The organism is Pseudomonas sp. B20, from assembly GCF_020515755.1.
GTDB lineage: Bacteria > Pseudomonadota > Gammaproteobacteria > Pseudomonadales > Pseudomonadaceae > Aquipseudomonas > Aquipseudomonas syringae.
This window is the reverse complement of sequence record NZ_JAHPJG010000007.1, coordinates 113,368-168,130: the sequence shown is the minus strand read 5'-3', so window position 1 is coordinate 168,130 and position 54,763 is coordinate 113,368. Positions and strand designations below refer to the sequence as shown.

At 60.0% G+C, this 54,763-nt stretch carries 58 protein-coding genes, 1 tRNA gene and 1 riboswitch (2 of these 60 running past the window's edge); of the genes, 22 read left to right on the top strand and 37 right to left on the bottom strand.

Features of this window, described 5'->3' with window-relative positions; all coding sequences use genetic code 11:
* From rfbB to LIX91_RS10125, 9 genes are all read right to left on the bottom strand, one after another.
* Window positions 1–913 carry the 5' portion of a dTDP-glucose 4,6-dehydratase gene (gene rfbB / locus LIX91_RS10165; RefSeq protein WP_024662834.1) on the bottom strand. It extends 161 nt beyond the left edge of the window, so 913 of the gene's 1,074 nt are visible here — the first part of the coding sequence; the start codon lies at window positions 911–913; its stop codon lies off the left edge, out of view.
* Window positions 914–1,221: 308 nt separating this feature from the next.
* Window positions 1,222–2,322 (bottom strand): redox-regulated ATPase YchF, encoded by a 1,101-nt coding sequence (gene ychF / locus LIX91_RS10160; RefSeq protein ID WP_003404927.1) that lies wholly within the window; start codon window positions 2,320–2,322, stop codon window positions 1,222–1,224.
* A 21-nt stretch (window positions 2,323–2,343) separates the two neighbouring features.
* Complete coding sequence (pth, locus tag LIX91_RS10155) at window positions 2,344–2,928, bottom strand: aminoacyl-tRNA hydrolase (RefSeq protein ID WP_226488429.1); 585 nt, start codon at window positions 2,926–2,928, stop codon at window positions 2,344–2,346.
* Window positions 2,929–3,092: 164 nt separating this feature from the next.
* On the bottom strand, window positions 3,093–3,707 hold the full coding sequence (locus LIX91_RS10150; RefSeq protein WP_003317126.1) for a 50S ribosomal protein L25/general stress protein Ctc: 615 nt from the start codon (window positions 3,705–3,707) through the stop codon (window positions 3,093–3,095).
* Between the two features lie 124 nt (window positions 3,708–3,831).
* On the bottom strand, window positions 3,832–4,773 hold the full coding sequence (locus LIX91_RS10145) for a ribose-phosphate pyrophosphokinase (RefSeq protein WP_003317125.1): 942 nt from the start codon (window positions 4,771–4,773) through the stop codon (window positions 3,832–3,834).
* A gap of 45 nt (window positions 4,774–4,818) precedes the next feature.
* Window positions 4,819–4,893: transfer RNA gene (locus tag LIX91_RS10140), tRNA-Gln, on the bottom strand.
* A 37-nt stretch (window positions 4,894–4,930) separates the two neighbouring features.
* Entirely contained in the window at window positions 4,931–5,779 is an 849-nt protein-coding gene (gene ispE, locus LIX91_RS10135; protein WP_226488428.1) for a 4-(cytidine 5'-diphospho)-2-C-methyl-D-erythritol kinase, read from the bottom strand.
* Window positions 5,780–5,781: 2 nt separating this feature from the next.
* The gene (gene lolB, locus LIX91_RS10130) at window positions 5,782–6,399 is read right to left on the bottom strand and encodes a lipoprotein insertase outer membrane protein LolB (RefSeq protein ID WP_003415035.1); all 618 of its coding nucleotides are present in this window, start codon (window positions 6,397–6,399) and stop codon (window positions 5,782–5,784) included.
* A 4-nt stretch (window positions 6,400–6,403) separates the two neighbouring features.
* A complete protein-coding gene (locus LIX91_RS10125) occupies window positions 6,404–8,131 on the bottom strand; it encodes a tetratricopeptide repeat protein (protein WP_080052472.1) in 1,728 nt (575 codons plus the stop codon).
* Window positions 8,132–8,357: 226 nt separating this feature from the next.
* Here LIX91_RS10125 and hemA point away from each other — a divergent pair, with 226 nt between their 5' ends.
* The 6 genes from hemA (at window position 8,358) to LIX91_RS10095 (ending at window position 13,757) form a co-directional block, all read left to right on the top strand.
* Window positions 8,358–9,635, top strand: a complete 1,278-nt coding sequence (gene hemA, locus LIX91_RS10120) for a glutamyl-tRNA reductase (RefSeq protein ID WP_226488427.1) — start codon at window positions 8,358–8,360, stop codon at window positions 9,633–9,635.
* Window positions 9,632–10,714, top strand: a complete 1,083-nt coding sequence (gene prfA / locus LIX91_RS10115) for a peptide chain release factor 1 (RefSeq protein WP_003317120.1) — start codon at window positions 9,632–9,634, stop codon at window positions 10,712–10,714. Before hemA ends, prfA begins: the two co-directional genes overlap by 4 nt.
* Window positions 10,715–11,548 (top strand): peptide chain release factor N(5)-glutamine methyltransferase, encoded by an 834-nt coding sequence (gene prmC / locus LIX91_RS10110; RefSeq protein ID WP_201419416.1) that lies wholly within the window; start codon window positions 10,715–10,717, stop codon window positions 11,546–11,548. It begins immediately after the preceding gene.
* Entirely contained in the window at window positions 11,542–12,312 is a 771-nt protein-coding gene (locus LIX91_RS10105) for a molybdopterin-synthase adenylyltransferase MoeB (protein ID WP_226488426.1), read from the top strand. The genes prmC and LIX91_RS10105 overlap by 7 nt, the downstream gene beginning before the upstream one ends.
* Window positions 12,305–13,120, top strand: a complete 816-nt coding sequence (gene murI / locus LIX91_RS10100; RefSeq protein ID WP_226488425.1) for a glutamate racemase — start codon at window positions 12,305–12,307, stop codon at window positions 13,118–13,120. Before LIX91_RS10105 ends, murI begins: the two co-directional genes overlap by 8 nt.
* 118 nt (window positions 13,121–13,238) lie before the next feature.
* The gene (locus LIX91_RS10095; RefSeq protein ID WP_002552154.1) at window positions 13,239–13,757 is read left to right on the top strand and encodes an acyloxyacyl hydrolase; all 519 of its coding nucleotides are present in this window, start codon (window positions 13,239–13,241) and stop codon (window positions 13,755–13,757) included.
* A gap of 301 nt (window positions 13,758–14,058) precedes the next feature.
* On the opposite strand, the gene LIX91_RS10090 is transcribed toward LIX91_RS10095, so the two are convergent.
* From LIX91_RS10090 to LIX91_RS10035, 12 genes are all read right to left on the bottom strand, one after another.
* Entirely contained in the window at window positions 14,059–14,418 is a 360-nt protein-coding gene (locus LIX91_RS10090) for a YkgJ family cysteine cluster protein (RefSeq protein ID WP_044309893.1), read from the bottom strand.
* Entirely contained in the window at window positions 14,373–14,882 is a 510-nt protein-coding gene (locus LIX91_RS10085) for a DUF2878 domain-containing protein (RefSeq protein WP_003318232.1), read from the bottom strand. The genes LIX91_RS10090 and LIX91_RS10085 overlap by 46 nt, the downstream gene beginning before the upstream one ends.
* Window positions 14,875–16,143: an SAM-dependent methyltransferase gene (locus LIX91_RS10080; protein WP_003421694.1), complete on the bottom strand. Its 1,269-nt coding sequence runs from the start codon at window positions 16,141–16,143 to the stop codon at window positions 14,875–14,877. Before LIX91_RS10080 ends, LIX91_RS10085 begins: the two co-directional genes overlap by 8 nt.
* Window positions 16,130–16,930 carry a DUF1365 domain-containing protein gene (locus LIX91_RS10075; RefSeq protein ID WP_003415048.1) on the bottom strand — a complete coding sequence of 267 codons (801 nt, stop codon included), beginning with the start codon at window positions 16,928–16,930 and terminating at the stop codon, window positions 16,130–16,132. The genes LIX91_RS10080 and LIX91_RS10075 overlap by 14 nt, the downstream gene beginning before the upstream one ends.
* Window positions 16,927–18,174 (bottom strand): NAD(P)/FAD-dependent oxidoreductase, encoded by a 1,248-nt coding sequence (locus LIX91_RS10070; protein WP_044311960.1) that lies wholly within the window; start codon window positions 18,172–18,174, stop codon window positions 16,927–16,929. Before LIX91_RS10070 ends, LIX91_RS10075 begins: the two co-directional genes overlap by 4 nt.
* Window positions 18,171–18,959: an SDR family NAD(P)-dependent oxidoreductase gene (locus LIX91_RS10065; RefSeq protein ID WP_003408650.1), complete on the bottom strand. Its 789-nt coding sequence runs from the start codon at window positions 18,957–18,959 to the stop codon at window positions 18,171–18,173. The genes LIX91_RS10070 and LIX91_RS10065 overlap by 4 nt, the downstream gene beginning before the upstream one ends.
* Entirely contained in the window at window positions 18,956–19,378 is a 423-nt protein-coding gene (locus LIX91_RS10060; protein ID WP_003408652.1) for a nuclear transport factor 2 family protein, read from the bottom strand. Before LIX91_RS10060 ends, LIX91_RS10065 begins: the two co-directional genes overlap by 4 nt.
* Window positions 19,371–20,819, bottom strand: a complete 1,449-nt coding sequence (phrB, locus tag LIX91_RS10055; protein ID WP_226488424.1) for a deoxyribodipyrimidine photo-lyase — start codon at window positions 20,817–20,819, stop codon at window positions 19,371–19,373. Before phrB ends, LIX91_RS10060 begins: the two co-directional genes overlap by 8 nt.
* Window positions 20,820–20,828: 9 nt before the next feature.
* On the bottom strand, window positions 20,829–21,731 hold the full coding sequence (locus LIX91_RS10050) for a MerR family transcriptional regulator (RefSeq protein ID WP_003408656.1): 903 nt from the start codon (window positions 21,729–21,731) through the stop codon (window positions 20,829–20,831).
* Between the two features lie 3 nt (window positions 21,732–21,734).
* Entirely contained in the window at window positions 21,735–22,697 is a 963-nt protein-coding gene (locus LIX91_RS10045; RefSeq protein WP_003318222.1) for a YbgA family protein, read from the bottom strand.
* Between the two features lie 117 nt (window positions 22,698–22,814).
* Window positions 22,815–23,030 carry a TIGR02450 family Trp-rich protein gene (locus LIX91_RS10040; RefSeq protein WP_002552164.1) on the bottom strand — a complete coding sequence of 72 codons (216 nt, stop codon included), beginning with the start codon at window positions 23,028–23,030 and terminating at the stop codon, window positions 22,815–22,817.
* On the bottom strand, window positions 23,027–24,013 hold the full coding sequence (locus LIX91_RS10035; protein ID WP_003408658.1) for an NAD(P)/FAD-dependent oxidoreductase: 987 nt from the start codon (window positions 24,011–24,013) through the stop codon (window positions 23,027–23,029). The genes LIX91_RS10040 and LIX91_RS10035 overlap by 4 nt, the downstream gene beginning before the upstream one ends.
* 289 nt (window positions 24,014–24,302) lie before the next feature.
* Between LIX91_RS10035 and LIX91_RS10030 the strand changes: the two genes are divergently transcribed.
* Both LIX91_RS10030 and hemH read left to right on the top strand, forming a co-directional pair.
* Entirely contained in the window at window positions 24,303–25,205 is a 903-nt protein-coding gene (locus tag LIX91_RS10030; protein ID WP_024691815.1) for a TIGR01777 family oxidoreductase, read from the top strand.
* Between the two features lie 27 nt (window positions 25,206–25,232).
* A complete protein-coding gene (gene hemH, locus LIX91_RS10025; RefSeq protein WP_003415059.1) occupies window positions 25,233–26,255 on the top strand; it encodes a ferrochelatase in 1,023 nt (340 codons plus the stop codon).
* A gap of 76 nt (window positions 26,256–26,331) precedes the next feature.
* Here the strand turns inward: hemH and LIX91_RS10020 are convergent, their stop codons facing one another.
* Window positions 26,332–27,609, bottom strand: a complete 1,278-nt coding sequence (locus LIX91_RS10020) for a uracil-xanthine permease family protein (protein WP_024661431.1) — start codon at window positions 27,607–27,609, stop codon at window positions 26,332–26,334.
* A gap of 4 nt (window positions 27,610–27,613) precedes the next feature.
* Entirely contained in the window at window positions 27,614–28,252 is a 639-nt protein-coding gene (gene upp / locus LIX91_RS10015; protein ID WP_003346127.1) for a uracil phosphoribosyltransferase, read from the bottom strand.
* Between the two features lie 207 nt (window positions 28,253–28,459).
* On the opposite strand from upp, the gene LIX91_RS10010 reads away from it, so the two are divergent.
* The 3 genes from LIX91_RS10010 to LIX91_RS10000 all read left to right on the top strand — a co-directional run bounded on the left by LIX91_RS10010 (window position 28,460) and on the right by LIX91_RS10000 (window position 29,941).
* Window positions 28,460–29,017 carry a hypoxanthine-guanine phosphoribosyltransferase gene (locus LIX91_RS10010; RefSeq protein WP_003421702.1) on the top strand — a complete coding sequence of 186 codons (558 nt, stop codon included), beginning with the start codon at window positions 28,460–28,462 and terminating at the stop codon, window positions 29,015–29,017.
* Window positions 29,018–29,083: 66 nt separating this feature from the next.
* Complete coding sequence (locus LIX91_RS10005) at window positions 29,084–29,587, top strand: hypothetical protein (RefSeq protein WP_003318213.1); 504 nt, start codon at window positions 29,084–29,086, stop codon at window positions 29,585–29,587.
* Window positions 29,588–29,653: 66 nt separating this feature from the next.
* The gene (locus LIX91_RS10000; protein WP_004419120.1) at window positions 29,654–29,941 is read left to right on the top strand and encodes a PA4642 family protein; all 288 of its coding nucleotides are present in this window, start codon (window positions 29,654–29,656) and stop codon (window positions 29,939–29,941) included.
* Window positions 29,942–30,240: 299 nt separating this feature from the next.
* Here LIX91_RS10000 and LIX91_RS09995 read toward each other — a convergent pair whose 3' ends face one another.
* The gene (locus tag LIX91_RS09995) at window positions 30,241–31,074 is read right to left on the bottom strand and encodes an amino acid ABC transporter permease (RefSeq protein WP_226488423.1); all 834 of its coding nucleotides are present in this window, start codon (window positions 31,072–31,074) and stop codon (window positions 30,241–30,243) included.
* Window positions 31,071–31,892, bottom strand: coding sequence for an ABC transporter substrate-binding protein (locus LIX91_RS09990; RefSeq protein ID WP_004419119.1), 822 nt, complete (start codon window positions 31,890–31,892; stop codon window positions 31,071–31,073). Before LIX91_RS09990 ends, LIX91_RS09995 begins: the two co-directional genes overlap by 4 nt.
* A gap of 110 nt (window positions 31,893–32,002) precedes the next feature.
* On the opposite strand from LIX91_RS09990, the gene LIX91_RS09985 reads away from it, so the two are divergent.
* On the top strand, window positions 32,003–32,899 hold the full coding sequence (locus LIX91_RS09985) for a homocysteine S-methyltransferase family protein (RefSeq protein WP_181017067.1): 897 nt from the start codon (window positions 32,003–32,005) through the stop codon (window positions 32,897–32,899).
* An 85-nt stretch (window positions 32,900–32,984) separates the two neighbouring features.
* Here the strand turns inward: LIX91_RS09985 and mqo are convergent, their stop codons facing one another.
* The 3 genes from mqo to LIX91_RS09970 form a co-directional block, all read right to left on the bottom strand.
* A complete protein-coding gene (gene mqo, locus LIX91_RS09980; RefSeq protein WP_226488422.1) occupies window positions 32,985–34,493 on the bottom strand; it encodes a malate dehydrogenase (quinone) in 1,509 nt (502 codons plus the stop codon).
* 362 nt (window positions 34,494–34,855) lie between these two features.
* The gene (locus LIX91_RS09975; protein ID WP_153220886.1) at window positions 34,856–35,032 is read right to left on the bottom strand and encodes a hypothetical protein; all 177 of its coding nucleotides are present in this window, start codon (window positions 35,030–35,032) and stop codon (window positions 34,856–34,858) included.
* A 182-nt stretch (window positions 35,033–35,214) separates the two neighbouring features.
* Window positions 35,215–35,448 carry a hypothetical protein gene (locus LIX91_RS09970; RefSeq protein WP_003318207.1) on the bottom strand — a complete coding sequence of 78 codons (234 nt, stop codon included), beginning with the start codon at window positions 35,446–35,448 and terminating at the stop codon, window positions 35,215–35,217.
* Between the two features lie 228 nt (window positions 35,449–35,676).
* Between LIX91_RS09970 and LIX91_RS09965 the strand changes: the two genes are divergently transcribed.
* Window positions 35,677–36,258 carry a YajG family lipoprotein gene (locus LIX91_RS09965; RefSeq protein ID WP_003408667.1) on the top strand — a complete coding sequence of 194 codons (582 nt, stop codon included), beginning with the start codon at window positions 35,677–35,679 and terminating at the stop codon, window positions 36,256–36,258.
* A 75-nt stretch (window positions 36,259–36,333) separates the two neighbouring features.
* On the opposite strand, the gene LIX91_RS09960 is transcribed toward LIX91_RS09965, so the two are convergent.
* Together LIX91_RS09960 and LIX91_RS09955 are read right to left on the bottom strand one after the other, a co-directional pair.
* The gene (locus tag LIX91_RS09960) at window positions 36,334–36,540 is read right to left on the bottom strand and encodes a hypothetical protein (RefSeq protein ID WP_003346138.1); all 207 of its coding nucleotides are present in this window, start codon (window positions 36,538–36,540) and stop codon (window positions 36,334–36,336) included.
* A gap of 296 nt (window positions 36,541–36,836) precedes the next feature.
* The gene (locus LIX91_RS09955; protein WP_024692321.1) at window positions 36,837–38,003 is read right to left on the bottom strand and encodes a 1-acyl-sn-glycerol-3-phosphate acyltransferase; all 1,167 of its coding nucleotides are present in this window, start codon (window positions 38,001–38,003) and stop codon (window positions 36,837–36,839) included.
* Between the two features lie 103 nt (window positions 38,004–38,106).
* Here LIX91_RS09955 and LIX91_RS09950 point away from each other — a divergent pair, with 103 nt between their 5' ends.
* The 4 genes from LIX91_RS09950 (at window position 38,107) to LIX91_RS09935 (ending at window position 40,210) form a co-directional block, all read left to right on the top strand.
* A complete protein-coding gene (locus LIX91_RS09950; protein ID WP_003318204.1) occupies window positions 38,107–38,289 on the top strand; it encodes a CPXCG motif-containing cysteine-rich protein in 183 nt (60 codons plus the stop codon).
* Complete coding sequence (locus tag LIX91_RS09945; protein ID WP_003318203.1) at window positions 38,289–38,549, top strand: putative signal transducing protein; 261 nt, start codon at window positions 38,289–38,291, stop codon at window positions 38,547–38,549. Before LIX91_RS09950 ends, LIX91_RS09945 begins: the two co-directional genes overlap by 1 nt.
* 29 nt (window positions 38,550–38,578) lie before the next feature.
* Complete coding sequence (locus LIX91_RS09940) at window positions 38,579–39,208, top strand: SOS response-associated peptidase (protein WP_003365552.1); 630 nt, start codon at window positions 38,579–38,581, stop codon at window positions 39,206–39,208.
* Between the two features lie 183 nt (window positions 39,209–39,391).
* Window positions 39,392–40,210 (top strand): M48 family metallopeptidase, encoded by an 819-nt coding sequence (locus LIX91_RS09935; RefSeq protein WP_003346150.1) that lies wholly within the window; start codon window positions 39,392–39,394, stop codon window positions 40,208–40,210.
* Window positions 40,211–40,264: 54 nt separating this feature from the next.
* Here LIX91_RS09935 and LIX91_RS09930 read toward each other — a convergent pair whose 3' ends face one another.
* Window positions 40,265–40,849, bottom strand: a complete 585-nt coding sequence (locus LIX91_RS09930; RefSeq protein WP_226488421.1) for a TMEM165/GDT1 family protein — start codon at window positions 40,847–40,849, stop codon at window positions 40,265–40,267.
* 13 nt (window positions 40,850–40,862) lie between these two features.
* A riboswitch (yybP-ykoY riboswitch) is annotated at window positions 40,863–41,056 on the bottom strand.
* A 39-nt stretch (window positions 41,057–41,095) separates the two neighbouring features.
* Window positions 41,096–42,094, bottom strand: a complete 999-nt coding sequence (locus tag LIX91_RS09925) for a class I SAM-dependent methyltransferase (RefSeq protein ID WP_003415078.1) — start codon at window positions 42,092–42,094, stop codon at window positions 41,096–41,098.
* Window positions 42,095–42,327: 233 nt separating this feature from the next.
* On the opposite strand from LIX91_RS09925, the gene LIX91_RS09920 reads away from it, so the two are divergent.
* From LIX91_RS09920 to LIX91_RS09900, 5 genes are all read left to right on the top strand, one after another.
* Window positions 42,328–42,960 carry a LysE family translocator gene (locus tag LIX91_RS09920; protein ID WP_100072297.1) on the top strand — a complete coding sequence of 211 codons (633 nt, stop codon included), beginning with the start codon at window positions 42,328–42,330 and terminating at the stop codon, window positions 42,958–42,960.
* 158 nt (window positions 42,961–43,118) lie between these two features.
* Window positions 43,119–44,801 carry a fatty acid--CoA ligase gene (locus LIX91_RS09915; RefSeq protein ID WP_003415080.1) on the top strand — a complete coding sequence of 561 codons (1,683 nt, stop codon included), beginning with the start codon at window positions 43,119–43,121 and terminating at the stop codon, window positions 44,799–44,801.
* Between the two features lie 309 nt (window positions 44,802–45,110).
* Entirely contained in the window at window positions 45,111–47,048 is a 1,938-nt protein-coding gene (locus tag LIX91_RS09910) for a DUF1302 domain-containing protein (RefSeq protein WP_003415081.1), read from the top strand.
* A gap of 28 nt (window positions 47,049–47,076) precedes the next feature.
* On the top strand, window positions 47,077–48,441 hold the full coding sequence (locus tag LIX91_RS09905) for a DUF1329 domain-containing protein (RefSeq protein ID WP_226488420.1): 1,365 nt from the start codon (window positions 47,077–47,079) through the stop codon (window positions 48,439–48,441).
* A 209-nt stretch (window positions 48,442–48,650) separates the two neighbouring features.
* Complete coding sequence (locus tag LIX91_RS09900) at window positions 48,651–51,380, top strand: LuxR C-terminal-related transcriptional regulator (RefSeq protein ID WP_226488419.1); 2,730 nt, start codon at window positions 48,651–48,653, stop codon at window positions 51,378–51,380.
* Between the two features lie 24 nt (window positions 51,381–51,404).
* Here LIX91_RS09900 and LIX91_RS09895 read toward each other — a convergent pair whose 3' ends face one another.
* The 5 genes from LIX91_RS09895 to rutB form a co-directional block, all read right to left on the bottom strand.
* The gene (locus tag LIX91_RS09895) at window positions 51,405–52,598 is read right to left on the bottom strand and encodes an HD-GYP domain-containing protein (RefSeq protein ID WP_226488418.1); all 1,194 of its coding nucleotides are present in this window, start codon (window positions 52,596–52,598) and stop codon (window positions 51,405–51,407) included.
* A 228-nt stretch (window positions 52,599–52,826) separates the two neighbouring features.
* Complete coding sequence (gene rutF, locus LIX91_RS09890; RefSeq protein ID WP_226488417.1) at window positions 52,827–53,363, bottom strand: NADH-dependent FMN reductase RutF; 537 nt, start codon at window positions 53,361–53,363, stop codon at window positions 52,827–52,829.
* 13 nt (window positions 53,364–53,376) lie between these two features.
* Window positions 53,377–54,156, bottom strand: a complete 780-nt coding sequence (rutD, locus tag LIX91_RS09885; RefSeq protein ID WP_226488416.1) for a pyrimidine utilization protein D — start codon at window positions 54,154–54,156, stop codon at window positions 53,377–53,379.
* Window positions 54,157–54,197: 41 nt separating this feature from the next.
* Window positions 54,198–54,581 carry a pyrimidine utilization protein C gene (gene rutC, locus LIX91_RS09880; RefSeq protein ID WP_003317005.1) on the bottom strand — a complete coding sequence of 128 codons (384 nt, stop codon included), beginning with the start codon at window positions 54,579–54,581 and terminating at the stop codon, window positions 54,198–54,200.
* A 10-nt stretch (window positions 54,582–54,591) separates the two neighbouring features.
* Window positions 54,592–54,763 carry the 3' portion of a pyrimidine utilization protein B gene (rutB, locus tag LIX91_RS09875; protein ID WP_024959488.1) on the bottom strand. It continues 566 nt past the right edge of the window, so only the last 172 of its 738 coding nucleotides appear in the window; its start codon lies off the right edge, out of view; the stop codon is at window positions 54,592–54,594.

Here is a 54,763-nt window from a genome sequence, read left to right as displayed (position 1 = left end):
TCTTGCTGGCATCGATAGCGTAGCGCAGGTCATGGCCCGGGCGGTCCTGCACATAAGTGATCAGGCTGGCATGCGGGCGATGGGCTGAATCCGGACGCAGTTGGTCGAGCAGGGCGCAGACAGTGTTGACCACTTCGAGGTTCTGCTTCTCGTTGTGACCACCGATGTTATAGGTCTCGCCGATCTCGCCTTCGGTGACGACTTTGTACAATGCGCGGGCGTGGTCTTCTACGTAGAGCCAGTCACGAACCTGATCACCTTTGCCGTAGATAGGCAGCGGTTTGCCTTCCAGTGCATTGAGAATGATCAGCGGGATCAGCTTCTCGGGGAAATGGCACGGGCCGTAATTGTTGGAGCAGTTGGTTACCAGCGTGGGCAAGCCGTAAGTGCGGCTCCAGGCGCGTACCAGGTGGTCAGAGCTGGCCTTGCTGGCCGAGTAGGGTGAGCTTGGCTGGTAAGGGGTCGTCTCGGTGAAGAGATCTTCCGGGCCTTCCAGGTCGCCATACACTTCATCGGTCGAAATATGATGAAAGCGGAAGTTGGCCTTGCGTGCTTCGTCCAGTTGGTTCCAGTAGCCACGTGCAGCTTCAAGCAGCGTATAGGTACCAATGATGTTGGTCTGGATAAACTCCGAAGGGCCGGTGATCGAGCGATCGACATGCGATTCAGCTGCCAGGTGCATGACGGCGTCGGGCTGATGTTCTTTGAACACCCGATCCACGTCCTCACGGTTGCAGATATCGACATGCTCAAACGCGTAGCGATCGCTTTGATCGGCTGACTGCAGTGACTCAAGGTTGCCTGCATAGGTCAGCTTGTCGACGTTAACGACGGAATCGGTTGTGTTGGCAATGATGTGCCGGATGACCGCCGAACCGATGAAGCCTGCACCGCCTGTTACTAAGATCTTCAAAAGAGTATCTACCTTGAGTTGTGACAAGGCTCTGCCCGGTCCGTGGAAACAATCGCTGATCGGCCTCCGTCTTTCAGACATCTGCTGTGTTAAACAGGAATGTTTAAATGACGTGGATGAGCGACAGTTAAAAAACGACATTTTACATATAAAAACAGACATCCCCATCAAAAAATTTGAGGGTCCCCGCGATAGTGTGGAGCGTTTGAGCATGGCAGTGCATAAAAACGCGAAAGCCCCGGATTAATGGGGCTTTCGCTGCGGTGGGAGAGCGCTCCTGCCGAACGCTCTCCAAGCCTGAGTGATGCTTACACGTTAAACCGGAAATGCATCACATCACCGTCTTTAACGATGTATTCCTTGCCTTCCAGGCGCCACTTGCCGGCTTCCTTGGCACCTGACTCACCCTTGAACTGGATGAAGTCGTCATAGGCCACCACTTCGGCGCGGATGAAGCCTTTTTCGAAGTCGGTGTGGATCACGCCTGCGGCTTGTGGTGCGGTGGCACCGACGCGGACGGTCCAGGCGCGGACTTCTTCGACGCCTGCGGTGAAGTAGGTCTGCAGGTGGAGCATTTCGTAGCCAGCGCGAATCACGCGGTTCAGACCGGGTTCTTCGAGGCCCAGGGCTTCGAGGAACATGTCTTTCTCTTCGCCGTCATCGAGCTCGGCGATTTCGGCTTCGATCTTGTTGCAGACCGGCACCAGCATTGCGCCTTCTTCTTCGGCGATGGCGCGGACCACGTCCAGCAGCGGGTTGTTCTCGAAACCGTCTTCGGCGACGTTGGCGATGTACATGACCGGCTTGGTGGTCAGCAGGTGGAAGCCACGGATGGTGGCTTTCTCGTCGTTGCTCATGCTCTTCATCAGGCTGCGTGCAGGCTTGCCTTCGCTGAAGTGTGCAATCAACTGTTCCAGCAGGCCTTTCTGGACCACTGCGTCCTTGTCGCCGCCCTTGGCGTTGCGGGTGACCTTTTGCAGTTGCTTCTCGCAGCTGTCGAGGTCGGCGAAGATCAGTTCCAGATCGATGATCTCGATGTCGCGCTTGGGGTCGACGCTGTTGGAAACGTGAATCACGTTCTCGTCTTCAAAGCAGCGCACCACGTGGGCGATGGCATCGGTCTCGCGGATGTTGGCGAGAAACTTGTTGCCCAGGCCTTCGCCCTTCGAAGCGCCTGCCACGAGGCCGGCGATGTCGACGAACTCCATGGTGGTCGGCAGGATGCGTTTCGGGTTGACGATGGCTGCCAGGGCCGCCAGACGCGGATCGGGCATCGGCACGATACCGCTGTTCGGTTCGATGGTGCAGAAGGGGAAGTTCTCGGCCGCGATACCAGATTTGGTCAGGGCGTTGAACAGGGTGGACTTGCCGACGTTAGGCAGGCCGACGATGCCGCAATTGAATCCCATGGTGTTTCCCCTCGAGTGATGTCAGGCCTTCTGGCTGTGCAGGTTTTTCATCGCCCGGTTCCATTCACCGGCGAAGATATCCGGCAGCACGCCGAGGGCAAAGTCGATACTGGCGTCCAGTTTTTCCTGTTCGGCGCGTGGCGCTCGACCCAGGACAAAGCCGGATACCTTGCTGGCATCGCCCGGGTGGCCAATGCCAAGCCGCAAGCGATGGAATGTGTTCTGGTTGCCGAGCTGCGCAATGATGTCGCGTAGCCCGTTATGACCGCCATGGCCGCCGCCCACTTTGAGTTTGGCAACGCCCGGAGGCAGGTCAAGTTCGTCATGCGCCACCAGAATCGACTCGACCGGAATACGATAAAAGCCGGCGAGTGCCGCGACAGCCTGGCCGCTGCGGTTCATGTAAGTGGTGGGAATCAGCAGACGAACGTCCTGACCCTGGTGCGTGAAGCGCCCGGTCAGGCCAAAGAATTTGCGCTCGGGAACGAGGTTGGCTCGTTGCGCCGCAGCAACACGCTCAACAAAAAAAGCCCCTGCGTTATGCCGGGTCTGTTCGTATTCGGCGCCTGGATTTCCCAGGCCCACGATCAGTTGTATGGCGGTCACGACAGGGGCTCTTCCTTTGGAGTTGAGGGTTGAACCGCTGACGACAGCGGCAATGTGGACGAAAACTGCTCATTTACCATGATGTAAACTCAGCGATCTCGCCCGCTTTGCCTGCTATCGCTCGCGATGTTCCCTGAGCAACTCCGACGTTACCAAGTAATGAATTACTCGGCAGCGCCTTCTTCAGCTTCACCTTCTTCTTCGTCTTTGACGATACGCGGTGCGTGGACGTTGGCGATTGCCAGGTCAGTACCGTGTGCCAAAGCGACGAACTCAACGCCTTTAGGGGCTTTCAGTTCGGACAGGTGAACGTTGTCACCTACTTCCAGCGCGCCCAGATCGACTTCGATGAACTCAGGCAGGTCTTTCGGCAGGCAGGTCACTTCCAGTTCAGTGGTAGTGTGCGAGATCTCGCCGCCTTTCTTGACCGGAGCTTCTTCGTTCAGGAAGTGGATCGGCACGATTGCGGTCAGTTTCTGCCCGGCAATAACGCGCACGAAGTCAGCGTGCATCACGTGGCCTTTGGCCGGGTGACGTTGCAGCGCCTTGATGATGACGTTTTGCTTCTTGCCACCAACGTTCAGCTCGATGATGTGGCTGTAGGCCGCATCGTTTTCCAGCAGTTTGGCAACTTCTTTGGCCAGCATGCTAATGGACTCGGGGGCTTTGTCGCCACCGTAGACGACAGCTGGAACCAGGCTAGCGAGACGACGCAGGCGGCGGCTCGCACCTTTCCCCAGGTCGGAACGCTGTTCTGCATTCAGGGTAAATTCGTTCATGTTGTATCTCCAAATTAACCACATCCACCGTTGCGTTTGCGACCAGCGCTCGGATGGTATGGGCAAAAAAGCCCCGCCCTGACCGGATGTCAGGGCGGGGCGCTTTTCGTCTGCGTGATGTCAGTTAACGGAACATCGCGCTGATCGATTCTTCGTTGCTGATGCGGCGAACCGCTTCGGCGACTACCGGGGCAATATCCAGTTGGCGGATACGGCCACAGGCTTGAGCGGCGGCGGACAACGGGATGGTGTTGGTCACCACCAGTTCGTCCAGCACGGAATTTTCAATGTTTTCGATCGCCCGACCCGACAGCACAGGGTGTGTGCAGTAGGCGAAGACCTTGGCAGCACCATGCTCTTTCAGGGCCTTGGCCGCGTGGCACAGCGTGCCGGCGGTATCGACCATGTCATCGACCAGAATGCAGGTACGCCCTTCGACATCACCAATGATATGCATCACTTCGGAGTGATTGGCTTTTTCACGGCGTTTGTCGATGATACCGAGATCGACACCCAGGGATTTGGCGACAGCACGTGCACGCACGACACCACCGATATCCGGAGAAACGATCATCAGGTTTTCGAAGCGCTGATCTTCGATGTCATCCACCAGAACGGGGGAGCCGTAGATGTTATCTACCGGAATGTCGAAGAAGCCCTGAATCTGGTCAGCATGAAGATCAACCGTGAGCACACGGTCGATTCCCACTACGGTCAGCATGTCAGCGACAACTTTTGCGCTGATGGCAACACGTGCGGAGCGCGGACGGCGATCCTGGCGGGCATAACCAAAATAGGGAATCACAGCAGTGATTCGGGACGCTGAGGAGCGACGGAAGGCATCAGCCATCACGACGAGTTCCATCAGGTTGTCGTTCGTGGGTGCGCAGGTCGGCTGAATGATAAAGACGTCTTTACCGCGGACGTTTTCATTAATCTCAGTGCTGATTTCGCCGTCGGAGAATTTTCCAACAGAAACATCACCCAGTGGGATATGCAGCTGACGTACTACACGCCGAGCGAGATCGGGGTTGGCATTCCCCGTAAAGACCATCATCTTGGACACGCGCAGTACCTAGAGGCTGAGGGTAACCTGGATGAGTATAGAAAATGGCAGGGGCGGCTGGATTCGAACCAACGCATGGCAGGATCAAAACCTGCTGCCTTACCGCTTGGCGACGCCCCTGTATTGAATCAATCGAGTGCCTGGCACTCAATTCCTGCTACAGAATTTGCAGCTTGCGATGCAACATCGAGATGTTGCTTCCTTTCGCTACGAACCCCGTAAGGGTATCTGTAAGAAGGGCCGAGACTTTATCAGCTTCAGCTTTGTTTGGGAAGGCCCCAAACACACAACTTCCAGTTCCGGTTAATTTTGCTTCGGTAAATTTACCTAACAAATTCAACGCGTTACGTACTTCTGGGTAACGCCTCTCTACAACCGCCTTACAGTCATTTCGACTGTTTCCCTTGGGAACGGGGCGCACTTTAATGGGCGGCGTGTCGCGTGTCAACAACGGATCTGAAAAAATTTCTGCTGTACTTACAGATACTTGCGGAACGAGCACCAAATACCACGGTTCTTCCGGGTCAACCGGGGTGAGAATTTCGCCGACGCCCTCAGCAAAAGCGGCATGTCCACGCACGAAAACCGGTACATCGGCGCCCAGCGTCAGCCCCAGTTGCGCCAGACGATCCCCATCCCAGCCAAGCTGCCATAAATGATTCAGGGCGAGCAGGGTGGTTGCCGCATCCGAACTACCACCGCCGATACCGCCACCCATGGGCAGGCGTTTTTCCAGCCAGATGTCCATGCCCAGTGTGCAGCCGGACTGTTGTTGCAGGGCTCGGGCGGCTTTGACGATCAGGTTGCTGTCATGCGGGACGCCGGGCACGTCGGTCTGCAGGCGAATCTCGCCATCTTCGCGAACGCTAAAACCCAGTTCGTCGCCGTAATCGAGAAACTGAAACAGGGTCTGCAGTTCGTGATAACCGTCAGGACGACGTCCCAGAATGTGCAGCATGAGGTTGAGCTTTGCCGGGGCAGGCAAAACCAGTTGTGGCGTGCTCATGGTCATTGCCCCAGTTTGCGAGGCTGCCAGTCCTTGATGACCAGCGTGACATCCAGGTCCTGCCCGTGCAGTTTGACGCGCTCCGGCAGCCAATAGCCGTTCTGCTCGACGTAGCTGAGGTATTCCACCTGCCAGCCATCCTGTTCAAGGCTGGCCAGCCGGCTGTCGCCATCGAGTGTCACGTTGCTTTTACTGTCCGGTGCCGGCAGACCGCGTACCCACCATACGAGGTGCGACACGGGCAGTTTCCAGCCCAGTTGATCCTGCAGCAGTGATTCTGGCGAGGTGGCTTCGTAGCGGCCCTGATTGGCAACTTCGAGCACCACTGCGCCGGGCCGGCCGGTCAGGCGCGCTGCACCACGACCGAGCGGGCCGGACAGGCGGATATCGTAGTAATCCTGGCGCTGCAGCCAGAACAGGGTACCGCTGCCGGAGTCTTTCGGCGCGCGGATACCGACCTTACCGTTGATCTGCCAGCCATCGAGGCTGCTCAGTTGTTGTTTGTGCTCGCGCCATTGCGCGGGGTCACCTTTGCCCTGAACGGCTTCGCGGGAAGTGAGGCCGGCGCAGCCGGTGAGCAGGGCGATGAAGCTGAATACGATTACATGGCGCAAAAACATAACGTCAAAGGGTCTCTGATCCGGTCAAGCGTCGCAGTGTGCTGCGCAGGACGGTGCTGTCGGGTTGTTGTTCCAGGGCCTTGGCCCAGACTTTTTTGGCTTCGCGCTGCTCGCCCTTGGCCCAGAGTACTTCGCCCAGGTGGGCAGCGACTTCGTGGTCGGGGAAGCGCTCGAGTGCCTGACGCAGGTAGCGCTCGGCATCGTCCAGATTGCCCAGGCGGTAGTTCACCCAGCCAAGGCTGTCGAGCACTGCCGGATCGTCCGGGCTGATCTTGTGGGCTTTTTCGATCAGTTCGCGGGCTTCGCTATAACGCGTGGTGCGATCGGAAAGCGTGTAGCCCAGCGCATTCAGCGCCATGGCGTTTTCCGGTTCGCGCTTGATGATGGTCCGCAGGTCTTTTTCCATCTGCGCCAGATCATTGCGTTTCTCAGCCAGCATGGCGCGGGTGTACAGCAGGTTGGCGTCGTCCGGGTATTGCTTGAGCGCCTGATTCAATACCTGCCAGCCACGATCCAGTTGATCATTGCTGGTCAGTGTTTCGGCTTCGATCAGGTACAACTGCACAGCATAATCGGGCTCTTCGGCGCGGGCTTCGGACAGCCGTTTGGCGGCTTCGGCACCGTTACCGTTGCTGACTAGAATATCGGCCTGGCGCAATTGCGCCGCCAGGAAGTCCGGGCCGGGGCCTACCTGAGCGTATTCGTTGAGCGCGCTTTGCGGGTCATCGCGCTCTTCGTGGATGCGGCCCAGATTCAAGTGCGCCGAATCGACATGCGCGCCACGGGCGATCAGCTCTTCCAGATAACCCGCTGCTTCGTCCCAGGCCTTGGCTTCAAGGCACACCAGCGCCAGCGAGAAGCGCAGCTCGTCATCATCCGGATACTGCTGCAAGAGCGCAGAAAACTGCACTTTGGCGTCTTCCATACGGTTCTGCTCGACGAGCATGCGCGCATAGGTCAGGCGCAGGCGCTTGTCGTCAGGGTATTTCTTGATGCTTTTTTCCAACAGGGGCACCGCTTCCTTGCCTCGGTTCATGCTTTGCAGCAGACGGGCGTGGAGCAGGATCGGCGCGATTTCGCCTTCTTTGGGCGGGTTGTCTTCGAGCAGTTTCAACGATTGTTCGGAATCGCCGTTCTGCTGCAGCAACAGCGCCTTGCCGAAAATCAGCTGGCCATTGTTCGGGTATTTGCCCAGCAGTCGGTCAAAGCTCTTGAGCAGACCATTGCGGGTGTCCGGATCTGTTTCGGCCGCCGACAGGGCCAGAAAATCGAAGTGCGTGTCGCCCTGGCCTTGCAGGACCCTCTCCATGTACACAAGGGAGTCATCGTAACGCCCGGCGCGCGCCAGCTGGATGGCGGCGGCTCGCTGCGCTTCAAGATTGCCCGGCGCGTTCCTCGCCCAGATCAGTGCGGTATCCAGCGCCGACTGATCGGCACCCATGTACTCGGCAATCTGATAAGCGCGCTCCGAGACCCCCGGGTCCTGAGTCTTGATCGCCTGGGTCACGTAGTTGTCCAGGGCGATGTCGAAGCGGTTGCGCTGGCCAGCCAGCTCCGCACTCAACAGGCTGACCAGAGTGTCCTGAGTGAACGAGCCATACACCTGCGGCTTGGCTTCAGGCGCGGGTGGGGCGTCCTTTTGAGCGGGCACAGGCTGTGACGAGGCGGGGGTCATGGACTGACAGCCACCTAGAAAGGCAAGAGCAAGGAACAACGCGGAGGATCTATTCATATATAAGAAGGGCGGCTTACCTGCGGTGGGAGCATCATGACACAAGGCTGTTGGCAAAACCCACAGCCGTCGGAAAAACTGATGCAATGCGTGTGTTTGCAGTGTCGCGGACCCAAAAGCACGGTCTGCGACGAGCGATTGTAGTGGGACAATAATATGTGGTGGTTGTTCTGAGCTTATCGAAGTAGGACAATTACCGGCTTCACGTCACCACCTGCGACCCTGAATGGCCTTCCTTGCACTCGGTATCAACCATAAGACCGCCTCGGTCGACGTTCGCGAGCGTGTGGCATTTACCCCGGAACAGCTGGTCGAGGCATTGCAGCAGCTCTGCCAACTGACGGAAAGCCGCGAGGCTGCGATCCTTTCGACCTGCAACCGCAGCGAGTTGTACATCGAACACGAGCACCTCGGCGCGGACAGTATTCTTGCCTGGCTCGCCAATTATCATCACCTCAGCCTTGAAGAACTGCGCGCCAGTGCTTACGTGCACGAAGATGACGCTGCCGTGCGGCACATGATGCGTGTCGCCTCGGGGCTCGATTCGCTGGTGCTCGGCGAGCCGCAGATTCTCGGCCAGATGAAGTCCGCCTACGCGGTTGCCCGCGAAGCCGGTACGGTCGGGCCGTTGCTCGGTCGACTGTTCCAGGCGACGTTCAGCGCCGCCAAACAGGTGCGTACCGACACCGCCATCGGCGAAAACCCGGTCTCTGTGGCCTTTGCCGCAGTCAGCCTGGCGAAACAGATTTTCAGTGACCTGCAACGCAGCCAGGCCTTGTTGATCGGTGCAGGCGAGACCATTACGCTGGTCGCCCGGCATCTGCATGATCTGGGCGTCAAGCGTATCGTGGTTGCCAACCGTACGCTGGAACGTGCCAGCATGCTCGCCGCCGAGTTCGGCGCGCACGCGGTGCTGCTGTCGGACATCCCGGCGGAACTGGTCAACAGCGACATCGTGATCAGCTCGACGGCCAGCCAGTTGCCGATTCTGGGCAAGGGCGCCGTGGAAAGTGCGCTGAAGCTGCGCAAGCACAAACCGATTTTCATGGTCGATATCGCCGTACCGCGGGATATCGAGCCTGAAGTCGGCGAGCTGGACGATGTTTACCTGTACAGCGTCGATGACCTGCATGAAGTGGTGGCAGAGAATCTCAAGAGCCGCCAGGGCGCGGCGCTGGCCGCCGAGCAACTGGTCAGCGTGGGTGCCGAGGACTTCATGTCGCGCCTGCGCGAACTGGCCGCAGTCGACGTGCTGCGCGCCTATCGTCAGCAAAGCGAACGGCTGCGTGACGAAGAGCTGAGCAAGGCGCAACGTATGCTGGCCAACGGCAGCAATGCCGAGGACGTACTGATCCAGCTGGCGCGTGGCCTGACCAACAAATTGTTGCATGCACCCAGCGTGCAGCTCAAGAAGCTGTCTGCCGAAGGTCGCGTCGATGCGCTGGCCATGGCCCAGGAACTATTTGCCCTCGGTGAGGGCTCGACGGATAAAAACCCGCAATGAAAGCTTCACTGCTCAATAAGCTGGATGTGCTCAGCGACCGTTTCGAGGAACTGACCGCGCTGCTCGGCGACGCGGAAGTCATCAGCGATCAGACACGCTTTCGCGCCTATTCCCGTGAATACGCTGAAGTGGAGCCGGTCGTCACGCTCTACGCGCAGTTGCTCAGGGTGCAGGGTGATCTGGAGGGCGCACAGGCGCTGCTCAAGGACAGTGATCCGGACATGCGCGAAATGGCCGTCGAGGAAGTTCGCGAAACCAAGCAGCAACTGGTCGAGCTGGAAGCGCAATTGCAGCGCATGCTGTTGCCCAAGGACCCGAATGACGGTCGTAACGTGTTTCTGGAAATCCGCGCGGGCACCGGCGGTGACGAAGCGGCGATCTTCTCCGGCGACCTGTTCCGCATGTATTCGCGTTACGCCGAGCGGCGTGGCTGGCGGGTCGAGATTCTTTCCGAAAACGAAGGCGAGCATGGCGGCTACAAGGAAGTCATTGCGCGCGTCGAGGGTGACAGCGTCTACGGCAAGCTGAAGTTCGAGTCCGGCGCGCACCGTGTGCAGCGTGTTCCGGAGACCGAATCCCAGGGCCGCATCCATACCTCTGCCTGTACGGTTGCGGTGTTGCCGGAGCCTGACGAGCAGCAGGCGATCGAGATCAACCCAGCCGACCTGCGGGTCGACACCTATCGCTCTTCGGGCGCCGGTGGTCAGCACGTCAACAAAACCGACTCGGCGATCCGCATCACCCACTTGCCGTCGGGTATTGTCGTCGAGTGCCAGGAAGAGCGTTCGCAGCACAAGAACAGAGCCCGGGCAATGTCGTGGCTATCTGCCAAACTGAATGATCAGCAGACCAGCGCGGCGGCCAATGCCATTGCCAGCGAGCGCAAGCTGCTGGTCGGCTCGGGCGATCGGTCCGAGCGCATACGTACGTATAACTTCCCTCAGGGGCGAGTGACGGATCACCGCGTGAACCTGACTTTGTATTCGCTGGATGAAGTTCTGGCGGGCGGAGTCGATGCAGTGATAGAGCCGCTACTCGCTGAATATCAGGCTGATCAACTTGCGGCACTGGGTGAGTAAATGACCATCATCGCAAGTGTACTCAGAAGCGCCGAGCTTCCCGATTCACCGACCGCACGGCTCGATGCCGAGTTGCTGCTGGCGGCAGCGCTGGGCAAACCGCGCAGTTTTCTGCACACCTGGCCCGAGCGCATCGTCAGCACCGAAGCCGCAGTGGCATTCGCTGGCTACATGGAACGCCGCCGCAAGGGCGAGCCGGTCGCTTACATCCTCGGCCAGCAGGGCTTCTGGAAGCTGGACCTGGAAGTCGCGCCGCACACGTTGATCCCGCGCCCCGAGACCGAAATGCTGGTCGAGGCGGCGCTGGAAATGGTGCCTGCCTTCGCACACGCTCAGGTGCTTGACCTCGGCACCGGCACTGGCGCGATTGCGCTGGCGCTGGCCAACGAACGCCAGCAATGGAAGGTCACTGCGGTTGACCGTGTGCCAGAGGCCGTCGCCTTGGCCGAACGCAATCGGCAGCGCTTGCAACTGAACAACGCCGAAGTCTTCGAAAGTCACTGGTTCAGTGGCCTGCAAGGTCGACAGTTCGACCTGATCATCAGCAACCCGCCGTACATCTCCGACGCAGATCCGCATCTGTCGGCCGGTGACGTGCGTTTTGAGCCGAGCAGTGCGCTGGTGGCCGGTTCCGACGGGCTGGATGACTTGCGCACGATCATCGAACAGGCGCCTGCACACCTCAATGCGGATGGCTGGCTGCTGCTGGAACACGGCTACGATCAGGGCCCTGCGGTGCGTGAGCTGCTGATTCGCCAGGGCTTCGAGCGTATTCAGACGCGCCGTGATCTGGGCGAGCATGAGCGCATCACGTTCGGATGCAAGCCGTGCTGAGTGACCAGGAGCTGCTGCGCTACAGTCGCCAGATTCTGCTGCAACACGTTGATATCGACGGGCAGCTGCGACTCAAGCAAAGTCGTGCGCTGATCGTGGGCGTCGGCGGGCTTGGCTCGCCGGTGGCTCTGTATCTGGCCGCCGCAGGGGTCGGGGAACTGCATCTGGCGGATTTCGATCACGTCGACCTGACCAACCTGCAACGCCAGATCATCCACGACACTCAGAGCATCGGGCAGGCCAAGGTAGACTCGGCCATCGTCCGGCTCACCGCGATCAATCCCGAGATAACCCTTGTCGCTCATCGCGCAGCGCTGGATACCGATTCACTGGACGCGGCGGTACAGGCTGTCGATCTGGTGCTGGATTGCTCGGATAATTTCGCCACTCGCGAAGCGGTCAATGCCGCCTGTGTCGCTGCCGGCAAGCCATTGGTCAGCGGAGCAGCCATCCGGCTCGAAGGGCAGTTGTCGGTGTTCGATCCGCGTCGTGCGGACAGCCCTTGTTACCATTGTCTGTACGGGCATGGCAGCGAAGCCGAATTGACCTGCAGCGAGGCCGGTGTCATCGGGCCGCTGGTCGGTCTGATTGGCAGCCTGCAGGCGCTGGAGGCGTTGAAACTGCTGGCCGGCTTCGGCGAGCCCATGGTCGGTCGGCTGTTATTGATCGACGCCTTGAGCACGCGTTTCCGTGAACTGAAGGTCAAGCGTGACCCGGCGTGCAGCGTCTGTGGTCCGGCCAGCGTGCAGGGCGAGCATGCGTGACGTGCATATGAGCCATGGCAGCGATGCGCCAGTCGGAATCTTCGATTCCGGGGTCGGTGGTCTGTCGGTGCTCAATGAAATCCGTCAGTTGTTGCCCAGCGAGTCGCTGCTGTATCTGGCGGACTGCGGGCACATTCCCTACGGCGAAAAGACTCCCGAATTTATCATCGAGCGGTGCCTGACGATTGCCGGGTTTTTCCGCGAGCAGGGTGCCAAGGCCCTGGTCGTCGCCTGCAACACGGCCACGGCAGCAGGTGTGTCACATATACGTCAGCGCTACCCGGACTGGCCGATTGTCGGCATGGAACCAGCGGTCAAACCGGCTGCCGAGGCGACCCGCAGCGGCGTTGTCGGTGTGCTGGCGACCACCGGAACGCTACAAAGCGCCCGCTTTGCGGCCTTGCTGGACCGTTTTGCCAACGATGTACGGGTCGTGACCCAGCCGTGCCCCGGGCTGGTCGAGCTGATCGAAACCGGCGACCTGGTCAGTCCGCAAATCCGTCAGTTGCTGCAGCACTATGTCGAGCCTTTACTGGAAGCACGCTGTGACACGATCATTCTGGGCTGCACGCACTATCCGTTCCTCAAGCCATTGCTGCGCGAAATGCTCCCGGAGTCGGTCACCCTGATCGATACCGGAGCCGCAGTGGCGCGGCAGCTGCAGCGTCTTTTGGCGCGGTCCGGCCTGCTTGCCAGTGGTGTCGCCCGAGACACTGTGTATTGGTCTAGTGACATACCGGACAATTTCAGAAAAATCCTACCTTTTTTGTCGCAAAACGTCGGCGATGTGAGAAGCTTCCGTTTGTAAAAAAAACGTGAAAAAAGGCGCTTTTGGGGTGAACTTACTTCGCCTCCGCGGCTTCTATAAAAGCGGCTGATGAATTCCAACACTTTTCGTACAATTTAATATATTTAGGACGTTTCTCATGAAGAGACTCTTTTGCCTGGCCGTGATTGCGGCCGCTTTGGCAGGGCAAGCTTCAATCGCGCAGGCTGATGGTGTTGAGTTTTCGGTCGGTCAGACCGGCGAGTCGACCATGACTTATCGTCTGGGCGTGCAGTTTGATTGGGATAAAACCTGGCTGCAAAGCGACATCGGTCGTTTGACCGGCTACTGGGATGGCGCTTACACCTACTGGGATGGCAAGGACTACAAGGATAACCACAGCCTGTCGTTCTCCCCGGTTCTGGTCTACGAATTCGGCAACGGCAACGTCAAGCCATACGTAGAAGCCGGTATCGGCGTCTCGGTGTTTTCGAACACTCAGGTTGAAGACCGCAAGTTCGGTTCTGCCTTCAACTTCGAAGACCGTATCGGTTTTGGTCTGCGCTTCGCGGGCGGGCATGAAGTCGGTATCCGTGCGACCCACTACTCCAACGCCGGCATCAAAGAGCCGAACGACGGTATAGAAAGCTACGCTTTGCATTACAAGATGCCGTTCTGATAAAACAGCTGCCTCTCATGCCAGCGCCCCGCGTTGGCATGCATTTCGTGACGCTCCGCTCCGGACCATCCCCCCCTGCAGAAGAGCCCGGGTGACGGCGCTTTCAGGCTTCTGCCCGCAGGGCGTAGGAGCGAACTTGTTCGCGAAAGGGCCGGTATATTCACCGAAAATACTTCGCCTGAACTGACGCCTTCGCGAACAAGCGAAGCGTCGCCCGGTCCGCTCCTACGGCCTTCGGCCAGAATCAAGAACAGATTTGTGTATAACGCTTAGCACAGCGCGTGGGGACGATAGTGATGAATCAAAGATAAGCCGTCGCAATCCCTTTGCGTTCGTTCAGGCAATCTTCCGCACCCGCTTCGAATTCACGACAGATCAACGGGCGTTTCTCGTAGATCGTGCACATCATCGTGTTGCGATCCAGCGCAGCGCACCAGCCGTCATCCAGACGCAACATGACCTCGCCACCCCACTCATCGGTATCGATATAACGCTCAGGCACGCCCGTGTCGGTGATCAGCATCACTTCCAGTTGGCAGCAGCAGGCTGCGCAGGTCGAACACGTGACTGCCGGTTCTTCGCCGTGGATCTCTGCGAGCGGAATGAGTGTAGCGTTCAGAGCGGTTCTCCCGAGTGTCTGGCGGCGCGGGCTGCCAGCCATTGCAGCAGGGGAAATACACCCGCCCAGACCAGGCCCAGCACCAGCATGCCTGGCCACACTCCGAGGGGAAGGTGGACCTGTGCCAATTGCGAGCCGGCATAGTACGACATCGGACCGCCAATAGCGCCCAGCACGACTGCGCGCCATAGCGGCTTCGCTGTCCAGGCCAGGCAATGATTGAGCGTGGTGCCCAGCACCGCCCACAACAGTGCCAGCCACAGCGGCAAGAGATAGCCGCCCGTGCCGAAATCAAAAACGCCGAGTGTCATCAAGGCACTGTCCAGCACGATACCGATCAAGGTCACGGTCAGAATCAGCCGGCCTTCGGCTGCCCATGAGCTGATCCACAGAAAATGCACCGCCAGAACGCCGACAGCGATCAGCAGCCAGAAACTGTTGCCGCCCAGTACACAGGCGAACCAGCCGATCTGAAACAACAGCGCATTGGCGATGGATTTAAGCATTGAAGCGGCCAAGCAAGGGTTCGCGCAGCGCTTCGGGTTTGGCGAGCAGCAGTTGTGCGGTGCCAATGGTCCGCTCCAGGAAGCCGCCTTCGCAGTAACACAGGTAAAACTCCCACAGGCGCAGGAAATGCTCGTCGTAACCCAGTTCGGCGAGTTTGCCGTGAGCGTCTTTGAAGTTGTCGTGCCACAGGCGCAGGGTGCGCGCGTAGTGCAAGCCGAAATCTTCCATGTGCAGCAGGTTCATGTCGGTATCGCTGCCGACGATGTCGAGCATCTTCGCCACCGAGGGCAGCGCGCCACCGGGAAAAATGTAACGCTGGATGAAGTCCACATTGCTTTTGGCCTGTGCGTAACGCTGCTCGCGGATGGTGATTGCCTGCAGCAGCATCATGCCGTTGCTTTTCAGCAGGTTCGCGCATTGCTTGAAGTAGGTGGGCAGAAAGCGATGGCCGACCGCTTCGATCATCTCGATGGACACCAGCTTGTCGTACTCACCGGTCAGGTCCCGGTAGTCGGTCAGCAGCAACGTCACGCGATCCTGCAGGCCCAGTTCGATCAACCGTCGCTCGGTGTAGGCGAACTGTTCCTTGGACAGGGTTGTGGTGGTCACCTGGCAGCCGTAGTGCTGCGCAGCGTAAATAGCCATGCTGCCCCAGCCGGTGCCGATTTCCAGCAGGTGATCGGTGGGTTTCAGGGCGAGTTTCTGACAGATGCGCTCGAGCTTGTTCAATTGCGCCTGCTCCAGCGTGTCGTCTTCGCTGAGGAACTGCGCAGCTGAGTACATCATCGTCGGGTCGAGAAACTGCTCGAACAACGTGTTGCCCAGGTCGTAGTGGGCCGCGATGTTTTTCTGCGAGCCTTCGCGCGTGTTGCGGTTGAGCCAGTGCAGCGCATGAATCAGCGGGCGGGTCAGGCGCGCCATTCCGCCCTCCATCGCATCCAGTACATCCAGATTGCTGACAAACACCCGGACCACCGCCGTCAGGTCTGGAGTCGTCCAGTAGCCATGAATGAAGGCCTCGCCCGCACCGATGGAACCGTTGCTGGCGACCATGCCCCAGGCTGCCGAGTCCAGAATATGGATTTCAGCCTGAATCAGCGCGCCGTTCTTGCCGAACACATGGCGCTCACCCCGTTCGACAATCACCAACTGGCCGTTGCGCAGTCCTGCGAGTTGCCGCAGCACACCTCGGCGCAGGAGGTTGGCAGTCAAACCATTGGTGCCCAGATTGGCAGAAAAACTACTGCTACTGCTTTTCATGGAGTGAGTCCTTGGATTGCGCGGCGGCAGCACGGTACTCGCCGTCAGCGGCTTGATGGGAAAAGATGGGTATGCGTTTGACCAACAGGCGCATGGCCTGCCAATAAATGGCCAGACAGGTTTTCGCGGTCATCCATGGATAAGCGATCAGATAGCGATGCAGCGTCTTGCGGTTCAGATTCTGGCGGGTCAGATTGAGCGTGGCGTCGAACATCTTCAGCTCGCCTTGCCAGTCAGCCATGTGTACACCGATCCGTTCGGCGGGCTGGCTGAAGCTCATGCGGTATTCGAGATCACGTGGCAGGAACGGTGAAACATGAAAGGCCTTGGCCACGGCAAAATGCTGATGGCCTTCGCCGGTGGCGGGCAGCACGTAGCTGTAGCGCTCGCCCCACGGGGTATTGGTGACTTCACACAGAATGCCGGCCAGTGTGCCGTCGGCCTCATGGCAGTAGAAAAAACTCACCGGGTTGAACGACAGGCCCCAACTGCGTGCCTGGGTCAGCAGGCAGACGCGACCCGACGGGATGCGGCCCAACGCTTTGCCGACCCGCTCGCGGACCGCCTCGATGAGCGTCAGTCCTTGCCCGGTCAGCTCTGGCAGATAATCGCGCTCACGAAACGAGAACGGCGCAAAACGCCCCCGACCTGCCAGTGGGGAGAGCCCCAGCACGCTGTCCTGTTCATCCAGATCCAGATAGAGCAGGCCTATCCGATAGGTGAACTCATGGGCGCGCGGTGCAAACCGCCGGTGGCTGATCCAGCCACTGTAAAGGGCGCTGTTCACAGTGTTTCACCAAAGGCCTGGGCGACACGCAAGCCGCTGACCACGCCGTCCTCGTGAAAACCGTTGGCCCAGTAGGCGCCGCAGTACCAGGTGTTATCCACACCATTGATTTCCTCCCAGCGCGCCTGTGCAGCGATCGCATCGAGGCTGTATTGCGGATGGGCGTAGCGGTAGCGGCCGAGGATTTTGGCCGGGTCGATGGCCGCAGTCTGGTTGAGGCTGACGCAGAACGTCGTGTCGCTCTCGATCCCTTGCAGAATGTTCATGTCATAGGTGACGGCGGCCGACTGCTGTTCGCCGCCGCCCAGGCGATAGTTCCAGCTCGCCCAGGCCAGTTTGCGCTTGGGCAGCAGTCGCGTGTCGGTGTGCAGCACCACATCGTTTTCGGCATAGCGCAGCGCGCCGAGAATCGACTGTTCGGCACTCGATGGCTGCGCCAACAGGGCCAGGGCCTGATCGCTGTGACAGGCAAACACCACCTTGTCGAAACGTTCGCTGCCCATGGTGCTGTGCAGCGTCACACCTTCGCTGTCACGCTCGACACGTGTGACCGGGCACGACAGACGAATGCGCTCGCGGAACGAGGCTGTCAGCGGTTCCACATAACTGCGGGAGCCGCCCTGAATCACGCACCATTGCGGGCGGTGGGTGACCGACAGCAGGCCGTGATTCTTGAAAAAACGCACGAAGAACTGCAACGGGAAGCCGAGCATGTCGGCCAGCGACATCGACCAGATCGCCGCGCCCATGGGCACGATGTAATGATCGATGAAGCGCTGGCCATAACCGCCGGTCTTCAGGTATTCACCCAGCGTGGTGTCCGCCGCGATGCGCTGGTTTTCCAGATCATCGACCGATTGGCGATTGAAACGCAGGATATCGCGCAGCATGCCCCAGAACCGTGGCGACAGCAGATTGCTGCGCTGGGCGAAAAGGCTGTTGAGGTTGTTGCCGTTATATTCCACGCCAGTGCGCGGATCATGCACCGAAAAGCTCATTTCCGCAGGCTGGAAGCCGACACCCAGCTGGCCTAGCAGGCGAATGAAATTGGGGTAGGTCCAGTCGTTGAAGACAATGAAACCGGTGTCAATGGCGTAGGCGCGGCCTTCGACCTGCACGTCCACCGTGTGAGTGTGCCCGCCGATCCAGTCCGAAGACTCGAACACGGTCACCTCATGCGCGCGGTTGAGCAGGTAGGCACTGGTCAGGCCAGAAATCCCGCTGCCAATGACTGCGATCTTCATTGCGCGTCCTTATTCGACGATTCGCTGCGCGCCATGCGTTTACCGAGGGCGAGTCGGGCGCGTGCCGGAAGCAGGGCCAGTAAGCTCATGCTGAAGATGAACAGTGCCGGAAAGGCGATATCCAGTGGGCGTTTGTTGCGCCCGAGTTTGCTGGCGATGTGCTTGGCTGCCTTTTCGACAGGCCAGCGCATCGGCATGGGGAAATCGTTTTTCTGCGTCAGCGGCGTGTCGACGAATCCGGGGCTGACCACCGTCACGTCGATGTTTTCGCTGGCCAGGTCCAGGCGCAGCGCTTCGAGCAGATAACGCAGGCCGGCCTTCGACGCGCCGTAGGCTTCGGCGCGGGGCAGGGCCAGGTAGGTCACTGCACTGGCCACGCCGACCAGGTGCGGCTGATGACCTTTGCGCAGCAGCGGCAACGCGTGCTCGATGCAGTAACTGCTGGCCAGCAGGTTGGTACGCACCACGCGTTCGACCATGGCCGCTTCAAACTGCCGGGCATCGATGTATTCGCAGGTGCCCGCGTTGAAGATGGCGGTATCCAGGGCTCCCCATTGCTGGGCGATGTCGTCGGCAATCGCCTTGACTTGCTCGGGGTCGGTGATGTCACCGGTCACCAGCAGCACCTGCGTGGGATAAACCTTCGCAAGGTTCTGTAATGGCTCAAGCGTGCGGGCGGTCAGCGCGAGCCGATGACCGGCGTTGAGCAGTTCTTTGGCCAGCGCCAGGCCAATGCCGCTGCTTGCTCCGGTCAACCAGATGCGTCGTGCAACAGGAGTGCTCATCCCAACCTCTTCTTCAACCAATGGATGACTCGACCCATGATGGGCAGATGTTCGTAGAGCAATGCACCGGCATCGAAGTAGTCCCGGTGTCGATAAACCTTGTCGCGCCACTTCAGGTGCGAACAGCCTTCTACCTGAATTGTCCGGCCGGCGGCCAGACGTGGATGCGAATAACTCATGGTCCAGACCAGATAGCCCTCGCCGGGGCGCACTTCGTCGAAGGCGTGGAAGTCGAAACGCAGGTCCTCGACGTTGGCGTATAGCTCGCCGAAATAGCGGCGCATGGCGGCCAGGCCATGGATATCGTGCATCGGATCGCTGAACGACACGTCTTCGCTGTACAGCTCGGCAACCTGATCAAGGTTGTCCTTGTTCAGTGCGGCAAAACCTTCGGCGAAGCGATGCAGGAAATCAGCCATGTTCGACTCCTGCGGCCGGCTGTCGAGCCGGGAGCGCCTTGAACGCTGCCAGGGCGCGGGCGCGGCTCTTGCTCAGGTCGACGATGGGTTTCGGGTAGTCGGCAGCGCCAAACAGGTCACCGATCAATGACGGGTCGTGAATCTGCTTTTTATTCATATCCGCCAGTTCCGGCAGCCAGCGTTTGATGAACACGCCTTCCGGGTCGAAGCGTTCCGACTGCGACAGCGGATTGAAAATACGGAAATAGGGCGCCGAATCGGTGCCGGTGGATGAACTCCACTGCCAGCCGCCATTGTTCGACGCCAGATCACCGTCGATCAGGTGGCGCATGAAAAAGCGCTCGCCCTCACGCCAGTCGATCAAAAGATTTTTGGTGAGAAACATCGCGACGACCATCCTTAGCCGATTGTGCATCCATCCGGTTTCCAGCAACTGGCGCATCGCTGCGTCAATGATCGGCAGCCCGGTACGTGCCTCTTGCCAGGCGCGCAGTTCTTCAGGGGCATCGCGCCATTTCAACGCTTCTGTTTCCGGGCGAAAGGCGCGATGACGCGAGACGCGCGGGTAGCCGACCAGCGTGTGTTTATAGAACTCTCGCCATAATAGCTCGTTGATCCAGGTCACGGTGCCGACATCGCCGGTCTCGAACTCGCCCTGGTTGCTGGCCAGGGCCGCGTGCAGGCACTGGCGCGGCGAAATCACCCCGGCCGCCAGGTAGGCCGACAGCTGGCTGGTGCCGGGCTTGGCCGGAAAGTCGCGTTCGGTCTTGTAGTAGCTGATCTGCTCGTCGGCGAAGGCGTCCATGCGCCGTCTGGCTTCCGCCTCACCGGCCGGCCACAGGTCACGCAACGCTTTCGAGGGCGTGGCAAAGCCCTTGACCTGATCGGGAACCGCATCGCTTTTTATCGACTGTGCCGGCTGCGCTTTCGGGGTGCGCACCGGGTGCGGCATGGCCTCGTGCAGTCGGGTATAGCAGACCTTCTTGAACTGGGTGAATACCTGAAAATAATTGCCGGTCTTGGTCAGGATGCTGCCGGGCTTGAATAACAGCTGATCGAGGTAGCTGTTGAAGTGCACACCGGCTTTTTCCATCGCCTTGTGCACCGCCTGGTCACGGCGGGTCTCGTTGATGCCGTATTCCTGATTGACGTGCAGGCCCGCGACCTTGAACTGTGTGCACAGCTTTGCCAGCACTTCAGGCGCCTGGTCCCAGCTGTCCGCCTCGCGGATCAGCAAGGGAACATTCAACGCGCCCAGCACCTTCTCGAGCTCGACCAGATTGCGCAGCCAGAAGTCGACCTTGCAGTCGGCATCGTCATGGCTGCGCCACTGCGCAGGACTGAGCAGGTAGACCGCCAGCGTCGGACCGCGCTCCATGGCGGCGGTCAGGGCAGTGTTGTCTTGAGCGCGCAGGTCACTGCGCAGCCAGATCAGTTGCATGAGAAGTCCTTAGATAAGTCCGAGCTTGCCCAGCTCGATCTGAGCGCTGAGTACGTCGTGGGCAAGGGTCAGTCCAGATATCTCCTTGGCCTGTACGAGCAACTCGGCATTATGGATCTGCACCGTTGGTCCGCCCAGCACGACAGGGCAGGTGATATTGGCCAGCAATCGGGGCAAATGGGTCACGTTCAGCGACTTGCTGGAGTACAGCAATATGCCGCGTGGCTTGAGGTATTCGGCTGCCAGCGCCAGCTCGCCGACCGGCAACGGCCAGTCGAACACCTCGACCGGACAGTCGGCGCTGCTCACCAGCCAGGCCGCGAGCCACAGATGCGGCTCCAGCGGCAGATCGGACTGATTGACCAGCAGCAACGGGCTGCCATTAAGCTGACGGTTGTTGTGATAGATGCGCGCGCCGAACTTGCTGCGCAGCCAGGAGTAGAAAAACGTGCGCTCCAGTTGTGCGCCGAACTTGCCTTGCCAGCGCCGTTCCAGTTCGGCCAGCAGCGGCAGCAGCAACTGTTCACACAGCGTGCGCGGCGGGTACAGCGACATCGCCTGATTGAACACATCATCGACCCGGCGTTCGGCCAGTTCGCCGATCGCGACCAGCAAGGTCTGACGCAAGGCGTCCCAGTCGTTGGTCGGCGGCAGGGCGTCCTGGCGATTGTCATCGATCAGGCCCTTGACCTGACTGACGGACACGCCACGGTTGAGCCAGGTCAGAATCTTCATGACGCGCTGCACATGCTCGTCCGAATACAGCCGATGACCTTTGGCGGTGCGGTGCGGGACGATCAGTCCATAACGCCGCTCCCAGGCACGCAGGGTGACGGCGTTGACGCCTGTCTGCCGTGCGACCTCGCGGATCGGCAGCCAGTCGCCCGGCACCTCTGTATCTGTTTCATTCATGAGTCAAATCGCATTGCGCAGGCTGAGGTTTTCCGGGTGGGGCTGCATGTACACCTGCAGTGCCACATACGGGTCCGGATGTTGGCGAAAATGATGCTTGAGCAACGTCAGCGGTACGATCAACGGCACGATGCCCTGATGATACTGGGCGATGACCTGCTGGATTTCCTGCTTGTCTTCACTGGTAATGGTTTGTTTCAAATAACCACACAGGTGCTGCAGAACGTTGGTGTGAGTACTGCGCGTGGCGCACTTTTTCAAGGCAGCCATCAGTTGGCTGAAGTACAGCGGCGCGATTTCATTCGGGTCGGTACGGCCCATGCTGCCGAGCATCTTGCCCAGTGCCTTGTATTGCACCGGGTCATTGGCCATCAGCTGGTATTTGTAGCGCGAGTGGAATTCGGTCAGGGCGCGCCGGGTGACGCCTTCTTTCAGCAACTGTTTCCAGGCAGCGTAGGCAAACACGCGGGTGACGAAATTTTCGCGCAGCACGGCATCGTTGAGCCGCCCGTCTTCCTCGACGGGTAGATCGGGGTGACGTTCGCAGAAGGCCTGCGCATAGATTCCGCGACCACCGCCATCGACCGGGGCGCCGTTTTCGCGGTAGACCTTGACGCGCTCCAGGCCGCAGGACGGGGATTTCTGCATGAAGATGTAGCCGCAGATATCACCCAGCTCAGCGGCCATCTGTATGCCGTAATCCGCCAGGGCCTCGGTGACGTCCAGGTCACGATTGACCGTGCCGAGCGCCTTTGGGTTTTCTGCGTCGCCTACCAGCCTGATCGGCTCGCGGGGGATGCCCATGCCGATAGCGACTTCAGGACACGCCTGGACGAAATCGAAATACTTGCTCAGCGCCTGTGTACACAGATGAGATTCCTTGTGTCCGCCATTGAAGCGAACCTCGGCACCCATCAGGCAGGCACTGATGCCGAGTTTGGGTTTTTCGATTACGGACGCCGCCATCAGTCACCTCTACAGAAGACTTGTACAGATAGTTCGTGCTGTACAACTTGTCTTCATCATAGGGGTGTAACTGTACAAGTCAAATTCTTTGTAGAGGGCGGTAAGGGCTGATTCCAGCTACTTCCAGCCCATCCGCCACGTATCCGCCTGTTGCAGCACTTGCCACGGCAGTCGCTCGCTGCGCTGGGTCAGCACGGCCTGCAGTTCGATTTCCAGCACAGTGCCTTCTTCGTCCTTGAACAGCTCGGTGACCAAGAAGTGCTTTTCCCGGTTGAGCGGGGTGGCGGCTGTCCATTTCGACAGCAGCAGCTTGCGCGGGTTGATCTGATTCATTGCACATGCTCCAGCAGTCGGCGCGCGGCTTCCTGGCCACTCAGCCAGGCACCTTCCACACGCCCGGACAGGCACCAGTCGCCGCACACGTAAATGCCCAGATCGGCGTCCGACAGGGCGCCCCATTCGTGAGAGCCGGCAGGTCGTGCATACAGCCAGCGATGCGCGAGGCTGAACACCGGCGCCGGCATGGTGCAGTCGATCAACTCCGCGAATGCGCCGTGCAACTGTTCGGTGACCTGTTCTCTGGAGGCGTCGATATTCTGCTGGCTCCACTGGCTGGTGGCGTGCAGTACCCAGGTATCAAGCGTGGCGTCGCGCCCGGGTTTGCTGCGGTTACGGGCCAGCCAGTCCAGCGGGCTGTCCTGCACGAAGCAACCCTGCATGGGCGTCTGCAACGGGGTTTCGAAAGCCAGCGCCACAGCCCAGGTCGGGTCCATCTTCACGCCAGCCACGACGCTGGCCAGTTTCGGCGCGGCAGCCAGCAGGGCAGTGGCCTGAGGGGCCGGGGTAGCGATGATCACATGGCTGAAAGGGCCGTGGCTTTCGCCGTCGGCATCCAGCAGGTTCCAGTGTTGTTCGCCGCGAAACACTTCAGTGATGCGGCACGAGAACGACACCGGCAGATCGCCGCGCATCGCCCGGGTAATGGCGCTCATGCCAGGGGTGCCGACCCAGCGCACCTGCTCGTCCGGTGAGGGGCTGAGCCTGCCGTCATGAAAGTTGTAGAGCGAGGGCGTCCACTCGGCGACGTGGCCCTGGGTTTGCCACTGCTTGACTGCGGTGGCAAAGCGCCGATCACGGGCGGTGAAATACTGTGCGCCCATGTCCAGCGAACCTGCGTCGCTGCGCTTGCTGGACATACGACCGCCGCTGCCGCGGCTCTTGTCGAAAAGGTGCACCTGATGCCCGGCGGATGTCAGCGCCTGGGCTGCTGAGAGTCCGGCGATACCGGTACCGATGATTGCGATAGGGACAGTCATAGGGGCCTCGTTACCTTGTCTGTACAGACTACGCCGTAGTTAAAACCTGTACAATCTTCTTGTTTGGTATAACTTGCAGTGGTTTTGGCATTTAGCGATTGAGTCACATTGCCACTGGCAAGGTCGAACGGTTCAGCGGCTCGGGCAAAGGCCTCGGAGGCTGCGTTTCATTCTGCTGTGGCCTATGGTTCAGCTGACAGTTTCGTTTTCCGGACCAACGTCACGGACAGCGTCACTGGTAAAAATAAGACTACCCAATTGTCACCTACGCCACGCGAGGTTATCTGCCATGCACATATTGCTGACCGGTGGTACTGGTTTGATAGGACGAGCGCTCTGCCGTTCCTGGTCTGCTCAAGGCCATGAATTGACGGTATGGAGCCGAAAACCCGCCGACGTCGCCGAGCTGTGCGGCCCCTCAGTGCGTGGCATTGCCAGCCTTGATGAGCTGGGTACGCAGCCGGTGGATGCAATCATCAATCTGGCAGGCGCGCCCATTGCGGATCGCCCCTGGACCCGCAAGCGCCGTCTGTTGCTGTGGGAAAGTCGCGTTGGCCTGACCGAACAACTGCTGAAATGGCTGGGCACTCGCGAGCAAAAACCTGCGCTGATGATTTCCGGCTCTGCAGTCGGCTGGTACGGCGACAGTGGCGAGCGCGAAATCGACGAAACCTCACTGCCTGCCAAGGAAGACTTTGCCAGCCAGCTGTGCAACGCCTGGGAAGAAACCGCGCAACGCGCCGAGGCGCTGGGTGTGCGCGTGGTGCTGATACGCACAGGGCTGGTGCTGTCCGATCGTGCCGGTTTTCTGCAGCGTCTGTTACCCCCTTTCAAATTCGGCATGGGCGGGCCGATCGGCAATGGCAGGCAGTGGATGCCGTGGGTTCACATCCAGGATCAAATCGCCGCAATTGATTTTCTGTTGAATCTGAATGAAGCAAAGGGTCCTTATAATGTGTGTGCGCCTTCACCGGTGCGCAATCGTCAGTTTGCCAAGTCCCTGGCCGGCATTCTGCACCGACCGGCATTCATGCCCATGCCTGCGCTGGCCCTGAAGGTATTGCTGGGTGAGCTGTCGGTATTGCTGCTCGGTGGTCAGCGTGCGCGGCCGGAGCGTTTGCAGGAAGCTGGTTTTACATTCAAGTACACCGAACTCGACATTGCCCTGCAGGATTTGCTGGGTCGCCACTGAACGCTGTTGAAATGAATAGGATGTTGCATGACCGATCACGCTTTGTTGCTGGTCAATCTGGGTTCGCCTGCTTCTACTCAAGTGGCAGACGTGCGCAGCTATCTGAACCAGTTCCTGATGGATCCTTATGTGATCGACCTGCCATGGCCGGTGCGCAGGCTGTTGGTCTCGCTGATTCTGATCAAGCGGCCCGAGCAGTCCGCGCACGCCTATGCGTCCATCTGGTGGGATGAAGGTTCGCCCCTGGTGGTGCTGAGCAAGCGCCTGCAGCAGGCGATGAAAAAGGAGTGGTCGCACGGACCGGTCGAGCTGGCCATGCGTTATGGCGAGCCGTCCATTGAAACGGTGCTGACGCGGCTGGCAGAGCAGGGCTTCAAGAAAGTCACCCTGGCGCCGCTGTACCCGCAGTTCGCCGACAGCACGGTGACCACGGTCATCGAAGAAGCCAAACGCGTGGTGCGCGCCAAATCGTTGAAGATGCAGTTCTCGGTTCTGCAGCCATTCTACGATCAGCCCGAGTACCTGAGTGCGCTGGTGGAAAGCGTGCGGCCGCATCTGGAGCAATCTTATGACCATTTGCTGCTGAGCTTTCACGGTCTGCCTGAGCGGCACCTGCACAAGCTCGACCCGACCGGCAAGCATTGCCTGAAGGACGACTGCTGCATGACCGCACCCGCCGAAGTGCTCGCGACCTGCTATCGCGCACAGTGCATCCAGTCGGCGGCGGCATTCGCCAAGCGTATGGGCATTCCTGACGACAAATGGTCGGTGTCGTTCCAGTCACGTCTGGGACGCGCCAAGTGGATCGAACCCTACACCGAAGCGCATCTGGATGAACTGGCGGCGAAAGGTGTCAGGAAGCTACTGGTCATGTGCCCGGCGTTCGTGGCTGATTGCATCGAGACGCTGGAAGAAATCGGCGACCGCGGTGCCGAGCAGTTCAAGGAAGCCGGGGGAGAGGAGCTGATCCTGATCCCTTGCCTGAACGATGATCCCAACTGGGCGAAAGAGCTTAACCGACTGTGCGAGCGTGCGCCGTTGATGTTGTGACAAGCAGAAAATCAAAGGCGGACGCAGAGCGTCCGGAATGTCATGTCGGACACAGGCTCACTCCCACAAGGGCGCATCAAGGCAACTGATCATCCGGCTTGTTGTGCTTCCAGCTGTCATTGCCTGGCAGGATCAGGTTCAGGGCGATGGCAGTCACGGCGCACAGGGCAATGCCTTTCAGGCCGAAGTCGTTCGGGCCGTTGCCGGTGCCGATCAATACGCCGCCGATCCCGAACACCAGAGTGACCGAGACGATCACCAGGTTGCGCGCTTCGGCCAGGTCGATCTTGTGGCGGATCAGGGTGTTCATGCCCACCGCGGCAATCGAACCGAACAGCAGGCACAGAATGCCGCCCATTACCGGCACCGGAATGCTCTGCAGCAGCGCCCCGAACTTGCCAATGAACGCTAGCGTGATGGCAAAGAACGATGCCCAGATCATGATCTGCGGGTTGTAGTTCTTGGTCAGCATCACCGCGCCCGTCACTTCGGCGTAGGTGGTATTGGGCGGGCCGCCGAACAGACCGGCAGCGGTGGTGGCGATGCCGTCGCCGAACAGCGTGCGATGCAGGCCCGGCTTTTTCAGGTAGTCGCGCCCGGTCACGCTGCCCACTGCAATCACCCCGCCGATGTGCTCGATGGCCGGGGCCAGAGCGACCGGGACAATGAACAGAATCGCCTGCCAGTTGAATTCCGGTGCAGTGAAGTGCGGCAAGGCCAGCCAGGCGGCGTCAGCGATTTTTTTGGTATCGACCACACCAAAGTAGAACGACAGCGCGAAGCCCACCAGCACGCCGGAGATGATCGGCACCAGACGGAAAATGCCTTTGCCGAACACCGCCACGATCAGCGTGGTCAGCAAGGCCGGCATCGAAATCAGCATGGCGGTCTGATAAGGAATCAACTGCACGCCATCGCCGGACTTGCCCATCGCCATGTTGGCTGCAATCGGCGCCATGGCCAGACCGATCGAGATGATGACCGGCCCGATCACCACCGGAGGCAGCAGACGGTCGATGAAACCGGTGCCCTTGATCTTCACGGCCAGACCTAGAAACGTGTAGACGAAGCCTGCTGCCATGACGCCGCCCATGGTCGCGGCCAGGCCGAACTGGCCCTTGGCGAGGATGATCGGGGTGATGAAGGCAAAGCTCGAGGCCAGGAAGACCGGCACCTGACGCCCGGTGACGATCTGGAACAGCAGCGTGCCCAGGCCTGCGGTGAACAGTGCCACGTTCGGATCGAGCCCGGTGATCAGCGGCATCAGGACCAGCGCGCCAAAGGCCACGAAGAGCATTTGCGCGCCGGATAGGATCGTGCGCCACAGTGGATCGTTGAACTCCTGCTGCGTCATCGGGTTACGCGTCCTTCTGCTTGGTGCCGAAAATCTTGTCACCGGCATCGCCCAGGCCCGGAATGATGTAGCCGTGTTCGTTCAGGCGCTCATCGATGGAAGCGGTGTAGATCATCACGTCCGGGTGCGCTTGCTCTACGGCAGCGATGCCTTCGGGCGCAGCGACCAGAACCATGGCGCGGATTTCCTTGCAGCCAGCCTTCTTCAACAGATCAATGGTGGCGACCATCGAGCTGCCGGTGGCCAGCATCGGGTCGATGATCATCGCCAGACGCTCGTCGATTTCCGGGACCAGTTTTTCCAGGTAGGTGTGCGCCTGCAGGGTTTCTTCGTTGCGAGCCACGCCGACCGCGCTGACCTTGGCGCCGGGGATCAGACTGAGCACGCCGTCCAGCATGCCGATACCGGCGCGCAGAATCGGCACGACGGTGATTTTCTTGCCCGCGATCTTCTCGACTGACACCGTACCGGCCCAGCCTTGAATGTCGTAACTTTCCAGGGTCAGGTCGGCCGTGGCTTCATAGGTCAGCAGCGCGCCGACTTCCTGAGCCAGCTCACGGAAGTTCTTGGTGCTGATGTCGGCGCGGCGCATAAGGCCGAGCTTGTGGCGGATCAGTGGGTGACGGATCTCACGAATGGGCATGGGGAAAGGCTCCAGCGGGGCAAAAATCGGTCTAGGTTAATCTATTCAGCTGTTACTGTCTTAAAGCGCGTGCAGTATCGTCTCGAAGCTTCGACGTTCGCGGCTTTTGCAAGACACTCGCAACGTTAGTCCAGAATCGCTTGCTCTGGCTTGAACGGATGCGTACCTTTGCCCGCTTTTCTCAAACTGCCTTACCTGGAGAGCGTCATGTCCGCTGATCTCGAGCATATCCGTCAAGTCATGCGCGAAGCTGACTGCCTGTACACCGAGTCCGAAGTGGATGCGGCCATTGCCCGCGTCGGCGCGCAGATCAATGCCGAACTGGCCGAGCGCAATCCGGTTGTGTTCTGTGTCATGAATGGCGGCCTGATTTTCTCCGGCAAGCTGCTCACCCACCTGAACTTCCCGCTGGAAGCGTCCTACCTGCACGCAACGCGCTATCGCAACGAAACCACCGGCGGCGATCTGTTCTGGAAAGCCAAGCCGGAAGTCTCGTTCATGGACCGTGACGTGCTGATCATCGATGACATCCTCGATGAAGGTCACACCCTGGGCGCCATCATCGACTTCTGCAAACACGCCGGTGCCCGCGCGGTGCACACTGCCGTGCTGATCGACAAGGACCACGACCGCAAGGCTCGCCCGGACCTGAAAGCCGACTACGTCGGTCTGCCGTGCATCGACCGTTACATCTTCGGTTTCGGTATGGACTACAAAGGCTACTGGCGTAATGCTGCCGGTATCTATGCGGTCAAAGGGATGTAAGGCATTCTGACGACCGCTTCTGCGAACAGGGGCGGTCGTCGATTGGCAATTATATGGAAACCCTCAATGAAGCTACTGATTCCCGGCGCCGTGGCGTTGGTGCTGTTGTCTGGTCTGGCAGTTGCCGCACCTGCTGCGCCGGTATCGGCCAGCCCCATGCACGATCAATACCTGCCGCCTGACGACCTGAGCCTGCGTGAAGGTGTGCCCGAGCAGCAACAGCTGATGCGGGTCACCGAATACACCATCGTTGCCGGTAACCAGCGGCAGTCGAGTCAGCAGCCGATTCCGGTCACCTCGCCCTTGTCGCTGCGCCTCAAGGGCAAGTCGCTGAACAAGGGCGCGTCCATCTCCCAGGTGCTCGTGCACTTCGACGGCGGTGATAGCAAAAGCCTTAAAAAGCCGACCTATGATGAGCCGTCGAGCACGTTGACGCTTTATTACCCGCTGTCCCAGTACCGCGTGCTGGTGGACTTGCTGCGCAACGAGAAGGTCTATTGCCAGTTCCTCAGTTATGCCAACGGGCACATCTGGGCTGATCTGCACACCACCTCTGCACGTGCGCGTTGAGCGCGGCGCTCGCCGGAGGGTAAACTGCCCGCCCGTGAAAGTGTCTGCGACCTGCTGGAGCCTGTAATGCGTAAAGATAAGAAGCAGTTGATTGGCGATGAGATCGGCGATGAGCAGATCAAACTGTTCCTCAACTTCGAGCCGTATGATGCTACCTCGCCGTCGCTGCACAAGCTGATCAAGGCCTACCGTGGGCTGCGCATCAACGATTTCGAACGCTTTCTGGTGTTCTTCAAGGAAGCGGGCCATGACTTCGATGGCAAGGACGAGCACGGCAACGACTTCATCGCCCTGATCAAGGATCAGCGCAATGCTGATGAGTACATCGAACTGATCGAAAAAGCCCGCGGTTGACTATCGTGCCAAGGCTCCGCATTGCCAGAGCTGGACGCAGAGCGTCCGGAACTGCATTCCCACGCGGAGCTCTCAGTCGTTATACACACGTCCTAGAGCGCCCGGAATAACGGGCTTCCGAGCTTCTGCCCAGAGGGCGTGGGAGCGAACTTGTTCGCGAAGACGGTGTTTTAGTCGATGCATTTTCGGCGATTATACGACCCCCTTCGCGAACAAGTTCGCTCCCACGGCCTTCGGCCAGAATCAAAAACAGACTTGCGTATAACACTGAGCGCAAAGCGTGAGGACGAACGCTGCAGTTATTTGCGCGCCTGATACGCCTTGCCGTAATGCCGCTCCAGTCGTGACTGCAACAACTCCAGCCCGATCGACATGATCCAGTACAGCACCGCTGCGGTGGTCAGCATTTCGATGTATCGATAGCTGGAGCGGCCGTAAGACTGGGCCAGAAACATCACTTCCCAGACGCCCATCACTGAAATCAGTGAAGAATCCTTGAGCATGGAGATGAACTGGTTGGTGGTCGGCGGAATGATCGTGCGCATGGCCTGGGGCAGGGTAACGCGCCAGAAGATCTGCGCCGGGCGCAGCGCCAATGCCAGTGCGGCTTCACGTTGCCCGGCAGAGACGCCGATGATGCCCGCACGGAAAATCTCGCTCAGGTACGCCCCGTAGTTGAGCGACAGCGCGATCACTCCCGCCGTGATGGCTCCGGGCACGATGCCAAGTTGTGGCAGGCCGAGATAGATCAGCAGGATCTGAATCAACAATGGCGTGCCGCGAAAGAACGAGGCGTAGAAGCTGGCGATGCCGAACGCCATCGCGCTGCTGGAAAGCCGCGCGAGTGCCGTGACAAAGCCGAGCGCCACCGAGACCAAGATCGAGCACACCGACACGAATAATGTCAGCGCCGCGCCCTGCAGAAAGCCGTTGGGTGCCAGATGCAGCCCGATCAGGTTCGGCAGCTTGTCGAGGATGATCGACAGCTTCAGGTCGAAGCTCAGGAAGAAGCCGGCGAACAGGACGAACATGACCAGCCAGGTCAGGTAAAGCCGTGTGCGGAAGCCGAAAACTCGCTTGAGCAGGCTCTGTTCGGCCTGCTCGGGTGGGCGCTGGGGCTGAAAGGAAGTCATTTGCTGATGTCAGCACCGATCCACTTTTGCGACAGCTTGCTCAGGGTGCCATCGCTCTTCAGTTCGGCGAAGACTTGGCGAACCTTGGCGTCCCATTCCGGATCGTCTTTTTCGATGGCCACAGAGTTGGGTTCTTCATACAGCGACTCGCCCGCCAGTTTGAAGCGCTTGTCCTGATCCAGGCGCGGTTTCGCGGTCACCAGATTGGTGAGAATCGCGTCCAGCCGCTTGCCAGCACCCAGCCCGAGGTCTTGAAAGGCCACGTTGTCGTTGTCGTACGGAGCGATCTGCACGTCTTCGAACGGGTACTGCAGTGGCTTGTCTTCGGCGCCATCGATAACCAGATTCTTGTTCAGGTAGCTTTCGTAGCTGGAGGCGCTGGTCAGGCCGACCTTTTTGCCGCTCAGGTCCTTGGCCGAATGGATACGATCATCCGTGGCGTTGACCACGATCACCGCAGGCGAGGCGTAATACTCCACCGGGAAATTGAACACTTCGGAACGCGCCTTGCTCGGCGTCATCGAGCAGACGCAGATGTCATAACGGCCGCTCCAGTGGCCCGCGGCGATCACGTCCCAGGACGGTGTTTCGAGGCGCAGCTTGACGCCCAGTTTCTGCGCCACGGCCTTGGCGACGTCGACATCGAAGCCGTCCAGTTCATTCTTGTCATTCAGGAAAGAGAAGGGCGGGTAACTTTCCATGAGAACGTTGACCAGCTCTTTGTTTTTCTGCACGCGATCCAGCGTGGCGCCGGCCAGAACTTGCGTGGAGGCTGCCAGAGTAACCAGGCCGATGCCCAGCAGAGCGCGATAATTCACAGATATCCCCTGAAAAAGTGTTTGTAGTTTGATGAAAGGGCCGTATTAAATACGTTATACAAGACTGACTCATAATGAGTTTTTTTCATATACATATAAGCAGATCACATATGAAGCAAGGCACAACTGTAATTCTCGATGGCGGCATGGGCCGTGAGCTGCAGCGTCGCGGCGCCCCGTTTCGCCAGCCTGAATGGTCGGCGCTGGCATTGAGTGAAGCGCCCGAAGCGGTGAGTGCGGTGCACGCCGCTTATATCGAAAGTGGTGCTCAGGTCATTACCAGTAACAGCTACGCCGTCGTGCCGTTTCATATTGGCGAAGAGCGTTTTGCCCGCGAAGGTCAGGCATTGGCAGCACTGGCCGGGCAACTGGCGCGCGAGTCGGCCGATGCGTCTGGCGGACGCGCCCGGGTGGCCGGCTCCATTCCGCCGCTGTTCGGTTCCTATCGCCCTGACCTGTACCAGCCCGAACTGGCTGCCAACGTTCTGAAACCACTGGTTGCCGGGCTGTCGCCGTATGTCGACCTGTGGCTGGCCGAAACCCAGAGCTGCATTCTCGAAGCGCAGACCATCCGCGCCGGGCTGCCCAATGACGGCAAACCGTTCTGGCTGTCGTTCACCCTGCAGGATGAAGACACTGACGAGGTTCCGCGCCTGCGCTCAGGCGAGCCGGTCGCCGACGCCGCCAGGGCCGCCGCTGCAATGGGTGTTGCCACGCTGCTTTTCAACTGCAGTCAGCCAGAGGTGATCGGTGGCGCAATCGATGCGGCGCGTGAGGTGTTCACGTCGCTGAACGTCGACATTGCCATCGGCGCGTACGCCAACGCCTTCCCGCCGCAACCCAAGGACGCCACCGCCAACGACGGTCTGGATGAGCTACGTGAAGACCTTGACCCGCAGGGCTATCAGCAGTGGGCGGCAGACTGGGTCAAGCGCGGCGCCACGCACATTGGCGGCTGCTGCGGGATTGGCCCGGAGCACATTGCCGTACTGTCCAGAAGCCTCTGACCGGCGCCTGAAATAAACGCAATAAAAAGCCCCATGGCTGTTAAAGGCTCACGGGGCTTTTTGTGACAGCACAGCAGCAGTCTGGTCAGGCGAAGCTGTGTTCCTGGCTGCTTTTCTCGACCAGTTCCAGCGCCTCGTCGTTCTGCGCGTTGATGCGCTCGTAAAGCGGCGCATCGGTTTCGAGGATCTTCTCCCGGGCCGGGAAAATCTCTTCGAGCTTGGTCGCCCATTCCGTGCGGGTTTTCTCCGGAAAGCAGCGTTCGATCAGTTCAAGCATGATCGACACGGTCACCGAAGCGCCGGGCGAAGCGCCGAGCAGTGCGGCCAGCGAGCCATCCTGTGCAGACACCAGCTCGGTGCCGAATTGCAGGACGCCGCCTTTTTTCGCGTCTTTCTTGATGATCTGCACGCGCTGACCGGCGATTTCGAGGCGCCAGTCTTCGGCTTTCGCTTCCGGATAGAAGCGGCGCAGCGATTCCAAGCGTTGCTCCATCGATTGCATCACTTCGCTGACCAAGTACTTGGTCAGGTCCATGTTGTCGCGCGCCACCGCCAGCATCGGTTTGATGTTGGCCACGCGGACCGACAGCGGCAGGTCGAGGTACGAGCCGTGTTTCAGGAACTTGGTGGTGAAACCGGCATAAGGTCCGAACAGCAGGGACTTCTTGCCATCGACCACGCGGGTATCCAGATGCGGGACGGACATTGGCGGCGAGCCCACGGCAGCCTGGCTGTAGACCTTGGCCTGGTGGTGCTTGACCACTTCCGGGTTGTCGCAACGCAGCCACTGGCCGCTGACCGGGAAGCCGCCAAAGCCCTTGCTTTCTTCAATGCCCGACAACTGCAACAGCGGCAACGCTGCGCCACCGGCACCGAGGAACACGAACTTGGCATCTATCTCACGCGTGCCGCCGCCATTCACGTCCTTGACGCTGACAGTCCAGCCGGCACCGTTGCGGGTCAGGTTGGTCACCCGGCTGCGGTACTTGATCTGCGTGCCTGGAGCGCTGGTCAGGTGGCCAAGCAGTTGATTGGTCAGCGCGCCAAAGTTGACATCGGTGCCGTTCATCATCCGCGTTGCAGCAATTTTTTCGTCCGCAGGCCGACCAGGCATCATCAATGGCATCCACTCGGCCAGCGTTGCCTTGTCCTCGGTGTATTCCATCGAAGAGAAGGCGTGATGCTTGCTCATGGCTTCAAAACGGGTCTTGAGGAACGAGACGCCTTTTTCGCCCTGTACGAAGCTCAGGTGCGGAACCGGGTTGATGAATGAGCGGGCTGAACCAAAGGTGCCCTTGCGCGCCAGGTAGGCCCAGAACTGTTTCGAGACTTCGAACTGGGTGTTGATGTGCACCGCTTTCTTGATGTCGATGGAGCCATCAGCCGCAGGCGGCGTGTAGTTCAGCTCGCACAGACCGGCGTGGCCGGTGCCGGCGTTGTTCCACGGGTTGGAACTCTCCGCAGCACCGGAATCCATCAGCTCAACGACTTCCAGCGTGATGCCGGGGTCGAGCTCTTTTAGCAATACCGCCAGAGTGGCACTCATGATGCCCGCTCCGACCAGTACTACATCGACTGCTTCGTTATGCGCCATTAACGCGTCTCCAAAATCTGCAGCACCAAATTGACGGCATACGATCCTGAGGCTGTTTGCCAGGTGTTCGTGGGCTGAATCAAGCGTCTACCCTCGTTTGCCTGGCCAGGATCGCCTGACCGATTCTTCGCAATTTTTCGCATCCAAAGCGCAGGTCCCGGTCAGGCCCGGTCATGGTTCATCAATACTTCATGAACGCATTTCCAGGCCTGCGAGGCCATTCGACCATCGTCAGGGAGCCCCTTTTGCAAAGGGCGCCTGTCGATGGCGTCAGGCTCCGGTCATGGAGGCGCAGTCGCGGTCAGTCCTGTTCAAGAGAGCCGGTTCAGACGCTGATGGTGCATTTACAAACGCGTACCTATTCATTTGCTCGCCACACTCTTGTGAAGTAGTGAAACCCGTTTTTCACGTCCTTTTGGGAACGCGAACCAAACCTCGAAATGGCTGCGATGACAGCGCTGGCAGGTCAGGCGCATAAAGAGTGAGGCGCTGACCGGCAAGAAAGGTTCGATATGATTCGAGCATTCTTCACCTTTCATCGAGCACACTCGTGCGCAAATGACCTGTGTGGGCGGCTCTCTGTGGGCATTACGAAGGCGCTAATACGGCGATTAGCAGTGCTGCGAGGCCCGATCAGGAGACGTCCTTATAATCGGGGGGAGATTATAGCGATGAAATGGCAGGAATTGATCGCTTTAAATGACTTTTATTCGCTCCCCGGTCAGGCGGTGAGCAACTGGCCGCGCGTTGAGCGTTCGCTACGCTGCGTCATGCGTGCGCTGGCGGGCAGTGGCTGATTCAGCCAGCTGAGCCGTTGCTCGGTCACTTCGACCCATTCCACGCCAGTCGGACGTTGTGCGCAGTGTTTGAACGCACGGCAGACGCCCGCCTGATCGATACGCGCGTAGTGGCGATGCTGGGGACGTGCAGTGAACAGAGACCGGAACAGATTCATGGCGCAGCTCCTGTGACGTGAATGAGCGTCTGTGCGATGGAGGCGAGTCTGCCGTGTGGATGTGACGCCCTGATTACACCGTGCCGGATGAATCTTGCCCTGCGTTGCAGCGTGAACCCCGATGCGTGGCGAATGTCCGAGGCTTAACGGTCAGTGGCCTCTGGTTAGCGGCTGTGACAGGCCGCTATACTGCGGCATATTCAGTGTCTGGCCCATGGAGAAATGAGCATGCTGCGTCGCATTTTGTTCGGTTTGCTTGCTGTAAGCAGTTTGACCCTGGTGGGCTGTGCCCACAGCCCACAACAACTCAGCCCCACGCCCAAGCTCAATGCGCAGCTGGCGGCGGTAGGGCGTGGGCAGCCTGTGGTGGTGCGTGTCGTCGACGGCCGTCCTGGCCCGACACTGGGCACGCGCGGTGGCATGTACCCGGAAACCAGTTCGATCAGCGTCACCGGTGCCGACATCGTTCCCAAGCTTCAGGCTCAGGCTGAAGCCGCCGTGCGCCTGCTGGGCTTTACGCCGACCCAGGGCGGCAGCGCTCCGCAGTTGACCGTGACCCTGGCAGACCTGAAGTACCAGTCGCCGAAGGAAGGTCTGTACGTGACTGAAGCCACCATCAGCTCGACGTTCCGCGCTGACGTGCGCAATAACGGTCGCACCTACAGTGGTCGTTACGCCGCATCGCTGGATCAGCGTTTCGGTATGGCGCCGAATCAGGAAACCAACACCAAGCTGGTGAGCGACGTGTTGAGCGACGCACTGACCCGCGTCTTCCAGGACCCGACCATCGGTTCGACCCTGTCGCAGTAAGCTTCTAACCGTCGCGATAAAAAAAGCCCGGCCCCTGTTGAAGGGGCCGGGCTTTTTGCTGTTCCGGGTTTGGTATCAAGCCGCCTGCTGGTAGAAGTCGAGGAAACTCAAGCCCGTGTCCTGATCCAGATCCGGCAGATCATGATGAACATGCCCGCCCAGTGCACAGTAGACCAGCCAGTGGCGGTCCTGAACATTGAAGGCCAGGCCATCGATCAACTCCTGCTGCTCATCGCTTGGGGCGATGAGATAAAGGCGATCCTGATTTTTTGCATGCAGCATGACAAGCTCCAAAGAGAGGGAAGTCCGTTTCTCAAGGAGCCACACAATGCAGGCGAAGTATGACGCTGGGGTGACAGCGGCAGAGAATTGTCATGCAGGATGTTTCGAGGGCGCATGACCACGCGGAGCCTGGGCATGACACGTGCTCTCCCATATACCTGTCGTTCCTCACGCTCCCGCGTGGGGAAGCCTTGGGTGACGCTCTGCGTCATGGCGCTGAAGCGCTCAAGACCGGGCGCAGAGCGCCCGGAACGGCGTACCCACGCGCAGCACGGGCACGATAGGCGTTCCAGGTCTTAAAGCGCCAGCCCTGCCTTGACGCGGTACTGGTTGCGCACTGGAGTCGCGTATTGCTGAATCATGTAAGGGCGGTGCTCGATCGGCGTGCCTGCCAGGCGGCTTTCCCACTCTTCCCTGGCGCGCTCGAGTTCATCGGCCGGGAACAGCGCTTCAGCCTTCGGCACTTCAAGCGCCGGATCGGCATCGCTCCACTGCGCGTACGCCAGGTAATGCACCGGGAACAGCCGATAGCCGCCGAGAATCTGCCGATCCATCTCGATGGCCAGTTGCTTAGTGTCCTCGAAATGCTCGGTGATCGGCGGTGCGAAGTTCACATGCACACGGCCTTTATAGCCGGTGATCCCCAGGGCAATGCTCACGTCGTCTTCGCCCGGCGTCTTGGTGTAGGCGCCGGTTGTCGCACGAATGTACAGCTCGCGGGCCTTGGCGCTGTCGCACGGATCATACTCATAGCTGATCGACACCGGGATCAGGTTCAGCGAACGAATCACGTCGCCAAATGGCTCATCCTTGCGGCTCATGTGGAACATCTTGAGGATCGCCGACTCGGTACGGTCGTCACCGTCTTTGGCGCGGCCTTCGGCCTGAGCGATCCAGATCGACTGGCAGTCCTGGGTGATCGAGTGATTGATGTACGCCGACAGCAATTGATAAGCCGCCATTTTCTCGCGCCGCCCGATGATCGAGCGGTGCACGATGAAGCTCTTGTTCAGGCGCATCAGGTCGCTGACGAATGGCTTTTGCAGCAGGTTGTCGCCAATCGCGATGCGCGGAGTGGGCAGGCCTGCGTGGTACACGGCGTAGTTGACGAACGCCGGGTCCATGACAATATCGCGATGGTTGGCCAGAAACAGGTAGGCGCAACCGGACTTCAGCTGTTCGACGCCGGTGTAGGTGACCCCGTCCGTGGCGCGTTCGATGGTGTGGTCGACGTAATATTCGACCTTGTCCTGCAGCGTGGCGACCGAGTCGATACCGGCAAACTCGCGGCGCAGCTTGCGTGCCAGGGTTGGCTGCAGCAGCCAGCCGAACGCGCCCGCCAGGCGTGGAAAGCGGAATCGGGTCAGAATGGCGAGAAAGGCTTTGTCGCTCAGCAGACGTGCCAAGACGGCGGGGACTTCTGCATCGTTGTAAGGTCGGATGGCATCAAATTCGCCCATCATGCTCTCTTGTTTGAATCGAATAGGGTAAAAAGAAGACGGATTTGTTAAAACTGCCTTCTGAAGAATGGGTCAATTATACGCATAACTGATCCCGGAGACCGTGATGCAGGAATTACAGAGTTACGACTGCCCTTATTGCGGCGAACCTGTCGAAGCCGTACTGGACCTTTCCGGCGGCGATCAACAGTACATTGAAGACTGTCCGGTCTGTTGCCGCCCGATCGTTTTCGACCTGCAGACCGACGGCGAAGACTGGAATCTGGACGTTCGCAGCGAGAACGAGTGATGCAGAAGATCTACGAGCCCGAGAACCTGATGGAGGCCGAGTTGCTGCTGGCAATGCTTGCCAGCGAAGGCATCAACGCGCATCTGGCCGGTCGCGATCTGCTCGGGGCGATGGGCGAGCTACCGGGGCTGGGGCTTCTGGCACTCAAGGTCGAAGATGCGCAGGTCGCGCGCGCACGAGCGTTGATCACTGCGTACAATAGCGCTTCGCCCCTGTCTGGCGATGAGCCGGACGACTTCCCCGATGTACTGGTGTGCTGAGCACCTTCAAACGAGTCTGATTAGCCCCCATGTGTGGACGCTACGCCCTGTTTCGCTGGACCCCTGCCTTTGCCGCCTTGCCCGGTTTTCCTGCCGATCAGCAGGCGCAATGGAATATTTCGCCAGCCGACTGGGTGTTGATCATGCGTGCCGCCGAAAACGCGGACGGTATCGAACTGGTGCGCGCGCGCTGGGGCCTGACCCCGGCCTGGCTCACCGACCTGTCGAAAACGCCTGCCCACGCCCGCGCCGAAACCGTGGCCGAGCAGCCGATGTTTCGCGATGCCTTCACCCATCGCCGCTGTCTGCTCCCCGCCAACGGCTTTTACGAATGGCGTGGTACGGTGCGCAAGCGTCCTTTCTGGCTGACGCCGGGAGAGGGCGCCGCGCTGTTTTTCGCCGCGATCTGGGAAGCCTATCCGGTGCAGGGGCATACCTACCTGAGCGTCGCGGTGGTCACCCAGGCGGCTGCGACCCAGCGTCGGCCGTTGATTCTGGATGCCAAGGGTCAGAAAGACTGGCTGGCCGCCGACACGCCGCTGCCGACCCTGCAAGCGTTGCTGGCTGCCCCGCAGACGGCGCTGCGCGAACGGCCTTTGGCCAATCTGGTCAATGATCCGAAGCTGAATGCCCCCGAGTGCCTCACGCCGCTAAGTTAGTAGGGCAAGGCAAAAAACACCGAATCGGACAAATCCGATATCCGCGTTGAAGGACATCTGATACAAACTGGACACACCTGCGGGAACCATCCACCCCTGTCAAAGACCAAGATGCCAGTTTGCCGGTATCTGGCGCAGAGGTCTGCCCCGGGACTGACCGTTTCATACACAAGGAGATACACCATGCGTCCTTCATTTGCCTTCTGTGCCTTGAGCGCTGCGTTGCTGCTCGGCGGGTGTCAGGCAGTCAATACCACGAGTGGCGACTCGGTCGGTGTGGAGCGCAAACAGTACATGTTCAGCATGCTCTCCACGGATGAAGTCAACAAAATGTACGCCCAGTCCTACCAGCAGACCGTTGGCGAGGCGACCAGCAAAGGGGTGCTGGACACCACCAGCGCCAATGCCAAGCGGGTTCATGCAATCGCCGATCGACTGATTGCCCAGGCGCCCAAATTACGGCCGGATTCGGCGCAGTGGCAGTGGGAAGTCAACCTGATCAAGAGCGACGAGCTGAACGCCAACTGTGGTCCTGGTGGCAAGATCATTGTCTACAGTGGCCTGATCGATACCCTCAAACTGACCGACGATGAAATCGCGGCGGTCATGGGCCACGAGATCGCCCATGCCCTGCGCGAGCACGGGCGTGAAGCGATGTCCAAGGCATACGGTGTTTCAATGGCCAAGCAGGGCGCAGGTGCCTTGCTGGGATTGGGACAGGACAGCCTGGCGTTGGCAGATACCGTGGTCAACTACAGCCTGACGCTGCCCAACAGCCGCAGTAACGAGAACGAAGCCGATCTGCTCGGTCTGGAACTGGCCGCACGCGCCGGTTACAACCCGAATGCAGCGATCACCCTGTGGCAGAAGATGACCCAGAACTCCGGTGGTTCGCAGCCTGAGTTCATGAGCACTCACCCGGCCTCGGAAAGTCGCATCGCTTCGTTGCAGGCTGCGATACCGAAAGTCATGCCGCTGTACCAGAAAGCCGCTAAATCCTGAGTGGACGAGTGGCCCGTAGCGTTGCGAGTGTTTTCGCAACGCTACGGGCCAGGATCACACCCAGCCGCTGACTTGCATTGCCTTGTAAACCGCTACCAGCGCCAGCACGAAGAACGCGCAGGCAGCCAGTCGGCGGATCAGGGTCAGCGGCAGCTTCTCGGCAGCGAAATTGCCCGCCAGCACCACCGGCACATTGGCCAGCAGCATGCCCACCGTGGTGCCCAGAATGACCAGCCACAGGTAGGAATACTGCGCCGCCAGCATCACCGTGGCGATCTGCGTCTTGTCACCGATTTCAGCGATGAAGAACGTGATCAGCGTGGTCATGAACGGGCCGAACTTGCGTGTCGTGCTGGCCTCGTCATCGTCCATCTTGTCCGGAACCAGTGTCCACAGCGCCGTGGCGGTAAAGCTGGCGGCGAGGATCCAGTGCAGCACTGCGTCTGACAGATAACTGCTGAACCAGGCACCTACAGCGCCGGCTGCCGCATGGTTGGCCAGCGTTGCGGCGACGATGCCGGCGATGATCGGCCATGGCTTGCGAAAGCGCGCAGCGAGAATGAGCGCGAGCAACTGCGTCTTGTCACCGATTTCGGCGAGCGCGACCACTGCGGTAGGGACTAAGAATGATTCCAGCATCAGGTTTCCTAAGGGGCGGGCCGACACGGCTATGACACGTACGACCTCCCCGCCCCGGGTAAGGTGTTCGTGTCATAGGTCTTGTCAAACCACCGATCCGTCTGAGCGGATTCCGGGTCGCACGTACCATGGTCTGAGGACCAAGTATGTTGATACGTGCCGGACGAGCATGGGGCTCGTGGGAGACTACTCCCCTAGGACGGAGCGGATTCTGCCTCCGCGAAAACGTTTCGGCAAGTGCTTATTTCAGGGGCGTTTGGCGCTGTAGATTTTGAAACCGTTGCCTTGGGCCCTGACGTCGCACTGCCCGACGTGCTCTTCGATCAGCGGCTGATAACGCAGGAAGTTATTCGCCACCAGGCGCAGTTCGCCGCCTGATTTAAGATGTTGACGTGCTTTTCTCAGCAGGTTTTCCGTTGCCATGTAATCGGTATGAACGCCGACATGGAACGGCGGGTTGCTCAGAATCGTGTTCAACCCCATCGGTGCTGCGTCGATGCCGTCACCGGTCAGCACTTGGGCTTGCAGGCCATTGGCGGCCAGGGTCAGGCGCGAACTGGCGGTGGCGAAGGCATCGACATCGAGCATGATGACTTCGTTGTGCGGGTAACGACGCTTGATCGCCGCGCCCAGCACTCCGGCGCCGCAACCGAAGTCGAGCAGGTTGCCGCTGGGCAGCTTGTCGATGTTTTCCAGCAACAGGGCTGAACCACGGTCGAGGCGGCCATGGCTGAACACGCCGGGCAGGCTGACGACGGTGAGCGGGCCGTCCTGCAATTCGATCTGGTAGGGCCTGGCGAGGCTTTCCAGGCTGACGGCTTGCGGTGCGTGCTCGACGGTGACCTGCCACAGCTGGCAATGGCGAGCGCTGTCCAGCTTGCGCGCGCGGCCGAAAGGGCTCAGTTGCTTGGCAGCCGCTTCGATGCCGCCACGTTTCTCGCCGACCAGAAACAGCTCGCGTCCGGCCAGTCGCGAGGCCAGTGCATTGAGCAGGTAGTCGGTCAGGTCACGTGCCTTGGGCAGGAACAGCACAGCGGCTTCGAAGTCAGTCTGTGGCGCTTCGACGCCGAAATCCACACGCCCTTCAAAGCGTGCGTCCAGAGCCGCCTGATCACCGGCGTGCCAGCACCATCCACGTGCATCCGGCAGTTTTCCGAGCAGGTCATCGGCGGGCAGCCCGACCAACAACAGCGAGCCCTGAAACAGCTCGGCCTGACGGAGTAACACTTCACTGCGCGGGTCCATGGAATGGCTCCTGAAAAAGCGCGCAGTCTAACAGGATATGGGCCAGGAGGACGCGGAGCGTCCAGAACGGCATGCGACGCAGAGCGCCGCACGATAGTTGCGATCGTTCCGCATGCTCCAGCGTCGCACCATAGTTAGAGCAAGCCCTGCGTCGTATCATGCTGGAACCTGTTGCGGACACACCAGACAGCGTAATCTGCCGGGTCAGACGTCAATCCTCCAGGAGGTCCCGCATGTACTGGGCAGAATTTCTTACCGTTGCGCTGATTCACCTGCTGGCAGTGGCCAGTCCCGGTCCGGATTTCGCGGTGGTGGTGCGTGAAAGTGTCGCTCATGGGCGCAAGGCAGGGACCTGGGCGGCGTTGGGCGTCGGCTCGGCGATCTTTCTGCATGTGGGTTATTCGCTGCTGGGGATCGGGATTATCGTTTCCCAGTCCATCGTGCTGTTCAACGCGCTGAAATGGGCAGCCGCTGCTTATCTGCTGTACATCGGCATCAAGGCGTTGCGCGCCAAACCGGCCGCTGCTACGGGCGATGCCGCCATCAAGGCCGCTCCCGGCGAGCGCACGGCGCGCGGTGCCTACATCAGCGGTTTCGTCACCAATGGCCTGAACCCCAAGGCGACGCTGTTCTTCCTCTCGCTGTTCACCGTGGTGATCAATCCACACACGCCATTGCTGGTGCAGGGCGGTTACGGCGTGTACCTCGCAGTGGCGACTGCGGCGTGGTTCTGTCTGGTGGCGCGACTGTTCAGCCAGGCCCGGGTTCGCGCAGGATTCGCGCGCATGGGGCACTGGTTCGACCGGGCCATGGGCGGCGTGCTGATCGCGCTGGGCATCAAACTGGCGCTGACCGAGGTCCGCTGAACGCTGGATTCAGGCCCTGCATATGCAGCACTCCGGACGCCCCTTGCAGACAGCGCGGGGCGTCTCGGCAAATCATCCCTTTTACTGATTTCACTGGCAGCCCGAGGCCCTAGAGTGCATATTTTCAGCACGCCTATGGACTTTGAAAAGGGCTTCATATGTTACAGACTCGCGTTCTTGCGCCCGCCGATGGCGCGTATCAGTGCCCTCTGTTGATCAAGCGCCTGCTGTTGTCGGGCGGTCGTTATGAAAAGACGCGCGAAATCATCTACCGTGATTCGGTCCGCTATACCTACGCCACCCTCAACGAACGCATCCGCCGCCTGGCCAACGTGCTGACGGCGGCAGGCGTGAAGGCCGGCGACACGGTGGCGGTGATGGACTGGGACAGCCACCGCTACCTGGAGTGCATGTTTGCCATCCCGATGATTGGCGCGGTCATCCACACCGTCAATGTGCGGCTTTCTCCCGAGCAGATCGCCTACACCATCAACCACGCCGATGACCGTCTGGTGCTGGTGAACAGCGAGTTCACGGCGCTGTATCAGGCCATGTCCGGACACCTGAACACGGTCGAAAAGACCCTGTTGCTGACCGACTTGCCAGACAAGAGCGCCGACCTGCCCAACCTGGTGGGCGAGTACGAGACCCTGCTGGCTGCGGCCAGCCCCGAGTACGTGTTCGAGGATTTCGACGAAAACTCGGTCGCCACCACGTTTTACACCACCGGCACTACCGGCAACCCCAAGGGCGTGTATTTCACCCACCGCCAACTGGTGCTGCACACCATGGGCGTGGCGACCATCATGGGCTGTATCGACAGCACCCGGCTGCTGGGCACCGATGACGTCTACATGCCGATCACACCGATGTTTCACGTGCATGCCTGGGGCATTCCCTATGCGGCAACCATGCTCGGTCTGAAACAGGTGTACCCCGGCCGCTACGATCCCGAGTTGCTGGTAGAGCTGTGGCGCAGGGAGAAAGTCACCTTCTCCCATTGCGTGCCGACCATCCTGCAAATGCTCCTGAACGCCAAGTCTGCTCAGGACGTCGATTTCGGCGGCTGGAAGATCATCATTGGCGGCAGTTCCCTGACTCGTAGCCTGTATCAGGCCGCCAAATCCCGTGGCATCCAGCTCACTGCCGCTTACGGGATGTCCGAAACCGGACCGCTCATTTCCGTAGCGCACATCAACGAAGAACTGAAAGCCGGCAGTGAAGACGAGCGCATCACCTACCGGATCAAGGCCGGCGTGCCGGGGATGCTGGTGGAGGCCGCCATCATCGATCAACAGGGCAACTCTCTCCCGGCCGACGGCGAAACCCAAGGCGAGCTGGTCTTACGTGCGCCCTGGCTGACCGGAAGCTACTTTCGCGAGCCCGAAAAAGGCGCCGAGCTGTGGGCAGGGGGCTGGCTGCACACCGGCGACGTGGCGACGCTGGACGGCATGGGCTTCATCGATATTCGCGACCGCATCAAGGACGTGATCAAGACCGGTGGCGAATGGGTTTCCTCGCTGGAACTCGAAGACTTGTGCAGCCGCCATCCGGCAGTGCGCGAAGTGGCAGTGGTCGGCATCGCCGATCCGCAATGGGGCGAACGACCGTTTGCCTTGCTGGTGATTCGCGATGGCCAGCAGCTCGACGCCAAGGGTTTGAAGGAACACCTCAAGCCGTTTGTCGAGCAAGGTCACATCAATAAGTGGGCCATTCCCAGCCAGATCGCGCTTGTTACCGAAATTCCCAAGACCAGCGTCGGCAAACTGGACAAGAAGCGCATGCGCCTGGACATCGTGGAGTGGCAAAGCAGCAACAGTGCCTTTCTCTCGACCCTCTGACACCTCGGGCGTGCCGTATCCGTTGGCGACGGCACGTGTCTGCGCTGCAGGTCCTGCTCTGTGACTTGCCAAATTTGCAAATTACGCCATCCTCCCCGCCACATGTTTTTTGGCGGCTTCCCGGAAACGGGCGGTCCAGAGGCGTTGGTCGTGCAAATCACACTTTAGAGGGATCTAGCGTCGGGGCGTGCTGGCTATAGTCAGCACCGGGAATGGCAAGAACGGACCTGGCGCGTGTGTTGATTCTATGACTGATTCGTTTCTGGATTTCCCCACCGCCATAACAATAAAACACAAGGAGTAGCGTCGATGACAAGCACATCCCCCTTCTGGCGTCGGGCCAGGCTGCCTCTGGCTGTCAGCCTTGCCTCATCGCTCGCCACCCCGGCCTTTGCCGTGACCTTCAACGTTGGCGAGATCGAAGGCAGTTTCGACTCGTCGCTGTCGGTGGGCGCGAGCTGGTCGACGGCCAATCCCAACAAGAACCTGATCGGCGCCAACAACGGCGGGCGTGGTCTGTCGCAGACGTCCGATGACGGCCACTTGAACTTCAAGCGTGGGGAGACGTTTTCGAAGATCTTCAAGGGCATTCATGATCTGGAACTGAAGTACGGCGATACCGGTGTTTTCCTGCGCGGCAAATACTGGTACGACTTCGAACTCAAGGATGAAAACCGCGAGTTCAAGGACATCAGCGACTCGGGCCGCAAGGAGGGCGCCAAGTCGTCCGGGTTCCAGCTGCTCGACGCCTTCGTCTATCACAACTATTCGATTGCCGATCAGCCGGGCGCCGTGCGCTTCGGCAAGCAGGTCATCAGCTGGGGGGAAAGTACCTTCATTCAGGGCGGCATCAACAGCGTCAACCCCGTCGATGTCTCGGCCTTCCGGCGACCCGGTTCGGAAATCAAGGAAGGCCTGATTCCGGTCAACATGTTCTACCTGTCGCAGAGCCTGACCGACAACCTGTCTGCCGAAGGTTTCTACCAGCTGGAATGGGACCAGACGGTCGTCGACAACTGCGGCACCTTCTTCTCGCAACCCGATGTGATTGCCGATGGCTGCAACAACAACCTCGCGGTATTGCGCAGCCGCAGCGGCCTGAACAGCTCGCTGACGGCTGCCGGTCTGCCAGCCGGCGCACGTGGTGCGGTGTTCAATTCGCTGTCGCAGCAGGGCGTGGTGTTCGGCAACCCGGATGAGGGCGCGGTGGTGCGCCGAGGCCCTGACCGCGATGCACGCGACAGCGGCCAGTTCGGTTTCGCCTTGCGTTACAACTTCGAACCGCTGGACACCGAGTTCGGCGCGTACATGATGAATTACCACAGCCGTGCGCCGATTTTCAGCGGGCGCGGCGGCTCGGCCGCTTCGTTCAGTCCGCAAGGGCTGGTCGGTTCGCTGGTCCGCAACGGCATTCCTGCCAGCACTGCCGCCGCGCTGGCCCCCAGCCTGCTGCCGGTGGTGGTGGCGGGCAACTCCAGTTACTACGTCGAATACCCCGAAGACATTCGTCTGTACGGCCTGAGCTTCTCGACCACGCTGCCCACCGGCACGGCGTGGAGCGGCGAGATCAGCTATCGCCCCAATGCGCCGATTCAGGTCAATACCACCGACATCCTCTATTCGGGCATTTCGCCGCTCAACCCCAACGTGTCGCTACTCAGCGGGCAGCCGAATACGGATCAAGCCGGTTATCGCCGCAAAGAAATCACCCAGATGCAGACCACATTTACCCAGTTCTTCGATCAGGTCATGGGCGCCGAGCGTCTGACGGTGGTCGGTGAAGTGGGCTGGACCCACGTTGGCGGGCTCGAAAGCACCTCCAAAATCCGTTATGGCCGCGATCCGGTGTACGGTCCGGGGCCGCTGCCTGGCGGTCAATGCGCAACCTTGAACGCCGGCACGCTGACCGGTGCCGAGCAGAACAACCTGACCCGCTATTGCGAAGACGACGGCTTTACCACCGCCAACTCCTGGGGCTACCGCGCGCGTGCCATCTGGGATTACAACAGCGTGTTCGCCGGGGTCAACCTCAAGCCGAGCGTGGCCTGGTCGCATGACGTCAAAGGCTATTCACCCGGCCCAGGCGGCAACTTCGAAGAGGGGCGCAAGGCCGTCAGCCTGGGGCTCGATGCCGAGTACCAGAACACCTACACCGCGAACCTTTCCTACACCAACTTCTTTGATGGCAAGTACACCACGGTCGATGACCGGGACTTCGTGGCGCTGAGCTTCGGCATGAACTTCTAAGAACATGGTTTTCAGGATGACGATGAACATGAAAATAACAAAAAGTCTGTTGCAGGCCGGGGTTCTGGGGATGTCGCTGCTGGCGACCGGTGTGATGGCTGCGGTGTCCGAGTCCGAAGCGGCAAAGCTGGGCACCTCGCTGACGCCGATGGGCGCGGAAAAGGCCGGTAATGCGGCCAACACCATCCCGGCCTGGAGCCCGATGCCGAAAAACGCCGGGGCGGTGGACAGCAAGGGTTTCCTTGCCAACCCCTACGCCAGTGAAAAACCGTTGTTCATCATCACCGCCGCCAATGTCGAGCAGTACAAGGACAAGCTGGCACCGGGCCAATACGCGATGTTCAAGCGTTACCCGGAGAGCTACCGGATTCCGGTCTACCCGACCCATCGCGGTGCCACCGTGCCGGATGACGTGTTCGCCGCGATCAAAAAGAATGCCACCACCACCAAACTGGTCGGTGGCGGCAGTGGTCTGGAAAACTTCGATACGGCCATCCCGTTCCCGATCCCGGCCAGTGGCGTCGAGGTCATCTGGAACCACATCACCCGCTACCGGGGCGGCAGCGTCAAGCGTCTGGTCACCCAGGCCACGCCACAGCCCAATGGCTCCTACAGCCTGGTGTATTTCTCCGATCAGTTCGTGTTTCGCGACAAGATGAGGGATTTCGACCCGAAAAATCCAGGCAACGTGCTGTTCTACTTCAAGCAGGAAGTCACCGCCCCGGCGCGTCTGGCCGGTGGCGTGCTGCTGGTGCATGAAACCCTCGATCAGGTGAAGGAGCCGCGTTCGGCGTGGCTGTACAACGCCGGTCAGCGCCGCGTCCGGCGTGCCCCGCAGGTGTCCTATGACGGGCCGGGTACCGCGTCCGACGGGCTGCGCACCTCCGACAACCTCGACATGTACAACGGCGCGCCGGACCGCTATGACTGGAAACTGATCGGCAAGCAGGAAATGTACATCGCCTCCAACAGCCACAAGCTGGACGATCCGACGCTCAAGTACGCCGACATCATCAAGGCCGGCCATATCAACCAGGACCTGACCCGCTACGAACTGCGCCGCGTCTGGCACGTGACCGCCACCCTCAAGGAAGGGCAGCGCCATATCTATGCCAAGCGTGACTTCTTCATTGATGAAGACACCTGGCAGGCCGCGGTCATCGACCACTATGACGGGCGTGGTCAGCTGTGGCGCGTGGCCGAGGCGCACTCGGAAAACTACTACGACAAGCAAGTGCCGTGGTACGCGGTAGAAACGCTGTACGACCTGCAATCGGGTCGCTACGTGGCGCTGGGCATGAAGAACGAAGAGAAGAAGGCCTACGAGTTCGGCTTCACAGCCGGCACCAGCGACTTCACCCCCAACGCGCTGCGTCAGGATGGGGTTCGTTGATACCTGACCGATACACGCTGTAACTCAGCGCCTGCCTGGTGCGCCTGAAAAGCCCCTTGATCGGGGCTTTTTCAGTTGTGGGAATTGGCCTTATAAGCTGTAGGAATTTTGTTACAGTCTTTTCGGTGATGGCCTTTCAAAAGTAGCGATTTACCCGCTAGTCTCCGAACACCGCGATGCCGAAACAACGATTCCTACACGAGCCGGCCATGACTGATCTGTCCCGAGTGCAAGGGTTTGCAGACGGCGCGATTCCTGCGTTGGAAGGGCGATTTTTCCGTCCACCTCTGCCTGAGGGTTATGTTCCCCGTGCGCGCCTGTGTCAGCGTCTCGATGCAGGGCTTGGCGGCCGACTGCTGCTGATCTGCGCCCCGGCCGGGTTCGGCAAGAGTTCGCTGGCTGTCGAGTTTTGTCAGGGGTTGCCGGACAACTGGCAAAACGTATGGCTGGGTCTGAGCGCGCGGGACAGCGACCCGGGTCGTTTTCTCGAGCGTTTGCTGGCCAGCCTTCAACAGTTCTTCCCGCAACTGGGCGTGCAGGCGATGAGCCTGCTGAAGATGCGCCAACGCCACCAGCCATTTGCCTTCGAGGAGTGGCTCGATAGTCTGCTCGACGAACTGGCCATGCACCTGATACTGAGCAAGCCGCTGTTGCTGGTGCTCGATGACTATCATCTGGCCCAGGGGCCGGTACTCGATCGCTGCCTGCAGTTCCTTCTCAATCATCTGCCGGCCGGGCTGGTAGTCATGGTGACCAGCCGACAGCGCCCGGACTGGCATCTGGCGCGCTTGCGTCTGACGCGGCAACTGCTGGAAATCAACGAACAGGACCTGCGCCTCACGCACGCCGAATCCATGGCAGTGCTGGAGCGGCACAGCGGCTCGCTCGACAGCGAGGCGTTGCAAAGCCTGATTCAGCGCAGCGAAGGCTGGGTCGCCGGGCTGCGCTTCTGGTTGCTGGCGGCGTCCGAAGCCGGTGATGAAAGCGCCTTGTCCCAGGCGCTGCGCGGCAGTGAGGTGCTGATTCGCGAGTACCTGCTGGAAGAAGTGATCGACTGCCTGCCTGCCGATGTTCAGGCGTTTCTCTACGACACCGCCTGCCTGGAACGCTTTTGCGCCGAGCTGTGCGATGCCGCGCGGGATGGTCACGACAGCGCCGGGATGCTGGGTTACCTGCAGGCGCATCAGGTTTTTCTGGTGCCGCTGGACGAGCAGGGCCACTGGTTTCGCTATCACCACCTGTTTTCCGATCTGTTGCGCGCTCGTCAGGCGGCCGGCGCACCACCGACCCGCCTGCACCTCAATGCCTGCCGCTGGTTCAGCGCTCAGGGCCAACTGGACGAAGCGGTCGAGCAGGCGTTGCGCGCCGGGCACCTGGATGTGGCGGCCAATCTGGTGCAGAACCTCTCGGAAGAGCAACTGCTGGCCGAACAGAACGTCGGCATGCTGCTGCGCTGGAAGATGGATTTGCCGGATGACCTGCTGACCAGCACGCCTCGCCTGATCGTGCTCTACGCCTGGGCGCTGGGGCTGGCCTGCCAGCTGGATGCCGCCGAAGAGCTGGCCAATCAGCTGAGCCGGTTTCTGCCGGCGCCCTCGGCAACCGCTCAGAAATCCATGCTCGCCCAATGGCTGGCGCTCAGCGGCATCATCGCCCGCGGCCGCGGAGACAGTGACAAGACTCAGCGCTATTGCACCGAAGCCCTGCTGAGCCTGCCGGAAAAACGCTATGGGCAGCGGCTGGTGTGCCTGTCGACACTGGCCAACCTCGCGGTCGCCAACGGTGATCTGTGGCGCGCCCGCGTGTTGAATCGTGATGCGCTGGAGCTGGCTCAGCGGGTCGCCAATCCGTTGTTCGAGGCGCTGGCGCATTACGACCGCGCCCGAGTCCTGCAGGCCCGGGGCGAAATTCTCCGCGCGCTCGAGGAAGTACGGCAGGGGCAGCAACGCCTCAAAGGCTTGTCCACCGTTCGGCTGTACGCGGTCCGCGCGCGTCTGACGCTGTATGAAGGCTACTTGCTGACCCTGCGCCTGCAGGTAGACGAGGGGCGGGTGTTGTTGCTGGCCGGCCTGGCCGAGGCGCGCGCCTGTCGCGACATCAGCGTGCTGATCGGTCACTGCGTGATCGCTACCATGGAAGGCTGCACCGGCCGGTTTGCTGAAGCCTTCGCCGAACTCGCCGAGGCCGAACGGCTGATGCACATCTGGGACGTGCCGCCGATCTACTACCTGGCGATGATTACCCTGGTCAAATGCGAGCTGTGGCTGTTGCAGGGGCGCATGGACCTTGCCGAAGCGTGGCTGCTGCGCCTGACGCAGACCTACAACGGCGGCCTCGGCGCTGCGGCCCCCGAATGCCATCCACAATTGCCACAACACATCGAGTTGCAGCGTGCCGTACTCGAACGATTGCAGGGTGACGGCGTTGCCTGCGAGCAGCGCTTGCAGGCGCTCGAACGGCGCGCTCAGGAGGTGGGGGCGAAGCTGCTTGGACTGATCGCCATGACCCAGCAGATCGGCCTGCTGCTGAGCCAGGCGCGACGCGACGAGGCGCGGGCATTGTTGCTGCGCAGCCTGCCCGCAGCGTCCGGCGGCGCACTGATACCGTTCAAGGCGCTGCTTGACGAGCACCCCCGGTGGCTGCATGAGCAACTTCTGCAAATGCCACCTTGTCGGGTTCAAGCTGCATTGCTGGAAAAGCTCCCGGCCTGTTGCGCGCCGTCGCCCGAGCCGGCACATGGAGGCGATTGCCTCAGCGTGCGCGAACTGGGTGTGCTGCAACTGATTGCACAGGGCTGTTCCAATCAGGAAATCAGCGAGCAGTTGTTCATCTCTCTGCACACCGTCAAGACCCACGCCAGCCACATCAACAGCAAACTGGGGGTCGAGCGTCGCACTCAAGCGGTGGCGCGGGCCAAGACACTGGGCTTGCTGGGTTGACGGCGATGTTGTTCACCGGGCTTCTCAGGCCGGACTGCCCGCCCACAGCGTATCGACTTCTTCCAGCCCCCAGTCGGTGGGTTTCTCGATTCTGAGGATTCCGTCCGGGTCGGAAGGGCAAGTCAGGTCGATGACTTGTGCGGCGAACGTCTTGCCGGTGCGCGCTGACATGAAAACCTTCACTTTCGGTTTCAGCAGCGATGCCTGACCTTGTTCGACCACCACGCCGAGGCGCCCGCTTTCCAGGCGTACCAGTGTGCCGATCGGGTAAATGCCCACGGTTTTGACGAAGCTTTGAAAGACCACCTCGTCAAAATGTCCCTTCCACGACGCCATCTCGCGAATCGAATGGGCAACGCCCCAGCCCTTTTTGTAGGGACGGTCGGAGGTGATGGCGTCATACACGTCGCAGACCGCGCCCATGCGCGCAAAGATGCTGATCTGGTCGCCTTTCAGGCCGTGCGGGTAGCCCGAGCCGTCGACCTTCTCATGGTGATGCAGGCAAACGTCAATCACCGACGCCGCCACGGGCTGCGTATCCATGAGGATCTTCACGCCCAGCTCGGGGTGGGCCTTCATGATCTCGAATTCGTCGCGGGTCAGGCGGCCCGGTTTGTTGAGCACCGCAGGGGCAATCATCATTTTGCCGACATCGTGCATCAGCCCGGCCACACCCGCCTCACGGACCTGATCGTCAGGCATGCCCATGCGTTTGGCCAGCGCGACCATCAACGCGCAGACCGCCACCGAGTGCATGTAGGTGTACTCGTCGGAGGTCTTCAGGCGTGACAGGCTGATCAGCGCGTGCGGATGGCGCAGGATCGAATTGGAGATTTCTTCCACCAGCAACTGCACATTACCGACGTCCATGGCCCGGCCCATGCGCGCTTCGGTAAACATGGACATGACCGCATCCCTGGCCCGTCCGCAGATCACCCTGGCGCGTAGAACTTCCTTTTCGAGACTGGCCGGCGTTGTATCGTCGCTGGCCGATGGCGCTGTGGATGCGGCTGAGGGCTGGGGTGTCACTACACGGCTTTTACCGGTTTCGATCCAGACTTCCCTGGTGCCCGATTGCTGAATGCGCTTGAGCACTTCAACGTCATCGAGCATGACTTCGACCAGGCCTATCCAGAATGGATCATTGGTCCAGCGGCGGCAGATTTTGTGGATGTACATGCCCAGCGCAAGCTCAGCCACCGGTATTTTCTTCAGCATGCTCAGCCACCTGCGTGCATAGGCATGCCAGGCGGCGGGTAAGCGCGACGAGTATACGATGGGCTGCTGGCGGGTATCAGCAGACTGCCGGCGCTATTGATCGACATGACTTCACCTCGTTGACCGCAAGGATCATCCTGATCTCAAAAAGCCAGTATACGGAGCTGTCATAAAAAATCATGACTATTTATTCCATTCCGGAAATCCGCCAGTCAGCCGGCAAAGCCTTCAGGCCACTGGCGTTTCGCTCGGCAGGTGATGATAGCGACGGCCGAAGTAGACCAATGCATCTACACCGCTCTGATGCCTGATATCCACCACCTCGCAGAACAGAATGTCATGCGTGCCGACGCTGACTGACTGGCTCACCTTGCAGTCGAGCGACAGCCTGGCAGTGTCGAGGATCGGCGCGCCGGTCACTCCGGCCTCCCACTGGCCGCTGGCAAAGCGCTCCTGCTGGGAGCTCTTGCCGCCGAACAGGTTGGACAAATCCTGCTGACCATTGCCCAGCGTATTGACGCACAACCTGCCGTTTTCGATGAAGGCGTCATACACCGATGCACTGCGGTTGATACACACCAGCAGCGTCGGCGGTTGATCCGTCACGCTGCACACGGCGGTCGCGGTAAAGCCGGCGCGTCCGCCAGGGCCATCAGTGGTGATGACGTTGACGGCGGCGGCCAGGCCGGACATCGCATCGCGAAAGGCCAGCTGGCTTACAGCAGCGATGGGCTGAATGGCGGGAGCTGCAGAGGAAGTAGGCATGGGATGAGTCCTTTCAGGGTTGAGTGCTGAGAAAATCGCGCAGGGCGCGATGGAAGGGCAGTGGATCGGTAATGTTCGAGGCATGGCCGCCGTATTCCAGCAGTACCAGCGTTGCATTCGGCAGCGCATTGGCCAGGTACCGGGATTGCTGCCAGGGCACCAGCATGTCGTCGCGGTTGGCAATCAGCAGGGTCGGGGTGTGGATGCGCGCGAGATCGGCCTCCACGTCAAAGGTTTCCAGGGCATGGATACGCCGCAGCAGGTTGTCGGTGTCGGGAAAGTGCGCCAGCGCGTGGGCTTCATCGTCGGCCAGTCGCGGGCCGTTGGCGGCGATCCAGTCTGCCGGGTAGAGGAACAGCGCCTGAGCCTGCACGTAGGCCTCCGGTCCGCTGTTCAACAGCAGTTTTTTGCGCACTGAAAAGCAGCGCGCGCTGTGCGGGTTCGGACTGCTCCAGGCATTGATCAGTACCAGACTTTGCAGCAGTTCCGGGCGCAGCAGGGCCAGTTCCAGACCCACCAGGCCGCCCAGCGCATGGCCCATGAAATGGCAGCGCTGGATATCGAGTGAATCAAGCAGGGCCAGCAATTCGACAGCCATGTGCCGGATCGAATAATCCCCTGGCAGCACTGCAGGGCTGCGCCCGGTTCCGGCATGGTCGTAGACGAGCACGCGGTAGTCGCGGGTCAGCAGTGCCAGGTCATCTGCCCAGTAGCGGCCAGACCCGCCCAGCCCGGAACTGAGCACCAGGGTCGGTGCATCGGCATGCTGGCAGGCATGAAACTCATGGAACATGGGTTTTCTCCGGGTGGGCGTCAACTGCCCACGGTCGCGATTCAGCCGATGTGGGCGATGCTGGCGATTTCGATCAGCGCCTCGGGTTTGACCAGGCCGCACTGGATGCAGTAACGGGCCGGTTTCTCGCCGGCGAAATACTCGGCATACACTTCGTTTACCTTGGCGTAGTCGGCCCAGTCCCGGATCATGATCATGTTGAACGTGACATCGTCCATCGTTCCGCCCGCGGTCTCGACCACACTTTTGATGGCTTCCAGCACGTGACGGGTCTGCGCGGTGGCGTCGCCGACGTGTACCACGTTGTTGTCCTTGTCGAACGGCAGCGTGCCCGAGACATAGAGCACGCCGTCGGCCATGGAGCCCGGTACGAACGGCGCGATGGGTTTGCTGGTGCCGGCAGGGATGATCGCTTTCTTGGTCATGCTGGTGTCCTCACGAAAGTTGCCCGACAGGGCTGAAAGTGGTGCAGAAGTCATCGACGCTGGAAACCCAGCCAAAGAAGGTTTCGATGTTGAACAGCGCGGCTTGCTGAGCGAATTCGGGGCCGGCCTGATGGGTTGCGTCAGCCAGTACCACGCCGAAATATTCCAGGTGAAAACCGTCA

Excerpts from the sequence above, each read along its gene's own strand:
- LIX91_RS09935 (WP_003346150.1), top strand. The coding sequence starts at position 39,392 with ATGCGTCCTTCATTTGCCTTCTGTGCCTTGAGCGCTGCGTTGCTGCTC.
- LIX91_RS10125 (WP_080052472.1), bottom strand. The coding sequence starts at position 8,131 with ATGAATAGATCCTCCGCGTTGTTCCTTGCTCTTGCCTTTCTAGGTGGC.
- LIX91_RS10070 (WP_044311960.1), bottom strand. The coding sequence starts at position 18,174 with ATGAAGATCGCAGTCATTGGCAGCGGGATTTCTGGCCTGACCAGTGCC.
- LIX91_RS09940 (WP_003365552.1), top strand. The coding sequence starts at position 38,579 with ATGTGTGGACGCTACGCCCTGTTTCGCTGGACCCCTGCCTTTGCCGCC.
- LIX91_RS09910 (WP_003415081.1), top strand. The coding sequence starts at position 45,111 with ATGACAAGCACATCCCCCTTCTGGCGTCGGGCCAGGCTGCCTCTGGCT.
- LIX91_RS09900 (WP_226488419.1), top strand. The coding sequence starts at position 48,651 with ATGACTGATCTGTCCCGAGTGCAAGGGTTTGCAGACGGCGCGATTCCT.
- LIX91_RS10000 (WP_004419120.1), top strand. The coding sequence starts at position 29,654 with ATGCGTAAAGATAAGAAGCAGTTGATTGGCGATGAGATCGGCGATGAG.
- LIX91_RS09915 (WP_003415080.1), top strand. The coding sequence starts at position 43,119 with ATGTTACAGACTCGCGTTCTTGCGCCCGCCGATGGCGCGTATCAGTGC.
- LIX91_RS10065 (WP_003408650.1), bottom strand. The coding sequence starts at position 18,959 with ATGAGCACTCCTGTTGCACGACGCATCTGGTTGACCGGAGCAAGCAGC.
- LIX91_RS09995 (WP_226488423.1), bottom strand. The coding sequence starts at position 31,074 with ATGACTTCCTTTCAGCCCCAGCGCCCACCCGAGCAGGCCGAACAGAGC.
- LIX91_RS10090 (WP_044309893.1), bottom strand. The coding sequence starts at position 14,418 with ATGGCTGGCAGCCCGCGCCGCCAGACACTCGGGAGAACCGCTCTGAAC.
- upp (WP_003346127.1), bottom strand. The coding sequence starts at position 28,252 with ATGCCCATTCGTGAGATCCGTCACCCACTGATCCGCCACAAGCTCGGC.
- rutC (WP_003317005.1), bottom strand. The coding sequence starts at position 54,581 with ATGACCAAGAAAGCGATCATCCCTGCCGGCACCAGCAAACCCATCGCG.
- LIX91_RS10010 (WP_003421702.1), top strand. The coding sequence starts at position 28,460 with ATGTCCGCTGATCTCGAGCATATCCGTCAAGTCATGCGCGAAGCTGAC.
- rutF (WP_226488417.1), bottom strand. The coding sequence starts at position 53,363 with ATGCCTACTTCCTCTGCAGCTCCCGCCATTCAGCCCATCGCTGCTGTA.
- lolB (WP_003415035.1), bottom strand. The coding sequence starts at position 6,399 with ATGTTTTTGCGCCATGTAATCGTATTCAGCTTCATCGCCCTGCTCACC.
- LIX91_RS10030 (WP_024691815.1), top strand. The coding sequence starts at position 24,303 with ATGCACATATTGCTGACCGGTGGTACTGGTTTGATAGGACGAGCGCTC.
- LIX91_RS09895 (WP_226488418.1), bottom strand. The coding sequence starts at position 52,598 with ATGCTGAAGAAAATACCGGTGGCTGAGCTTGCGCTGGGCATGTACATC.
- LIX91_RS09905 (WP_226488420.1), top strand. The coding sequence starts at position 47,077 with ATGAAAATAACAAAAAGTCTGTTGCAGGCCGGGGTTCTGGGGATGTCG.
- LIX91_RS09970 (WP_003318207.1), bottom strand. The coding sequence starts at position 35,448 with ATGAATCTGTTCCGGTCTCTGTTCACTGCACGTCCCCAGCATCGCCAC.
- LIX91_RS10085 (WP_003318232.1), bottom strand. The coding sequence starts at position 14,882 with ATGCTTAAATCCATCGCCAATGCGCTGTTGTTTCAGATCGGCTGGTTC.
- LIX91_RS09975 (WP_153220886.1), bottom strand. The coding sequence starts at position 35,032 with ATGAAAGGTGAAGAATGCTCGAATCATATCGAACCTTTCTTGCCGGTC.
- LIX91_RS09965 (WP_003408667.1), top strand. The coding sequence starts at position 35,677 with ATGCTGCGTCGCATTTTGTTCGGTTTGCTTGCTGTAAGCAGTTTGACC.
- LIX91_RS10050 (WP_003408656.1), bottom strand. The coding sequence starts at position 21,731 with ATGAATGAAACAGATACAGAGGTGCCGGGCGACTGGCTGCCGATCCGC.
- ychF (WP_003404927.1), bottom strand. The coding sequence starts at position 2,322 with ATGGGATTCAATTGCGGCATCGTCGGCCTGCCTAACGTCGGCAAGTCC.
- LIX91_RS09950 (WP_003318204.1), top strand. The coding sequence starts at position 38,107 with ATGCAGGAATTACAGAGTTACGACTGCCCTTATTGCGGCGAACCTGTC.
- mqo (WP_226488422.1), bottom strand. The coding sequence starts at position 34,493 with ATGGCGCATAACGAAGCAGTCGATGTAGTACTGGTCGGAGCGGGCATC.
- LIX91_RS10150 (WP_003317126.1), bottom strand. The coding sequence starts at position 3,707 with ATGAACGAATTTACCCTGAATGCAGAACAGCGTTCCGACCTGGGGAAA.
- murI (WP_226488425.1), top strand. The coding sequence starts at position 12,305 with ATGCGTGACGTGCATATGAGCCATGGCAGCGATGCGCCAGTCGGAATC.
- LIX91_RS10095 (WP_002552154.1), top strand. The coding sequence starts at position 13,239 with ATGAAGAGACTCTTTTGCCTGGCCGTGATTGCGGCCGCTTTGGCAGGG.
- ispE (WP_226488428.1), bottom strand. The coding sequence starts at position 5,779 with ATGAGCACGCCACAACTGGTTTTGCCTGCCCCGGCAAAGCTCAACCTC.
- LIX91_RS10080 (WP_003421694.1), bottom strand. The coding sequence starts at position 16,143 with ATGAAAAGCAGTAGCAGTAGTTTTTCTGCCAATCTGGGCACCAATGGT.
- hemH (WP_003415059.1), top strand. The coding sequence starts at position 25,233 with ATGACCGATCACGCTTTGTTGCTGGTCAATCTGGGTTCGCCTGCTTCT.
- LIX91_RS10045 (WP_003318222.1), bottom strand. The coding sequence starts at position 22,697 with ATGGCGGCGTCCGTAATCGAAAAACCCAAACTCGGCATCAGTGCCTGC.
- LIX91_RS09945 (WP_003318203.1), top strand. The coding sequence starts at position 38,289 with ATGCAGAAGATCTACGAGCCCGAGAACCTGATGGAGGCCGAGTTGCTG.
- LIX91_RS10020 (WP_024661431.1), bottom strand. The coding sequence starts at position 27,609 with ATGACGCAGCAGGAGTTCAACGATCCACTGTGGCGCACGATCCTATCC.
- LIX91_RS10005 (WP_003318213.1), top strand. The coding sequence starts at position 29,084 with ATGAAGCTACTGATTCCCGGCGCCGTGGCGTTGGTGCTGTTGTCTGGT.
- LIX91_RS09920 (WP_100072297.1), top strand. The coding sequence starts at position 42,328 with ATGTACTGGGCAGAATTTCTTACCGTTGCGCTGATTCACCTGCTGGCA.
- LIX91_RS09955 (WP_024692321.1), bottom strand. The coding sequence starts at position 38,003 with ATGATGGGCGAATTTGATGCCATCCGACCTTACAACGATGCAGAAGTC.
- rutD (WP_226488416.1), bottom strand. The coding sequence starts at position 54,156 with ATGTTCCATGAGTTTCATGCCTGCCAGCATGCCGATGCACCGACCCTG.
- LIX91_RS09960 (WP_003346138.1), bottom strand. The coding sequence starts at position 36,540 with ATGCTGCATGCAAAAAATCAGGATCGCCTTTATCTCATCGCCCCAAGC.
- LIX91_RS09930 (WP_226488421.1), bottom strand. The coding sequence starts at position 40,849 with ATGCTGGAATCATTCTTAGTCCCTACCGCAGTGGTCGCGCTCGCCGAA.
- LIX91_RS10060 (WP_003408652.1), bottom strand. The coding sequence starts at position 19,378 with ATGGCTGATTTCCTGCATCGCTTCGCCGAAGGTTTTGCCGCACTGAAC.
- LIX91_RS09985 (WP_181017067.1), top strand. The coding sequence starts at position 32,003 with ATGAAGCAAGGCACAACTGTAATTCTCGATGGCGGCATGGGCCGTGAG.
- LIX91_RS10035 (WP_003408658.1), bottom strand. The coding sequence starts at position 24,013 with ATGACTGTCCCTATCGCAATCATCGGTACCGGTATCGCCGGACTCTCA.
- prfA (WP_003317120.1), top strand. The coding sequence starts at position 9,632 with ATGAAAGCTTCACTGCTCAATAAGCTGGATGTGCTCAGCGACCGTTTC.
- LIX91_RS09925 (WP_003415078.1), bottom strand. The coding sequence starts at position 42,094 with ATGGACCCGCGCAGTGAAGTGTTACTCCGTCAGGCCGAGCTGTTTCAG.
- prmC (WP_201419416.1), top strand. The coding sequence starts at position 10,715 with ATGACCATCATCGCAAGTGTACTCAGAAGCGCCGAGCTTCCCGATTCA.
- hemA (WP_226488427.1), top strand. The coding sequence starts at position 8,358 with ATGGCCTTCCTTGCACTCGGTATCAACCATAAGACCGCCTCGGTCGAC.
- LIX91_RS10040 (WP_002552164.1), bottom strand. The coding sequence starts at position 23,030 with ATGAATCAGATCAACCCGCGCAAGCTGCTGCTGTCGAAATGGACAGCC.
- phrB (WP_226488424.1), bottom strand. The coding sequence starts at position 20,819 with ATGCAACTGATCTGGCTGCGCAGTGACCTGCGCGCTCAAGACAACACT.